This is a genomic window from Herpetosiphon giganteus, from assembly GCF_016907925.1.
GTDB classification, from domain to species: Bacteria; Chloroflexota; Chloroflexia; order Chloroflexales; family Herpetosiphonaceae; genus Herpetosiphon; species Herpetosiphon giganteus.
Genome location: NZ_JAFBCZ010000006.1, coordinates 173,014 through 230,684, shown reverse-complemented (window position 1 = coordinate 230,684; position 57,671 = coordinate 173,014). Strand labels below are relative to the sequence as shown.

General features: G+C 52.0%; 48 protein-coding genes and 1 riboswitch (2 of these 49 only partly in view). Of the genes, 21 read left to right on the top strand and 27 right to left on the bottom strand.

The features are described from left to right. The 4 genes from JOD20_RS07850 to JOD20_RS07835 all read left to right on the top strand — a co-directional run. Positions 1-510, top strand: partial view of a DUF6886 family protein gene (locus JOD20_RS07850; RefSeq protein WP_204754735.1) — the 3' portion only. The gene continues 36 nt to the left of window position 1, outside the view; the window shows 510 of its 546 coding nt (coding positions 37-546); the start codon falls outside the window, past its left edge; it ends in the stop codon at positions 508-510. A gap of 86 nt (positions 511-596) precedes the next feature. Beyond that, positions 597-1,667 (top strand): class I fructose-bisphosphate aldolase, encoded by a 1,071-nt coding sequence (locus JOD20_RS07845; RefSeq protein WP_204754734.1) that lies wholly within the window; start codon positions 597-599, stop codon positions 1,665-1,667. Between the two features lie 73 nt (positions 1,668-1,740). Further along, positions 1,741-2,298 carry a phosphoribosyltransferase gene (locus tag JOD20_RS07840; RefSeq protein ID WP_204754733.1) on the top strand — a complete coding sequence of 186 codons (558 nt, stop codon included), beginning with the start codon at positions 1,741-1,743 and terminating at the stop codon, positions 2,296-2,298. 95 nt (positions 2,299-2,393) lie between these two features. Continuing rightward, a complete protein-coding gene (locus tag JOD20_RS07835) occupies positions 2,394-2,684 on the top strand; it encodes a hypothetical protein (protein ID WP_204754732.1) in 291 nt (96 codons plus the stop codon). Positions 2,685-2,765: 81 nt separating this feature from the next. Here the strand turns inward: JOD20_RS07835 and JOD20_RS07830 are convergent, their stop codons facing one another. The 7 genes from JOD20_RS07830 to JOD20_RS07800 form a co-directional block, all read right to left on the bottom strand. Continuing rightward, entirely contained in the window at positions 2,766-3,257 is a 492-nt protein-coding gene (locus tag JOD20_RS07830) for an NUDIX domain-containing protein (protein ID WP_204754731.1), read from the bottom strand. A gap of 116 nt (positions 3,258-3,373) precedes the next feature. Further along, a complete protein-coding gene (locus tag JOD20_RS07825; protein ID WP_054533563.1) occupies positions 3,374-3,619 on the bottom strand; it encodes a hypothetical protein in 246 nt (81 codons plus the stop codon). A 209-nt stretch (positions 3,620-3,828) separates the two neighbouring features. Next, positions 3,829-4,365: a GNAT family N-acetyltransferase gene (locus JOD20_RS07820; RefSeq protein ID WP_204754730.1), complete on the bottom strand. Its 537-nt coding sequence runs from the start codon at positions 4,363-4,365 to the stop codon at positions 3,829-3,831. A 143-nt stretch (positions 4,366-4,508) separates the two neighbouring features. Then, positions 4,509-4,976, bottom strand: a complete 468-nt coding sequence (locus JOD20_RS07815; RefSeq protein WP_204754729.1) for a GNAT family N-acetyltransferase — start codon at positions 4,974-4,976, stop codon at positions 4,509-4,511. A 3-nt stretch (positions 4,977-4,979) separates the two neighbouring features. After that, positions 4,980-6,188 (bottom strand): winged helix-turn-helix domain-containing protein, encoded by a 1,209-nt coding sequence (locus tag JOD20_RS07810; protein WP_204754728.1) that lies wholly within the window; start codon positions 6,186-6,188, stop codon positions 4,980-4,982. Positions 6,189-6,256: 68 nt separating this feature from the next. Further along, positions 6,257-7,306 carry an NAD(P)-dependent alcohol dehydrogenase gene (locus JOD20_RS07805; RefSeq protein ID WP_204754727.1) on the bottom strand — a complete coding sequence of 350 codons (1,050 nt, stop codon included), beginning with the start codon at positions 7,304-7,306 and terminating at the stop codon, positions 6,257-6,259. A gap of 471 nt (positions 7,307-7,777) precedes the next feature. Further along, positions 7,778-9,709: a SpoIIE family protein phosphatase gene (locus tag JOD20_RS07800; RefSeq protein WP_204754726.1), complete on the bottom strand. Its 1,932-nt coding sequence runs from the start codon at positions 9,707-9,709 to the stop codon at positions 7,778-7,780. 305 nt (positions 9,710-10,014) lie between these two features. On the opposite strand from JOD20_RS07800, the gene hemW reads away from it, so the two are divergent. The 11 genes from hemW to JOD20_RS07745 all read left to right on the top strand — a co-directional run bounded on the left by hemW (position 10,015) and on the right by JOD20_RS07745 (position 25,791). Further along, complete coding sequence (gene hemW / locus JOD20_RS07795) at positions 10,015-11,289, top strand: radical SAM family heme chaperone HemW (RefSeq protein WP_204754725.1); 1,275 nt, start codon at positions 10,015-10,017, stop codon at positions 11,287-11,289. Positions 11,290-11,770: 481 nt separating this feature from the next. Then, positions 11,771-11,913: riboswitch (cobalamin riboswitch) on the top strand. A 136-nt stretch (positions 11,914-12,049) separates the two neighbouring features. Continuing rightward, the gene (gene cobO / locus JOD20_RS07790; protein WP_239583769.1) at positions 12,050-13,081 is read left to right on the top strand and encodes a cob(I)yrinic acid a,c-diamide adenosyltransferase; all 1,032 of its coding nucleotides are present in this window, start codon (positions 12,050-12,052) and stop codon (positions 13,079-13,081) included. Then, entirely contained in the window at positions 13,081-17,388 is a 4,308-nt protein-coding gene (locus JOD20_RS07785) for a cobaltochelatase subunit CobN (protein ID WP_204754724.1), read from the top strand. Before cobO ends, JOD20_RS07785 begins: the two co-directional genes overlap by 1 nt. Further along, on the top strand, positions 17,385-18,149 hold the full coding sequence (locus JOD20_RS07780; RefSeq protein WP_204754723.1) for a class I SAM-dependent methyltransferase: 765 nt from the start codon (positions 17,385-17,387) through the stop codon (positions 18,147-18,149). Before JOD20_RS07785 ends, JOD20_RS07780 begins: the two co-directional genes overlap by 4 nt. Further along, on the top strand, positions 18,109-19,038 hold the full coding sequence (cbiB, locus tag JOD20_RS07775) for an adenosylcobinamide-phosphate synthase CbiB (protein WP_239583768.1): 930 nt from the start codon (positions 18,109-18,111) through the stop codon (positions 19,036-19,038). The genes JOD20_RS07780 and cbiB overlap by 41 nt, the downstream gene beginning before the upstream one ends. A gap of 150 nt (positions 19,039-19,188) precedes the next feature. Continuing rightward, on the top strand, positions 19,189-20,268 hold the full coding sequence (locus JOD20_RS07770) for an ABC transporter substrate-binding protein (RefSeq protein ID WP_204754722.1): 1,080 nt from the start codon (positions 19,189-19,191) through the stop codon (positions 20,266-20,268). A gap of 20 nt (positions 20,269-20,288) precedes the next feature. Continuing rightward, positions 20,289-21,386, top strand: a complete 1,098-nt coding sequence (locus JOD20_RS07765) for a FecCD family ABC transporter permease (RefSeq protein ID WP_338034178.1) — start codon at positions 20,289-20,291, stop codon at positions 21,384-21,386. A 403-nt stretch (positions 21,387-21,789) separates the two neighbouring features. Continuing rightward, complete coding sequence (locus tag JOD20_RS07760) at positions 21,790-22,638, top strand: ABC transporter ATP-binding protein (RefSeq protein ID WP_204754721.1); 849 nt, start codon at positions 21,790-21,792, stop codon at positions 22,636-22,638. Then, positions 22,626-23,171: a bifunctional adenosylcobinamide kinase/adenosylcobinamide-phosphate guanylyltransferase gene (gene cobU / locus JOD20_RS07755; RefSeq protein ID WP_204754720.1), complete on the top strand. Its 546-nt coding sequence runs from the start codon at positions 22,626-22,628 to the stop codon at positions 23,169-23,171. Before JOD20_RS07760 ends, cobU begins: the two co-directional genes overlap by 13 nt. Then, on the top strand, positions 23,168-24,337 hold the full coding sequence (locus JOD20_RS07750) for a pyridoxal phosphate-dependent aminotransferase (protein ID WP_204754719.1): 1,170 nt from the start codon (positions 23,168-23,170) through the stop codon (positions 24,335-24,337). Before cobU ends, JOD20_RS07750 begins: the two co-directional genes overlap by 4 nt. Beyond that, complete coding sequence (locus JOD20_RS07745; RefSeq protein WP_204754718.1) at positions 24,319-25,791, top strand: cobyric acid synthase; 1,473 nt, start codon at positions 24,319-24,321, stop codon at positions 25,789-25,791. Before JOD20_RS07750 ends, JOD20_RS07745 begins: the two co-directional genes overlap by 19 nt. A 406-nt stretch (positions 25,792-26,197) precedes the next feature. On the opposite strand, the gene JOD20_RS07740 is transcribed toward JOD20_RS07745, so the two are convergent. Genes JOD20_RS07740 through JOD20_RS07730 form a run of 3 tightly spaced genes read right to left on the bottom strand, consistent with a single transcriptional unit; the run spans position 26,198 to position 29,871 of the window. After that, the gene (locus tag JOD20_RS07740; protein WP_204754717.1) at positions 26,198-27,286 is read right to left on the bottom strand and encodes a phosphotransferase family protein; all 1,089 of its coding nucleotides are present in this window, start codon (positions 27,284-27,286) and stop codon (positions 26,198-26,200) included. A 23-nt stretch (positions 27,287-27,309) separates the two neighbouring features. Continuing rightward, on the bottom strand, positions 27,310-28,959 hold the full coding sequence (locus tag JOD20_RS07735) for a PAS domain S-box protein (RefSeq protein ID WP_204754716.1): 1,650 nt from the start codon (positions 28,957-28,959) through the stop codon (positions 27,310-27,312). A gap of 45 nt (positions 28,960-29,004) precedes the next feature. Then, positions 29,005-29,871, bottom strand: a complete 867-nt coding sequence (locus JOD20_RS07730; protein ID WP_204754715.1) for an alpha/beta fold hydrolase — start codon at positions 29,869-29,871, stop codon at positions 29,005-29,007. A 94-nt stretch (positions 29,872-29,965) separates the two neighbouring features. On the opposite strand from JOD20_RS07730, the gene JOD20_RS07725 reads away from it, so the two are divergent. After that, positions 29,966-30,580 carry a TetR/AcrR family transcriptional regulator gene (locus JOD20_RS07725; RefSeq protein ID WP_204754714.1) on the top strand — a complete coding sequence of 205 codons (615 nt, stop codon included), beginning with the start codon at positions 29,966-29,968 and terminating at the stop codon, positions 30,578-30,580. On the opposite strand, the gene JOD20_RS07720 is transcribed toward JOD20_RS07725, so the two are convergent. The 11 genes from JOD20_RS07720 to JOD20_RS07670 form a co-directional block, all read right to left on the bottom strand. Beyond that, the gene (locus JOD20_RS07720) at positions 30,577-31,410 is read right to left on the bottom strand and encodes an alpha/beta hydrolase (RefSeq protein WP_204754713.1); all 834 of its coding nucleotides are present in this window, start codon (positions 31,408-31,410) and stop codon (positions 30,577-30,579) included. The genes JOD20_RS07725 and JOD20_RS07720 overlap by 4 nt on opposite strands. 306 nt (positions 31,411-31,716) lie before the next feature. Next, positions 31,717-32,970: a glycosyltransferase family 4 protein gene (locus JOD20_RS07715; RefSeq protein ID WP_204754712.1), complete on the bottom strand. Its 1,254-nt coding sequence runs from the start codon at positions 32,968-32,970 to the stop codon at positions 31,717-31,719. Positions 32,971-32,979: 9 nt separating this feature from the next. Beyond that, positions 32,980-34,185 (bottom strand): phospholipase D-like domain-containing protein, encoded by a 1,206-nt coding sequence (locus tag JOD20_RS07710; protein ID WP_204754711.1) that lies wholly within the window; start codon positions 34,183-34,185, stop codon positions 32,980-32,982. A gap of 200 nt (positions 34,186-34,385) precedes the next feature. Then, entirely contained in the window at positions 34,386-34,880 is a 495-nt protein-coding gene (locus JOD20_RS07705) for a hypothetical protein (RefSeq protein WP_204754710.1), read from the bottom strand. Positions 34,881-34,933: 53 nt separating this feature from the next. Then, positions 34,934-36,745, bottom strand: a complete 1,812-nt coding sequence (gene pknB, locus JOD20_RS07700; protein ID WP_204754709.1) for a Stk1 family PASTA domain-containing Ser/Thr kinase — start codon at positions 36,743-36,745, stop codon at positions 34,934-34,936. A gap of 7 nt (positions 36,746-36,752) precedes the next feature. Then, entirely contained in the window at positions 36,753-37,301 is a 549-nt protein-coding gene (locus tag JOD20_RS07695) for a ribonuclease H-like domain-containing protein (RefSeq protein ID WP_204754708.1), read from the bottom strand. Positions 37,302-37,413: 112 nt separating this feature from the next. After that, positions 37,414-38,931, bottom strand: coding sequence for an anthranilate synthase component I (gene trpE / locus JOD20_RS07690; protein WP_204754707.1), 1,518 nt, complete (start codon positions 38,929-38,931; stop codon positions 37,414-37,416). Positions 38,932-39,059: 128 nt separating this feature from the next. Continuing rightward, positions 39,060-39,488 (bottom strand): RrF2 family transcriptional regulator, encoded by a 429-nt coding sequence (locus JOD20_RS07685; protein WP_110518562.1) that lies wholly within the window; start codon positions 39,486-39,488, stop codon positions 39,060-39,062. A gap of 82 nt (positions 39,489-39,570) precedes the next feature. Beyond that, complete coding sequence (locus tag JOD20_RS07680; protein WP_204754706.1) at positions 39,571-40,086, bottom strand: tetratricopeptide repeat protein; 516 nt, start codon at positions 40,084-40,086, stop codon at positions 39,571-39,573. A gap of 25 nt (positions 40,087-40,111) precedes the next feature. Beyond that, complete coding sequence (selA, locus tag JOD20_RS07675; RefSeq protein WP_204754705.1) at positions 40,112-41,452, bottom strand: L-seryl-tRNA(Sec) selenium transferase; 1,341 nt, start codon at positions 41,450-41,452, stop codon at positions 40,112-40,114. Positions 41,453-41,461: 9 nt separating this feature from the next. Continuing rightward, the gene (locus tag JOD20_RS07670) at positions 41,462-43,183 is read right to left on the bottom strand and encodes a serine/threonine-protein kinase (RefSeq protein WP_204754704.1); all 1,722 of its coding nucleotides are present in this window, start codon (positions 43,181-43,183) and stop codon (positions 41,462-41,464) included. A 151-nt stretch (positions 43,184-43,334) separates the two neighbouring features. Here JOD20_RS07670 and JOD20_RS07665 point away from each other — a divergent pair, with 151 nt between their 5' ends. The 3 genes from JOD20_RS07665 to JOD20_RS07655 all read left to right on the top strand — a co-directional run bounded on the left by JOD20_RS07665 (position 43,335) and on the right by JOD20_RS07655 (position 46,683). Beyond that, entirely contained in the window at positions 43,335-43,991 is a 657-nt protein-coding gene (locus JOD20_RS07665) for a winged helix-turn-helix domain-containing protein (RefSeq protein WP_054533533.1), read from the top strand. 270 nt (positions 43,992-44,261) lie between these two features. Beyond that, on the top strand, positions 44,262-46,013 hold the full coding sequence (locus JOD20_RS07660) for a dynamin family protein (RefSeq protein WP_204754703.1): 1,752 nt from the start codon (positions 44,262-44,264) through the stop codon (positions 46,011-46,013). A gap of 136 nt (positions 46,014-46,149) precedes the next feature. After that, positions 46,150-46,683: a hypothetical protein gene (locus tag JOD20_RS07655; protein ID WP_204754702.1), complete on the top strand. Its 534-nt coding sequence runs from the start codon at positions 46,150-46,152 to the stop codon at positions 46,681-46,683. An 85-nt stretch (positions 46,684-46,768) separates the two neighbouring features. Here the strand turns inward: JOD20_RS07655 and JOD20_RS07650 are convergent, their stop codons facing one another. The 4 genes from JOD20_RS07650 to JOD20_RS07635 form a co-directional block, all read right to left on the bottom strand. Beyond that, entirely contained in the window at positions 46,769-48,352 is a 1,584-nt protein-coding gene (locus JOD20_RS07650; RefSeq protein ID WP_204754701.1) for an alpha-amylase family glycosyl hydrolase, read from the bottom strand. 329 nt (positions 48,353-48,681) lie between these two features. Further along, positions 48,682-49,017: a DUF952 domain-containing protein gene (locus JOD20_RS07645; protein ID WP_204754700.1), complete on the bottom strand. Its 336-nt coding sequence runs from the start codon at positions 49,015-49,017 to the stop codon at positions 48,682-48,684. A gap of 69 nt (positions 49,018-49,086) precedes the next feature. Next, positions 49,087-52,272 (bottom strand): isoleucine--tRNA ligase, encoded by a 3,186-nt coding sequence (gene ileS / locus JOD20_RS07640; protein WP_204754699.1) that lies wholly within the window; start codon positions 52,270-52,272, stop codon positions 49,087-49,089. Between the two features lie 744 nt (positions 52,273-53,016). Next, positions 53,017-53,532 (bottom strand): hypothetical protein, encoded by a 516-nt coding sequence (locus JOD20_RS07635; protein ID WP_204754698.1) that lies wholly within the window; start codon positions 53,530-53,532, stop codon positions 53,017-53,019. 84 nt (positions 53,533-53,616) lie between these two features. Here JOD20_RS07635 and aroQ point away from each other — a divergent pair, with 84 nt between their 5' ends. Beyond that, on the top strand, positions 53,617-54,051 hold the full coding sequence (gene aroQ, locus JOD20_RS07630) for a type II 3-dehydroquinate dehydratase (RefSeq protein WP_204754697.1): 435 nt from the start codon (positions 53,617-53,619) through the stop codon (positions 54,049-54,051). On the opposite strand, the gene JOD20_RS07625 is transcribed toward aroQ, so the two are convergent. Continuing rightward, positions 54,048-54,446 carry a hypothetical protein gene (locus JOD20_RS07625; protein WP_204754696.1) on the bottom strand — a complete coding sequence of 133 codons (399 nt, stop codon included), beginning with the start codon at positions 54,444-54,446 and terminating at the stop codon, positions 54,048-54,050. The genes aroQ and JOD20_RS07625 overlap by 4 nt on opposite strands. An 89-nt stretch (positions 54,447-54,535) precedes the next feature. Next, positions 54,536-55,186, bottom strand: coding sequence for a DedA family protein (locus JOD20_RS07620; RefSeq protein ID WP_204754695.1), 651 nt, complete (start codon positions 55,184-55,186; stop codon positions 54,536-54,538). Positions 55,187-55,559: 373 nt separating this feature from the next. Between JOD20_RS07620 and JOD20_RS26395 the strand changes: the two genes are divergently transcribed. After that, positions 55,560-57,671 carry the 5' portion of a CPBP family glutamic-type intramembrane protease gene (locus JOD20_RS26395; protein WP_204754694.1) on the top strand. It continues 1,173 nt past the right edge of the window, so 2,112 of the gene's 3,285 nt are visible here — the first part of the coding sequence; the start codon lies at positions 55,560-55,562; the stop codon falls past the right edge of the window.

Sequence of the window (57,671 nt, the reverse complement as noted above, 5' to 3'; positions counted from 1 at the left end):
TATCATCTCAGCGAAGATGCCACGATTAGTCAATTTACGCCACGTCCGCATCCGCGCCAAGCTGAACATCCAGATTTAGTTTGGGCAATCCAAGGCAGTCATGTGGTCAACTATTTGTTGCCACGTGATTGCCCACGAATCTGTATTCGCTGCGATCAGCACACCAGCGCAGCCGATCAAGCCCGCTTCTTCGGGCTGAGCACTGCCGCCACAATTATTGCAGTTGAGCAGGCTTGGCTCGAACGGATTCGGGCAACCACACTGTATGCCTATCAATTTTCACAGGCTTATTTTGAGCAATCCGATGCGGCGGCTGGCTATTGGATTAGTTTAAGCACGGTTACACCTCAAGCGTTGCATTCGATTGACGATTTATTGGGGCAACTGGTGGGCTTGGGGGTTGAATTGCGCATTATGCCAAATTTATGGCGCTTGCAGCAGGCGGTAGCGCAATCGACATTGCAATTTTCAATGATTCGTATGCGCAATGCCCAGCCTAGTAGCGAATAGGTCACTATGGGTAGTGTTTCCTCACCCCAGTGGGTGCGCGCGGCATGCTATAATGGGCGCGTTGTCAGCCATAAGGAGCATTCTCAATGATTGACCGTATTGCAGCATTATTAGGCGATGAAGCATCGTCACTCTTAGAACATCAATCGAAAACGATTAGCAAAGATTTGATCCATCAACCAGGGCCAGATTTTGTTGATCGGGTCTGGACGGCCTCAGATCGCAGTATTCCAGTATTGCGCAGCTTGCAAAGCCTCTATGGCACAGGCCGCTTGGCCAACACTGGCTATCTTTCAATTTTGCCAGTCGACCAAGGCATCGAACACTCAGCTGGTGCTTCATTTGCTCCCAACCCTGCCTATTTCGACCCAGAAAATATTGTAAAACTTGGCATCGAAGGTGGCTGTAACGCCGTTGCCTCAACCTTTGGTGTATTGGGCGCAGTTGCCCGTAAATATGCTCACAAGATTCCGTTTGTGGTCAAAATCAACCACAACGAATTTTTGTCATATCCCAACAAGTTCGACCAAATCTTGTTTGGCACGATCAAAGAAGCTCACGAAATGGGCGCGGTAGCAGTTGGCGCAACGATCTACTTTGGCTCAGCAGAATCGGGCCGCCAAATTGTTGAAGTTGCTCAAGCCTTCAAAATGGCCCATGAATTGGGCATGGCCACAATTTTGTGGTGCTACTTGCGCAACAACGCCTTCAAAAACGACACCACCGACTTCCACGTTTCAGCAGACTTGACCGGCCAAGCCAACCACTTGGGTGTAACGCTCGAAGCCGACATTATCAAGCAAAAATTGCCTGAAAACAACGGCGGCTACAATGCAGTTACCTCAAAAGACAACCCATATGGCAAAACCGACAAGCGCATCTATAGCGAATTGACTAGCGATCACCCAATCGATTTGGTGCGCTATCAAGTTGCCAACTGCTATATGGGCCGCGCTAGCTTGATCAACTCAGGTGGTGCATCGAGCGGCGAAAGCGATACCGCTGAAGCAGTGCGCACCGCCGTCATCAACAAGCGTGGTGGTGGCGCAGGCTTGATCTCAGGCCGCAAAGCCTTCCAACGCCCAATCGCCGAAGGTGCAGCCTTGTTGCAAGCCATCCAAGATGTGTACTTGTGCGAAGACGTTACCATCGCCTAAGCCACGTCGAATCAGCCAAATCGAGCGAGTGCATAGCCACGCTATGCGCTCGTTTTTCAATGGAGCACACTTTATGGCATCGTATGATTATCGCATCCGGCGCGGCGTTGACCCGATTAGTTGGCAGCGGTTCGAGGAAATAACTCGCCAACTAGCCATGCAAATTGCCCCATGGGGACCAGAATTGATCTTGGGGATTGCGCGCGGCGGCTTATTTCCAGCGACCTTGCTTTCCTACGCCTTGCGCCGCGAACTCTACCCAATTCGCTTAACCAGGCGCTTTGAAGATCAAGTTGTGCGCCGCGATCCATCGTGGTTGGTCAAGCCACCAGCAAAAGTGCGCAATCGGCGGGTGCTGATTGTCGATGAGATGGCTGATTCGGGCCAAACGCTGTTGGTTGCAGGCTTGGTTGTGCGCGATATGGGTGCTGCTGATGTCAAAACTGCTGCCTTGTATGCGCATACGTGGGCTAGCCCACGGCCCGATTATGTTGGCCTACTCTCCGATCAACTAATTATGAACCCATGGGATAGCGAAATTTTGCAGGATGGGCACTTTGTGCAACACCCTGAATATACAGCGGCAATTCGCGCCCAAGATGATGATGAGCAAGCGCCTGATTCGCAGTGAAACTATAGCAAAGTAGGACTGTTGCACTATAGGCAAATGCAACAAAATCTACTACATTGCAGCATAATCGTTAACTTTTTTAAGGACACGCATCTATGCGGGCATTGGTTGTTAGTAGTTTAAGCATTTGCTTTACGATGCTGCTGGTGGTTGCGCTGTTAACTGCGCAATCGTTGGCTGGGGTAGAGCAAGCCCAAGCACAGACGATTGAGGCACACCAAGCCGCTCAGACATTCACGCTTCGCCTTCACTATACAGCGGCCAACGTCGCGTTTTATCAAATCATTGATCATGGAGCTAGCGGCATTCAGGCAGCCGCCACAAGCCAACCACTTGAAATTCCCAGCTATCTTTTGGGGCCATACCAACTGACGATGCAACGCTAAGCGTTGGCAATTCAACCCTCAATTGATTATGAAAACTGGCTGCTTCTGGCATTATTGGAAGCAGCCACTATATTGCCAAGTTCAAGCTTGCAAGCGCTCAAAATAGGCCTGCATTGCCTCGTTGTGCAACGGAAACGCCAATACTTGCGGGCGATCGATCACAACTAATTCTTCGGTTTCGCTGCGATCAAAATTAGTTGGAACCGCGGCACGACTAATCGGCTCGGCCAAACCAAAAATCAAAATCATGCCATCGGGTGTGCTGCGCGTCCACCAATCGCGAATGCTTTGCACCGCAAGCTGAATATTGGTTTCCTCGAATACCTCACGCACACCTGCTGCCTGCCAACTCTCATCGAAATTGACAAAGCCACCAGGCAAGGCTAATTGGCCTTTGCGCGGCTCGATTGCACGCCGCACCGTCAACAAGCCGCCATCAACGGGCACTAAAATAACGCTGACCGGAATTGGGTTGCGATAGGTTGAATTGCCACAAACGCTACATTTGCGCGGAAAGCCTTGCGGCTCATCGAACGCTGCCCCACACCAATGACAATGCTGAAATGCTGGCATGCAAAATCCCTCATCAGATAGTTATGCTTGGGCTAGCTTAAACGAGCCACCCTAAAAAAACAACAGCGTATCGCCATTGATACGCTGTCCAATCGCCCATCGTGTTCTATGCTTCATTACAATAAGGCTGCTCCATGGTCAACCAAAATCGACTGAATGCGCCCACGGGCGGTAGCGGGATCGTGAAGTTGGGCAACAGGCACTTCTAACCGAAAATGACAGCCATCACGAACATGTTCATCTGGATGCCAATAGATCCTAGTAATATTGAGGCTGGTGCGAATGCTCCGCATTGCTCGCCATAAAACCGGGACGGTCGCTTCCACTGGTACTACAATAAAGGCACTCGAATCAACGGCCATGCCGAACCTCCTTTGGGTAGAATCACCCATGTGGTATAGGACAGATGTTTTGGCGATTGTAACGACGCAGTGTAGCAAGCTTTGCCCAAGATTTCAAGCCCTTTGATCCTAGATTAGGGTGATCTATAGGTAGTACTTTCTCACCTCTTGGTAGTATAGCTATATATCCAGCTTCATCAAGCCTAATTTTTACTCAATTTCGCTTATGCTCATTCATTACTCGAACACATGATCAACTGATCGGCAAAATCATCTGGTTGCTGGGATTGATCGAGGCCTAAGCGCCAAATTTCTTGCACACATTGCCAGCCTTGCGCTTGATAGAAGCGTTTGGCGCGATGATTGCTCGCAGTTACATACAACTGGATGCGCTGATACCCTTGCTTGCTTGCCCATGCTTGGGCTAGCTTAAGCAAGCTTTGCGCCACGCCTTGGCTACGATACTCTTGCTCAACATACAATGCCAGTAACTCGGCCCAACGTCGGCGTTTAAATAAGGCTGAATCTTGTTGACCAGTGACGATCAATAGGCCAATTGGCACGCTGCCATGCCATGCCAGCATCGTTATGCCACTTGTATCCAGCACTTGGTTGACTAAAAAATCATGTAAGAGTTCATGCCAGTCTTCGGCTAAGCCAAAGTAGGGATCAAGCAATGTGTTATAGTGGTGTAAGGCTTCAAACAAGTGGGCAACTGCCCATTCTTCATCTGCCTGTGCCGGGCGAATTTCAAAATCAATCTTCATAGTGGGTACGATATCCTTTATGCCTGCAAATAATCGTCATTGATTCTACTGAGTTCATCCAGCATGTGGATGGTGCAGCATTCAGCACAAAATAGGCCATTCCAGATTGGAATGACCTATCAGTATACCAGCAACGACGCTTTTTAGCGGCTCCCAAAACTCCAAATCGTTCCATCCCAGCCATAAGTCGTACCATCTAAGGCTGGGCAGGTATGGCCAAGATACTGATCGAGCGTGGTTTGCCAAAAAGCAAGGCCCGCCGAATTACTGGCCATGCAGCGAATTTCCCACGTCGCCGGAAAACGATCAAACAAGAGCCATGCGGTTTGGCGTGCAGCACCTTGACGACGAGCAGTTGGCTCAACGTAAAATTCAGCAATCGCCAAGCTGGTTTGGGGCAACAAGGCATAGCGATTCAACAGCACAAAGCCAATTCGCTGCTCAGCTTGCACAATCCACAATGGCACGCGCTCAGGATCTTCCCAGTAGCTCGCCAAATAGGGATACGCTGGGCCTGAGGTCGGATCAAGTTCAGCCAGATATTCGGCGAGCAACGCTGCTAAGTCGGCTTGGTGCTCGACCAAAATTGGCCGCAGTTGAATGGGTTGCATAGCTTAAGCCACGCACGCTTGAACTTCAGCGGCAACCTGCGGCGGGTCGCTCATGGTGATGCTGATCGTTGGCGTGCGATGCCAGTTGGCACAATCGCGCAGCATCACAGCCAAATCGTCGTACAAAGCTGCGCTGGGCGTGATGTTTGGCTCCAAATGCAAGGCATGGACGCGAAAAATTCCTGCGCTGCGTTCAGCCTTGGCATCAATCCGCCCAATCACCTGATCCTTCCAGAGAATTGGCAAGGTGAAGTAGCCATAACGCCGCTTGGGTGCTGGCGTATAGCATTCAATTTTATAATCAAATTGCCAAAAATCCATGGTGCGCTGGCGATCCCAAATCAGGTTATCAAACGGCGAAAGCATGGTGGTGAGGCTGGGCGTGGGCGTTTGCTCCAGCAAATGACGTTGTTCATGGTGGATATAGGCTGGCGCGCTCCAGCCTTCGACCTTGACCTCGATTGCTTTGCCTGTTGCGGCCCATGTTTGCAGACGTTCTTTGATGCCTGGGCGCTTTTGGCGAAAGTAATCGGGCAGATGGCGCTCGGTGGCAATGCCCATTGCGCGCAAGCCGCGCTCGCTGAGCTGCTCGGCTGCATCCTCGAAGCTTGGTGTGTCGCGATCATCCCAGTTTGGCATAACCCGCTCGGTCAATTCATAGACGCGCTGGAATTTTTCGCGACGGATAATCATCAACTCGCCCATACTCCACAACAAGTCGAGCGCCGATTTGGCAGGCTTCCAATTCCACCAGCCGCCGCCGGCGTGATCAACAGGCGCTTCAAAATGCGCCGAGCGCAACGGGCCACGCTCACGAATCGTCGCAAGTACGAGATCAACAACCGCTTTATGTTCTTCGAGCCACTGCCGCGCCTTGGGCCAGCCATGGGTGGTATAGCGCAACATCGCCGGACGCAGCAACGGAAATAATTCGATTGGCAAAAATGAGGCCGCATGCGCCCAATATTCAAATAATTGGCCCGCCGGAAACTGCAATTGATCAAACCAATCTGGATCATAATTGCCCAAACGGCTCCAGAGCACAAAGTAGGGCGCACGCGCCACAACATTGATGGTATCGATTTGGACAATTTGCATGCGCTTGATGGTTTCGTGCAAGGTTGCGTGATCAACAACATTTGGACGGCGATCTAAGCCTTGGGCAGCAATCGCAATTGCGCGGGCTTGATCAAGCGAGATGGTGGGTGTCATGAATGATCCTTAATCCAAGCGCCAACAGCCGCAGTTTTTAGGTGCAACTGTTGGCAACAAGCAACTGATTATTCGGCTTTCAAGCTAGCAAGGTCGATCACAAAGCGATATTTAACATCACTTTTGAGCATACGGTCGTAGGCTTGGTCGATCTGTTGCACGCCAATCAGCTCAATATCGGCCAAAATATTATGTTCGGCGCAAAAATCAAGCATCGCTTGGGTTTCGGCGATGCCACCAATCAACGAGCCAGATAACTGACGGCGGCGAAAAATCAGGTTAGGATAATTTGGAGTTGGGTGAGGATTCTCGGGCACGCCCACGAGGCAGAGCGTCCCATCGCGTTTCAAGAGGCTCAAATAATCATCGAGATTATGTGAAGCTGAAACGGTGTTGAGGATAAAATCAAAGCTATTACGTTGGCTGCGCATTGCAGCTGGATCTTTGGAGATAACTACCGATGCGCCCAAGCGCTCGGCATCGGCTGCTTTATGGGCCGAAGTGGTGAAGAGCACAACTTCAGCGCCCATAGCTTTGGCAATTTTGACCCCGATATGACCAAGGCCGCCTAAGCCAACTACGCCAACTTTCTGGCCTGGCTGCACATTCCAATGGCGCAATGGCGAGTAGGTGGTGATGCCAGCGCAGAGCAATGGCGCAACCCGCGCCAAATCCAAATGCTCGGCGATGCGCAGCACAAAATTCTCAGTAACCACAATTTGGCTTGAATAGCCGCCATAGGTCACGCCGCCGGTGTGCGCATCGGGGCTATTGTAGGTATAAGTGGTTTTGGGGCAAAATTGCTCTTGCTGATCGTGGCAATCGGCACATTGGCCACATGAATCGACCATACAGCCTACGCCAACCGAATCGCCAACCTGAAATTTGCGTACCTCAGAGCCAACAGCCACCACGCGGCCAACAATTTCGTGGCCAGGCACAATTGGGTAGACAGTGCCATCCCATTCGCTACGCGCTTGATGCAAATCGGAATGGCAAATGCCACAATATAAAATCTCAATTTGAACATCAGTGGGCGTTAGATCGCGGCGCTCGAATTCGAAGGGGGCAAACGGGGCATCGTGGTTAAATGCAGCATAGGCTTGAGTCGTTAGCATGGGCTTCCTCCTACAACAAAACATATGTGCAGTTTACCCAAAAAACGCCGATTGTGCATCTGGCCTAAGGATGAAGGATGAGGGATGAAAGGTTAAGTCAGAAATCAAAAGTCAAAAGTCAAAATGAGAACAAAGAATGTGGGGAACAGGGGTCGGGGATTGGGGATCAGGCTATAGGCTCTTGGCTATGGGCTTTTGGGACTATAAATCTAAGCCAATCTGTGGAATCTGTGGCGAAAAAACATTCTTTGTTTGCTTCGTGGATCAGTCTCTTAACGCAGAGGCGCAGAGAGTGATGGGCTATTGGCTGAAGGCTTTGGGCTATCGGAACACCTATTGGCATTTGCAATGAATTCCAATAGCCAAACGCTCATAGCCTAGAGCCACATTACCTTCGTGTCCTTCGTGCTCTTCGTGGATCGATCTTCGCGTGCTTCGTGGTTTCGACCCCCAACAACCAATCCCCAATTCTCACTTTTGCAGCCACAAAATCGTAATATCATCGACGGGCGGGCGCTCAGCCATAAAATTGCTAATTTGCTTGAATAAATGTTCGTGGTATGGTTCGATTGCTGGCCAATGTCTATAGCCAGCCAACATCGTTGTGAGCAACTCAAAGCCGAGCATTTGGTTAGCGGGATTACGCGCTTCGACCACGCCATCGCTGACAAAAACCACGTGATCATCAGGCTTGAGCTGAATGCTTGCTTCTTGATAGCGAACATCGTGGCGCGAGCCGATTGGCAAGCCAACAACCTCAATTTCAGTCAGATTGCCAGCACGGAGCAAATAGGGCATAACCATGCCAGCATTGGCAATCTGCAAGCTTGCAGAAGCTTGATCATAGACCGCATACATTACCGCCGCATTCATACGATTAGCTTTGAGCCGTTCGATCAACAACGTATTGAGGGTTTGCAGCAAAACAGCTGGTGAACTTCCTTCGCGGGCACGTTCTTCCAAGGTGCTTGAAACTAGCGCCATCATCAGGGCTGCGCCAACGCCCTTGCCCGAAATGTCGCCAATCGCCATGCCAACCCGACCATTACCAAGATCGACAAAGCTATAGAAATCGCCGCCAACTTCTGCTGAAGGCAACGAATAGGCATTGGCACGCAACAGATCTGGGTTCCACGGCGGAAGCTGCGAGAGCAAGCCAATTTGAATATCGTGGGCCAATTTAAGCCCTTGCTGCAAATAATCGTTCTTCTCTTGAAGTTGATCAGTCAGTTGCACCAATTGTTGATAGGCTAGGCGCAATTCGTTGGTGCGCAACGCAACTTGGTCTTCAAGTTGCTCGCGGTTGGCGCGCAGCTGCTTGGTCATCCGGGTAAAACTACGAATCAACAAGCCCAATTCATCATCACGTGCGGGCAAATCTGCTTGTTGCAAATTGCCCTCAGCAACTTGAACCGCAGCCTCGGTTAATTGAGCCACAGGCACAACGACTTGCCGCATCAAGGCAAAAACTGCCAACAGCGCCAAGCCCTCTAAAACCAGGCCAATTGTAAAAATCACAATACTCAGCTCGCGGGCAGGAGCAAAGGCCTCAGCTTGGCTAACTTCGCTCAACAAAATCAAATCGCGGCCTTCGAGCCAATGGTAGACACCAACCACCGCCTCGCCAGCGTAATTTTGATATTTGGCAACCCCGTTTTGGCGCGCCAGCGCTTGCTGAATGCCATATGAATCGACGACGATTGGCATGCCAGGCCGGCCAAAGCGTTTGCTTGAAACAAAGCGTTGCTTACTATCGACCAAATAGGTTTCGCTGCTGCGGCCTAAACCAACTCGTTGAACCAAAATATCATCAAGCCGCGATAAATTAACGTTCGCAGCCAAAATTGCATACACATTGTTATCACGGTCAAAGAGCGGGCTAGCAATCGTCATCGTGGGAATATCTGCATCGTTGGGGTAGATATTTTCAATATATAAGCCAAATTGGGCGACATTAGTATATTGAAGATCAGTAATAATCGTGCCTTCGTGAAGTGGATCGGTTGAGAAAATAACTCGCCCAACTTGATTGAGCACAAAAATTTCGTCGAATTTGGTCTGATTTTTCACGACCGAGCGCAGGTAGGTCGAAAGCGTATCGTAGGCGCTGTTGGCTTCGGGGCTGACCAGTTTGGCGTTAGCAAGCATACTCGCGTTGCTGCGCACCAAAGGCAAGCCCGCCAACAATTGCACCTCTTTGCGCTGATCATCGACCCAGCGCTCGATTTCTTGCTCTTTGAGCGAGGTTGCAATGCTCAGCCGTTCAATCACCGATTGCTCGATCACCCGGCGGCCAAGCCAATAGGCCGTCAAGCCTAAAAGGCTTACAGCGAGGGTGGCTACCAAACAAAACATTGCCACTAAGCGGGCAACTAAGCTACGTTTAATTAAGCGCCGCACCATAAACCTCGCGCACCAGAGCTAGCTTGCGCATCGGCCCCATTGTAGCAGTAAATAGAGTTTAGGGGTCAAGGGTTAGGGATTGGGCCAAGAAGAACAGAGAACATAGCGAAAGGATGAAGGATGAATTATGAGGGAGGAAAGAACGTTGGTAGTCAATAATTGTTCCGATAGCCCAAGGCCTATAGCCCTGAGCCTCGTTCCTCTTCGCGCTCTTCGCGGTTTCACGCTTCGTGCTTTTCGCCCCGATAGCCAAAAGCCTATAGCCTATAATGGCGCAAAGGCTCAAATCGCACTACAATACTGCCATGACAACACACGATTTAAAACATCTCTACATTCATATACCATTTTGCCAAACCCGCTGTGCCTATTGCGATTTCAACACCTTTGCCAATCGCGAAGATTTTATGCAGCGCTATGTTGATGCCCTCTGCTTGCACCTCGAACGCATGGCCAGCGGCGAAACCAGCGTTGACCCAACGTGGCCGAAAACAGCAACCCAAGCAATTCCTTGGGCCAAATATGAGCTACATGATCTCACGGGGCCGTTACAACAGGCCGATTTGCCAGCCACCGTATTTTTGGGCGGCGGCACGCCAACCGCATTGCCCTTGCCCTTGCTTGAACAACTGATGCAAACCGTTGGCCGAATTATTCCGCTTGAGCAAGCAGAAGTTACTAGCGAGGCCAACCCAGGCACGGTGCTTGATCATGAGTATTTGCGGGCGATGCGTTCGATGGGCATCAATCGCTTAAGCATGGGTGTCCAAACCTTGCACGACCCAACCTTGCGCATATTGGGCCGAATTCATACCGCCAGCGAGGCCTTTGCTTCGTATCAGGCAGCGCGTAACGTTGGCTTTGAGAATATCAATCTTGATTTTATGTTTGGCTTGCCGGGCCAAGATATTGGCCAATGGCGATCGATGCTCAAAGAAATTGTGAGCTGGGATACCGAACATTTTGCGCTGTATTCGCTAATTGTCGAGCCAAGCACGCCACTAGCAGCTCAAGTGACCGCTGGCCGCGTGAGCATCCCCAACGATGATGCAACTGGCGAAATGTATGAGGCGGCGATGGAGATTTTGGGTGCAGCAGGCTATGGCCATTATGAGATTTCTAATTGGGCCAAAACCAAAAGCCCACAGTTCAATCCAAGCGAACGCTTGCCAGCCTATGCCTCGCGCCATAACGTCGCCTATTGGCTCAACGCCGATTACTTGGGCGTTGGTGCTGGTGCCCATAGCCATTGGCGCGGCTGGCGCTGGGTTGATCAACGGGTGTTGGAGCCATTCGCCCAACAGGTTGAACGCGGCCAAGCACCGTTGGTTGATGCCCAAGCATGCGAGCCAACCGACCGCGATTTTGAAACGATTATGATGGGCTTGCGGCTGAATTGTGGCTTAGGCTTTGCCCATTTTCAGCAACGCACTGGCCACGATTTGCTTGAGCAGTATCAACCAGTGATTGATAAACTAGTGGAGCAAGGCATGCTCGAACAAACCACACATGCGATTCGCTTTACGCCACGCGGGCGCATGGTCGGCAATCAAGTCATCGAACGCTTTTTGGTCGATTAAGAACATAGAGCAAAGAACATAGAACATAGGGATGAGGGAATTAATTGATCCACGAAGGACACGAAGCGCACGAAGGACACGCAGTAAGGCTATAGGCTATGGGCTAGTGGCTAGCGGAGATTGGTTTGAAATACCAACAACTGTTCCGATAGCCACTAGCCCATCGTCCAATCTTTCATCCCCTCATAATTTATCCTTCTTACGTTCTTCGCTCTGCGCCGCTGCGTTAAGCAATTGGTCCACGAAGGACACAAAGAGTACGAATGTTGGGTTCTGAGTTCGATAGGATTTGAACGCAATTCAGACATTCAGCAAATACAACTTCGCGTCCGTCGCACTCTTCGCGGTTAACATTTTCATCCTTTCTTCTGACTTCTGACTTCTGACTTCTGACTTCTGACTTTTGACTTTTGACTTTTGCTTTCATCCTTCATACTTTCTTTTGACTTTAACTCAGGGTTGCCCGTATAATCGCGGCTGCAATTTACAACTTGTTTGTGGTGCGTTGCTGTCCCGGATGACACAAACGCGCAATGGGGGAAGCCAGTCCAAGTCTGGCGCTGTCCCGCAACGGTAGGAAGCCTTGCTTCAAGCCCGATAACCCGCCACAAACTCATCGACACTCCAACATTTCCCTCGCGGATCAGGGAAGGAGTTGCTAGGCCCTGCTGGGTTTAGTGCCTCTTTTCCTCTTTGGCATGAGCCGAAGAGGTTTTTTCTTGGCTGTTTGCATGCTGGTGTGTCGCCTAACGGAGCCAGCATGAGCGATGCCCCACTGACGATGCGTGCCTATGGCCGCCATTTATTTATTTGCACTGGTGATCAATGCAACGGCGATGCTGATGGCGCGGCGTTGGCCCAACACGCCCTCGAACAGCTTGGCGATCGGCGCAAATTGCGCAATCCCGAACGAGTTAAATGCTCGACCGTTAGTTGTTTGGGGGTCTGCCAACGCGGCCCAATTGCGGTGGTCTATCCCGAAGGCATTTGGTATCAACAGCTTGATGCGGAATTGGTTGAACAGATCGTTCAAGAGCATCTTATCAATGGCGAGCCAGTTGAAGCAGCAATTTTTCATCGGCTTTATCCAGCAGGCCAAGAGCCAGAATACGCTCCGGCAGTGCGCGGCGATCAGGCGTTTAATCCAATTGAATTGCATGCTGATGATGCAGTTGAGCAATTGGAGCCAATCGTCGTTGCTGGTACCCAATTGCATTCAACCGAGGAAAAACGCCGCTATCGCGAGCAAGTACGCAAATTGCGCAAGGGCAAAAAAGGTTTAGTCATCGTCAATACTGGCAATGGCAAGGGCAAAACCTCGGCAGCGTTGGGCGTGATGACTCGCGCGTGGGGTCGCGATCTCAAGGTGCGCGTGATTCAATTTCTCAAACACGAAAATGCCAAATTTGGCGAATCGCGGGCTGCTGCCAAGATGGAAATTGAGTTTGGTGGCACTGGCGATGGCTTCACTTGGACATCGAAAGACCTTGATACGACCAAAGCCAAAGCCTTGCATGGCTGGGAACTGGCCAAAACTGCAATTAGCTCGAATCAATATCAAATTGTGATTCTCGATGAATTTACCTATGTGTTGGCGTTTGGCTGGCTTGATGTCAACGAAGTTGTGGCTTGGTTGGCGGCCAACAAGCCCGAATTGCTGCATGTGATTATTACGGGCCGCGATGCACCAGCCGCCCTGATTGAGCACGCCGACCTCGTGACCGAGATGCGCGAGATCAAACATCCATTTACAACCCAAGGTATTCGCGCCCAAATAGGAATTGATTTCTAATGACTGAACGTCTGCAACGCAATATGGTCGAGCGCATCGATGGGCGCATGGTCAACGCTGGTTATAAACGCGGTATGTTGTTTATCTGCGCTCATGGCTGCTGCTGCGGCATTACCGAGCGTGGCTTTGCGCCGGTTTGGCCCGAAATCCATCAGCACGAATGGGAAAGCCGCAAGCTGCGCAATCTTGTGCATCTGAATATGGGCGGCTGTTTGGGGCCATGCCCGTTGGCCAACGTGGCCATGTTGATGTTCGATGGCCAGCCAATTTGGTTTCATTCGCTTAACCAGCCAGAGTTGGTGGTAGCGCTCTACGACTACATCGAAGCCATGATTCAGGCCGATCAGGTGCTGCCTGCGCCAGCCAAGCTCAAGCCGCATGTCTTCAATGGCTTTAAATGGGATGGTCAAGCGCCAGCCGCCATCAGCCAAGCGCCAGCCTTGCCAGCCAGCCAGCCCAGCCTTGGCAATGGCATCGTATTTTTGACCCAAGCTGATACCGATATTCTGCTGATTGAGCAGGCTCGTCGCCAATTGCCAAGCGATTTTACTAGCCTCCAAACCGCCAACGTGGGCGAGGCCGAAGATCAAACGGCGCTCGATACGTTGCTTGATCGGTTGTTGCCGCAGGCCGAAATTGTGGTTGTACGCTTAATTTCTGGGAGCCGTGGCTTTGAACATGGCATTGAGCGCTTGCAACAATGGACCCAGCAAACCAATGGCTTTGTGCTGTATTTGCCTGGCTTCGAAGCGCTTGACCCTGAATTGATGGCGCTTTCGAATGTTGGCGTACCGCTGGCGCACCTGATCAGCACCTACTTTATGCAGGGCGGCTTGGATAACGTAGTCAATGCCTTGGCCTGTTTGAGCGACCACCTGTTGCTCACCGGTTGGGGCTACGATGCGCCGCGAGAATTACCACGCCATGGCATCTACACGCCAGCACTCAATCGCTGCGAAGGCTGCACTAGCGCGCAATGCCAAGCCAGCGCACAACCAGCCAAGCCAACCGTGGGCGTGCTGTTTTATCGAGCACATATGCTCAGCGGCAACACCGAGTTTGTCGATGCAATTTGTCAGGCAATCGAAGCCCAAGGCATGCAACCACGAGCGGTTTATACTCACTCGCTCAAAGAAGGCGGCACGAATAATCTGCCCGCAGCCTTAGAGTGTTTGCAAGCAGAGGGGCCGATCGATGCCTTGATTTGCAGTTTGTCGTTTGCCTTGGGCAACGTCAATACCGAAGGCCCAACCCTCGCAGGTTGGGAAATCGATATGCTGCAACAAATGAATGTACCGATTATCCAAGCGATTGCTAGTGGACGCTCGCGTGAGCAATGGCAACGGGCAGGCCGTGGATTAAGCTCACTGGATACCGCAATTAATGTGGCGATTCCTGAATTTGATGGCCGAATTATCACCGTGCCAATCTCATTCAAGGAGCAAGACCCCAATTCTGGCATTGTGCGCTACGTGCCAGACCGTGAGCGGGTGGAGCGGGTGGTCGGCATTACACGGCGCTTAGTCAATTTGCGCCACAAACCAAACGCCGAAAAACGCATAGCTTTTGTGTTTACCAACAGCAGCGCCAAAGCCTCGCGAGTTGGCAACGCGGTTGGCTTAGATGCCCCAGCCTCATTATTGACCTTGCTCCACGCCATGCAAGCAGAGGGCTATCAGGTTGGTAAATTGCCAGCGAGCAGCGACCAACTGTTGCTCGATTTGATCGATCGTTGTTCGTATGATGAGACTTGGCTGACCGAGCAGCAATTAGCTCAAGCGGTGCATGTGCCAGTCGATCAATATCAACAATGGTTTGCAGAATTGCCCGCCAATTTGCAAGCCAGCATAATCAAACAATGGGGCGAAGCACCAGGCACAGCCTATTTGAGCGAGCAAGGTTTAGCGTTAGCTGGCTTGGAATTTGGCAATGTGTTTGTAGCTTTGCAGCCGCCGCGTGGCTATGGCATGGACCCCAACGCAATCTACCACATGCCCGATTTACCGCCGCCGCACAGCTATTATGCGCTCTACCGCTGGCTACGCGATGGTTGGCAGGCCGATGCCTTGGTGCATATGGGCAAACATGGCACGCTCGAATGGCTGCCAGGCAAGAGCGTTGGCCTCAGCCGCGAGTGCTTCCCCGATGCCTTAATTGCTGATTTGCCAGTAATTTATCCATTTATCATCAACGATCCAGGCGAGGGCAATCAGGCCAAGCGCCGCAGCCATGCCGTGATCATCGACCACATGACTCCGCCGATGACCAGCGCCGGAGCCTACGGCCAGTTGGCCGAATTGGCGCAATTGGTCAACGAATATTATCAAGTTGAGCAACTCGACCCGAATAAATTGCCCTTGTTGCAGCGCCAAATTTGGAACTTGCTGCAAACCAGCAATCTCAGCGACGATTTGCAATTTATTCTCAAGGCCAACCACGGCGACCACACCCACGATTGGGATGGCTCGTTCCTTGAAGATGGCACACCAACCGCTTTTGCCGAGATGGAAGGCCGCCAAGTGGCGCACCTGCTCGAAGATATTGAAGGCTATTTGTGCGAATTGACCGGAGCGCAAATTCGCGATGGCTTGCACATTTTGGGAACTTTGGCCGAAGGCGATCAGCTGCCAGAATTGCTCTTTCACCTGACCAAACTGCCCAACCTTGAGGTGCCAAGTTTGCCCGTGGCGGTTGGCAAGCTCTATGGCCTAGATTGGAATAACTTGCAAGCCAATTTGGGCGAACGCTTGAGCCAGCCCCTGCAATTAGGCGAACAAACCTTGTATAGCAACGGCGATGCGGCGGCATGGCTCGAACAGCATTGCAAAACCATCTTGCAAAATTTAGAACACCAAAACTGGCAAATTGATGCCATTCCAGCAGTGTTGCAAACCAGCTTGTTGCCCAGTGCAGCAGCGTGGGATCAAACGCTGGTCACGCCGTTGGAATTTATCTGCGCTCAGCTCATTCCCAATTTGCATGAAAGTGCGCGAGCCGAAATTGCCAGCCTGCTGCATAGCTTGAATGGAGGCTACATTCCGGCGGGGCCAAGCGGCGCACCAACTCGGGGCATGGCGCATGTCTTGCCGACAGGCCGCAATTTCTATGCGGTCGATCCGCGTTCGTTGCCCAGCGCGGCGGCGTGGCAAGTTGGCCAGCATTTGGCCGATGATTTGATTCGGCGCTATCAACGCGAAGAGGGCAGCTACCCCCGCAGCGTTGGCATCAGCATTTGGGGCACGAGCGCGATGCGCACCTACGGCGATGATATTGCCCAAGTGCTGGCTTTGTTAGGCGTGCGGCCAGTGTGGCAGGCAGAAAATCGTCGCATCACGGGCGTTGAAGTGATTCCCTTGGCCGAGCTTGGCCGCCCACGGATTAATGTGGTTTGTCGAATTAGCGGCTTCTTCCGCGATGCTTTCCCACATTTGGTCAGTTTGCTTGACCAAGCGGCCCAAACCGTGATGGCGCTTGACGAACCACTCGATCAGAATTTTGCTCGGCAACAAGCCTTTGCCGCCACCGAGCAGCTGATCAAAACTGGGCTAGCGCCTGAAATTGCCCAGCAACAAGCGCGTTATCGGGTTTGGGGCTGCAAGCCAGGCAGTTATGGCGCAGGCATTTTGCCTTTGATCGATAGCCAAAATTGGCAAGATGACGCAGATTTTGCCCGAGCCTACATTGCGTGGGGCGGCTATGCCTACACCAGCGACGAATATGGGATTGAAGCTGCCGATGCCTTTGGCACAGCCTTGAGCGAAGTGCAAATTGCCACAAAAAACCAAGACAACCGCGAACACGATATTTTTGATAGCGACGACTATATGCAATATCACGGCGGCATGATCGCCACGATTCGGGCTTTGACTGGCCGCAATCCACGCCGCTACTTTGGCGATTCGAGCAACCCACAACGCCCGCAAACCCGCGACTTGCGCGAGGAAGCGCGACGGGTATTTCGCAGTCGGGTGGTCAATCCCAAGTGGCTCGAAAGTATGCGCCGTCACGGCTACAAAGGTGCTTTGGAGCTAGCTGCCACCGTCGATTATCTCTTTGGCTACGATGCCACCGCCCAAGTTGTTGATGATTGGATGTATCACTCGATTGCAGAGCACTATTTGCGCGACGAGGAAATGCAGCAATTCTTTGCCGACAGCAACCCATGGGCGTGGCAAGCGATTGCCGAACGCTTGCTTGAGGCGATTGATCGCGATTTATGGCACGACCCAGAGCAACACGACATCGATCTGCTCAAAGCCGCCCAATCGTTGGGCTTGAGCAATTTGCAACAGCGAGGCCAGCTATGAACAACAACGATTGGTATCGCTATTTTGCGCCGCGCCAAGTTGCCACATTGAGCGCCGAACGCCAACAAGCCGATTATGCTGCCGCCCAGCAGGATCTTGATTTTGTGCTCGGCCAGCTTGGGCTTGAGTCAAACGCCAGCATTTTGGAAATTGGTTGCGGTTGGGGTCGGCATAGTGTGGCGCTGGCTGAACGGGGCTTTGCTCATGTTTTGAGTATCGATATTGCGCCCGAATTGCTACAAGCGGCACAAGCCTTTGCCCAGCAACACGGCCAAAACTGCCAATTTCACCAACAAGATTTTATTGAAATTAACGATCAGCCGTTTGATGCGATTTTCTCGTTGTACGACCGCAGTTGTTGTGGCTATCCCAGCGAGGCCGCCGATGCCCAAAGCTTGCAGCATTTAGCCAATTTGCTGCAACCAAACGGCTGGCTGATTTTTGGAATCAACGATTGGCCGTTTGCCCTGCCCGAAGCGAGCCAACGCTGGGCTGAAACTGAACAAGGCTTGGAATTGTACGAAGTCATTCCCGATCGCAGCGCCATGACCTGCACCGATCGTTTGACGGTGCTAAATGCTGGCCAACGCACGAGCTATGAACTGACCCGCCGCCATTACTATTTGCCCGAATTGCAGCGCTTGCTTAACAATGCTGGCTTGCGTTTGGCGAGCGCGTGGCATCGCCTAGACCAAAATCGAGCCTATGGCGATGGCAGCAATGGCTTGTTTATTATTGCCCAGCGAGCAAGCAATGGCTAAACGAGCGTTGAGTGCGTTATTGGCCTTGGCCTGCGATACACTGCTGCCAGAATTGCCCAACCACGTCCATCCTGTGGTTTGGATGGGCAAATGGATCAAGCAGGGCGAGCGTTTCGCGCCAAACAACGAAGCAGCGCGCTTGGCTTGGGGTGCAATCTGGCTCAGCGCAGGTATGGGCTTGAGCGCAGGTTTGGCAACCAGCATTCCGAAACATCCCTTGGCTCAAGCCTTGGTAGCTCAAAGTTTGTTGGCCTATCGGGCGCTTGATCGGGCGGTTGGCGAGGTGCAAACCGCATTGGCAGCCGATGATTTAGCCGAAGCACGGCGTTTGTTGAGCTGGCATTTGGTCAGTCGCGATACGGCGGAGCTAAGCCCAAGCGAGGTTGCCGCCGCTGCAATTGAATCATTGGCCGAAAATCTCTCAGATAGCGTGATTGCGCCCTTGTTTTGGTATTTGGCAGCAGGCTTGCCGGGCTTGGCGGCCTATCGTATGAGCAATACTTTTGATGCGATGTGGGGCTATCGCAATCAACGCTTTGAATATCTCGGCAAAGTTGCCGCCCGTTGCGATGATGTACTGAATCTGGTTCCTGCGCGCTTGACGGCAGGCCTGCTTTGGTTGGTTGCCCATGGCCAACGCCAACGAACATGGCAGGTGGCTTGGCGCGATCATAGCAAAACAGCCTCGCCCAATGCTGGTTGGCCCATGGCGGCCATGGCTGGGGCGTTGGATACCCAGTTAATCAAAATCGAGCATTATGCGCTTGGCGACGGCCCAACCCAGCCCGACCCAGCCCTAATGCAAACCGCTCGCCAGCTATCCCGCCGCGTGATCGTGGTGGTTGTGGCAGGTTTAGTTCTTGGGAGTATTAAAGAACATAGAACATAGAACATAGAACATAGGAACGAGAAGCTGAAACTAAGAATTAGTGAGTAAATGTTAACCGCTAAGATCGCGAAGGACACGAAGGAGTTGATTTAACAATTTCATCCTTCATCCCTCATACTTCATCCTTTATAAAAATGGGGTTCAATTCAAATGACCAAGGTTCGATTTAGCCGATTTTTGAGCGTTTTCTTGTTGTTGAGCAGCCTTGTGGCCTGTGGGACTGCCGAAAGTAGCATTACCCAAATTCCAGCGACAACCGTGCCAGCAACTGCAACAACCGCTAGTGCTGCCGTAGCACCAACCGCCACCACGGCAGTAAGCGCAACCGCTACATTGACTCCAACTACAACGATTAGCCCAACCGCTATCGTCAGCAGACCAACCAGCGTCAGCTATCCCTTGACGATTAAGGATAGCCTTGGCCGCGAAGTGACCTTGCAAGCAGCACCCAGCCGCATCGTTTCGTTAGCGCCATCGAACACCGAAATACTGTTTGCGGTTGGCGCGGGTGATGCGTTGGTTGGCGTGACGAAATATTGCAATTATCCCGAAGCAGCCAAAAGCATCGATCAAATTGGCGGCTTTTCGGCCAAATCGATCAGCCTCGAAACGATTGTGGCGCTCAAGCCCGATGTCGTGTTTTCAGGCGATGAAAGCCAACAAACCGTCATCGATGCCTTGGCCCAAGCCAATATTCCCGTAATTGCAATCAAATCTGAAACCTTTGAAGCCGTCTACGAAAACATTAATCTGATTGGCCAAGCTACCAATCATCAAACCGAAGCAGCCCAAGTTGTGTCCACGATGCAAACACGAATTAAGGCCGTAACTGCTAAAACCAGCACGCTTGCTGCTGCCGATAAATTGAGCGTGTTCTACGAAGTGTATGATGAGCCATTGATGACTGCTGGCCCGCAAACCTTCATCGGCCAGATGATTGAGCTTGCCGGCGGGGTCAATATTTTCGCCGAATTGAGCGAAGAGTATCCCGAAATTAGCGCCGAAGAAGTGCTCAATCGCCAACCAGCGGTGTTGATCGGGCCTGACTCACGCGGCGACAAGTTCACCGCCGAACTGCTTGCCCAACGCCCAGGCTGGAGCGAAATCAAAGCTGTCAAGGATGGCAAGGTGTTTGTGCTGGATGGTGATATTCTTTCGCGCCCAGGCCCACGTTTGGCCGATGCCTTGGAAGCAATCAGCCAAGTCTTGTATCCCGAATTGTTCAAATAAGCCTCAAACGAGCTTAATTGGTGTTTGCAAGCAGAGTCAGTGCTGGCTCTGCTTGCTCAAGTTTTGAAGGGTTGGTTTTGGCACGCTTATTCTCCAAGCCCTATTGGCGCGATCTGCTGGCATTTGGCGGCATGCTTAGCCTTTTGCTATTAACGATGGTTGTGAGCCTTGGCATTGGCGCAGTAAAATTCAGCCCTAGCACAGTGCTGCAAGCCATTGTTCAGCCTAATCATCCCAGTGCCAACAGCACCGCCGTGACAATCGTGTGGGATTTTCGGCTGGCGCGCATGCTGCTGGCCGCGCTGATTGGCGCTGGGTTGGCCAGTGCTGGGGCTGCCTTCCAAGGGCTGTTTCAAAATCCGCTCGCCGATCCGTTTTCGATTGGCGCATCTGGAGGCGCGGCCTTGGGCGCAACCTTAGCGATTGTCTTGCAAGTGCAATGGCAATGGTTGGGTTTTAATGCGATTGCGCTGTGTGCCTTTATCGGCGCGTTGCTGGCAGTCGCAGTTGTGTATAGCATTGCCGAAGTTGGCGGCCACGCGCCGCGCACGGCCTTGCTGTTGGCAGGCGCAGCGCTCAGCACGATGCTTTCAGCAACCGTCTCATTATTATTATTGATGAACGAGCAGCCGTTGTATGAAGTATTTGCCTGGTTGCTTGGCGGTTTATCAGGCCGCAGCTGGGATAATTTGCGCAGCAGCTTGCCGTTTATTGTGCTTGGCATCGCTTGGCTATGGCTGCTTGCGCGCCGCATCGATGCATTGAGTTGTGGCGATGAGGTTGCTCAAAGTTTAGGCTTATCACTGTGGCGCAGCCGGAGCGCGGTGATTGCCGCCGCCAGCATCACCACTGCCGCAACCGTCGCCAATGGCGGCATCATCGGTTTTATTGGCTTGATTGCGCCGCATATTGCCCGCTTGCTGTTTGGAGCCAACCATGCGCGCTTGATTCCGGCCAGCGGCTTGATTGGGGCAATGCTGCTGGTGCTAGCCGACACAACCGCCCGCACGATCGCCGCGCCCTTGGAACTCCCAGTTGGCATTTTGACGGCGATGCTCGGCGGGCCATTCTTTTTGTATGTGCTCAAGCGCTCACGTGGGGGAAGGATGGAAGGATGAGTATTACAGAACATAGAACATAGAGCATAGAACATAATTCCAAAAATGTATGGCTACTGGCTATTGGGATTTAACGCAGCGGCGCAGAGAAGATATGGCTATTGGCTATGGGCTTTTGGCTAGAGGAAGACAATCAAAACAATCTGTACAATCTGTGGCCAAAAACAGCCTTCGCGCTCTTCGTGTTCTTCGCGGTTCCATGCCCTTCGTGCACTTCGTGCGCTTCGTGGATCAATGCTTAACGCAGCGGCGCAGAGAAGATATGGCTATTGGCTATGGGCTATAGGAATCATAATTTGGGTCAATCTGTGCAATCTGTGGCCAAAAAACTTAACCTTCGTGTCTTTTCGCGTTCTTCGCGGTTACTGACCCTTCGTGGATCAATTTTGGAGTCGACCTAACCATGAATAACGGTAGCCAAATCCAGCCCCCGATCCCCGATCCCCAAGCCCCAATCCTAAAGGTTGAACAACTGAGTTGTCGCTATGGGGCGCGTGAGGTTTTTGCCCAGCTTGATTTAGATGCTGCCAAAGGCGAAGTGTTGGCCTTGCTTGGGCCAAATGGCGCTGGCAAAAGTACGTTATTGCGTTGTTTGGCACGGCTGCAACGGCCACAACAGGGCCAAATTTGGCTGAATAATCAGCCATTATGGCAGATGAAGCAGCGCTTAGCGGCCCAACAAATTGCCTTTGCCCCGCAAAACCATGGCCTCAATAGCGACCTGATGGTTGAGCAAATGCTGCTGCTTGGGCGCACGCCGCATCGCGGTTGGCTGCTGCCAATGAGCAAAGCCGATCGCGCAATCGTTGAACAATTACTTGAACGCTTCAATTTAACTCAATATCGTCGCCAGAGCTTGGCCGAGCTTTCGGGCGGCGAACAACGGCGGGTAATTATCGCCCGCGCCTTGGCCCAGCAACCAAGCATCTTGTTGCTCGATGAGCCAACCGCCCATCTTGATTTAAAATATCAACTTGAAATTATGCAATTGGTCAGCGAGTTGGCGCATAGCGATGGGGTTTGTGTCATTTTGACCTTGCACGATCTGAATCAAGCCAGCCTTTGCGCCGACCGGATTGCGCTCTTGGCCCATGGTCGCTTGCAAGCAGTTGGCCCACCAAGCAGCGTGCTACGTAGCGAATTAATCGAGGCGGCCTACGATGTGCCAGTTCAATTAATCGAACACCCCAGCCATGGCCTGCCGTTGGTAATGCTTCAACCACAACCCAAGGAACGATCATGGCTCATTTAGTCTTATTTACTGGCGGCGCACGCAGCGGCAAAAGCTGGCGCGCCGAGCAATATGCCAGCCAGCAAGCAGAAAATGTCTATTACATTGCCACGGCCCAAGCTGGCGATAGCGAAATGCAGCAGCGAATTGGCCTGCACCAAGCACAACGGCCTAGCCATTGGCAAACCATCGAAGCGCCACTGGCAGCCAGCCAAGCATTAAATCAACTCCCACGAGGCAGCGTGGTCTTGCTCGATTGTCTGACTTTATTGGTGAGCAACCTGTTGCTGGCCAACGAAGCCCAGCCCGAATCTGTGATCCAAGCTGAAATTGCAGCGATTTTGGCGGTTCAGCAAGCCCGCGATTTACACCTGATCGTCGTGACCAATGAAGTTGGCATGGGCATCGTGCCCGCCTATGCCTTGGGTCGCGTCTATCGCGACCTGATTGGCCGTGCCAACCAGCAGATCGCGGCGGCGGCCAACGAGGTTTATCTGGTGATTGCTGGACTGCCAATCGAAATTCGCCAATTGCAGCCAGCGTGGGCCAAATGATGCAACAGCCAACCCATGGCGCAATCGATTATGCTGAATTAAAACAACACGGGCTTGACCCAAGCCAAATCTGCGATTTCAGCAGCAATGTCAACCCACTTGGCACGCCAGATTTTATTCGGGCAGCGCTCGCAACCGTCGATTTGGCCCATTATCCTGATCGCCAATGTTTGGCGTTGCGGGCAGCGCTGGCCAACCATCACACTTGCGCGCCAGAACAGTTATTAATTGGCAATGGCAGCAATGAGCTAATTCACTTAATTGCCCGTGCATTGCTGCAAGCCAACGATTATGTTGTGCTAATCGAGCCAACCTTTGGCGAATACGCCTATGCCAGCAGTTTGGCTGGCGCACAGCTCATTCGCTATCAAGCAAGCGCCAAAACTGGCTTTCAGGTTGATGTTGCTGCCTGCTGCCAACTGATTGCCGAGTATCGCCCACGCTTGGTTTGGCTGTGCAACCCCAATAATCCAACTGGCAGCTATTTGCCAGCCCAAGCAATTGAGCAACTTCAAGCAGCCTGTGCCACAGTGCAGGGCTATTTGGTGCTCGATTTGGCCTATGCCGATCTAGGGGTCGGGGGTCAGGGGTCGGGGGTTGGGGGTTGGGAATTGAATGATTCTATTGAATTGAACTCCCCTCGCCCGCTACGTGGGAGAAGGGTTGGGGGTGAGGGAACGCAACCCAATCTCCAGTCCCCAGCCCCCAACCCCCACACAATCTACCTTTACTCATTGACCAAAAGCTATGCCTTGGCGGGCTTACGCTTGGGCTATGTTGTAGCCAAGCCAAACATCATCACGGCCTTGCGGCGCTGGCAGCCACAATGGAGCGTCAATAGTTTGGCACAGGCGGCAGGCTTGGCAATTATGGCAAATTCAACGTGGTTAGCGCAACAGCTTGGCCAATGGTGGGCTTGGAGCGATCAGCTACGGGCTGAATTAGGCCAACTCGGGTTGCGGGTTTTGCCAAGTTGCTTGCCATTTTTCTTGGTTGAAGTGCAGAATGCTGCCCAAACCCGCAGCGCCTTATTGCAGCACGCCTGTTTGGTGCGTGATTGTAGCTCGTTTGGCTTGCCCAGCTTGATTCGAATTGCCCCACGCCAGCCACACCAAAATCAGCGCTTGCTTGCAGCTTGGAGAACCCTATGCTCGCCCCTGTTTTGATGGTTGTTGGAACTGCTTCGTCGGTTGGTAAAAGTACCTTGGTCAGTGCGCTGTGTCGCATCGCCGCTCGCCGTGGCATTCGGGTTGCGCCGTTCAAAGCCCAAAATATGAGCAACAATGCCGCCGTGACGGCCAACGGCGAAGAAATTGCCCGCAGTATTGCGGTGCAAGCAGCCGCCGCCAAGCTCGCACCCAGCATGCAGATGAATCCGATTTTGATCAAGCCCGAAGGCCAGCGCCGCAGCCAAATTATTGTGCAAGGCCGACCATGGCGCACCCTTGATGCAATCGATTATTGGCAGCGCAAGCAAATGCTGTGGGATATTGTCAGCAGCAGCCTCGATAATTTGCGCCAAGACTATGATTTGGTGATTGCCGAGGGCGCTGGCAGCCCAGTTGAACTCAATCTCAAAGCCCACGACATCACCAATATGCGGGTCGCAACCTATGCTCAAGCCCAAACCTTGTTGGTTGGCGATATTGACGTTGGCGGAATTTTCGCGGCCATGCTGGGCACGCTCATGTTGCTAGAGCCTGAGGAACGCCAATTAATCGCTGGCCTGATTGTCAATCGTTTTCGCGGCGATCCAGCCTTATTTACTGATGGAATTGCGATGCTCGAACAGCGCAGCAATAAGCCAGTTTTGGGCGTTGTGCCGTGGTTGCCGCAGCTTGGCCTGCCCGAAGAAGATGCGGTGGCCTTAGAACGGCCTGCGCAAGTGGCAACTACGGCGGGATTAACAATTGGGGTCATTCAACTACCTGCCATTGCCAACTTCGACGATTTTGATCCGTTGGCGCAAGAACAGGGCGTAGTAGTGCGCTATATCAAGCAGCCGCATGAATTAGCCCATTGCCACGCGTTAATTGTGCCAGGCACAAAGCACACGCTGGCCGCCCGCCAATGGCTTAGCGAGCAGGGCTTCGATCAGCCAATTCAACAATTTCAAGGCCCAATCGTCGGCATTTGCGGTGGCTATCAGCTGCTCGGCCAACAGATTGATGATCCACAATCGCTCGAAGGTAACGGCGGCAGTCTGGCAGGCTTAGGCCTTTTGCCCATCACAACCGTATTTAGCGCCGAAAAACAAACCCGCCAAGTGCAGGCTACCAGCCATTTGCCATGGGCCAAGGATTGCCCGCTGACAGGCTATGAAATTCACTTAGGTCGCAGCGAACTGCTCGCCGATCAAGCAGCGTTGACGATTGAACTAGCAGGCTCCAGCCACGCCGATGGCTGTATGCGGGCTGATGGCAAGGTTTGGGGTTGTTATCTGCATGGCATTTTCGCCAACCAAGCTTTTCGCCATGCATGGCTCGGTAGCCTCGGCTGGCAAGCACAAACCACACAGCCAGCAAGCGATCCCTTCGAGCGCCTTGCCGACCACGTTGAAAAAGCCTTGGAGCCAAATTTACTAGCAAAACTATTGAATGGAAAGCAAAAAAGAACATAGATATTAGGCTATTGGCTATTGGCTTTTGGCTTTTGGAACATAATCCCAATAATCTGTGTAATCTGTGGCCAAAAAGAACATAGAACAAAGAGCATAGAACATAACGTCAGTGATCAGAGATCAGGCTATTGGCTATTTGTACTGGTACATTGCGTTAACGACGGTTTCCCCCTCACCCCCTAGCCCCCTCTCCCGTCGAACAGGCGAGGGGGAACCGCTGAATCAGAGCTCCCCTCGCCCGCGTTCAGTGGGCGAGGGGCTGGGGTGAGTGCATGCCGCTGGTTATCAATCTAATGAACCAGTACAGCTATTGGCTCTCAGCTATTGATTTTTGCCTTTTGCCTTCTGCCTTTTGCCTTCTGACTTTTGCCTTTACCCCTATGTTCTATGCTCTTTGCTCTTTGCTCTACTCCTGCCACAACTGCTCACACTGCCATTCATCGTTGGTTGCGGCGAGGCATTGCAGTTTCGGCCACCAATAAGCCTGATCAGCGCCAGCAACTGCATTCCAAATCGGGTCAAACAGCATATAGGCCAACATCAAGCGATAATCGTTGCAAAGTTGTTGCCACGAATAATTAATCCCCGCGCCGATCAAGCCAGCTAAATAGCGCCGCAACAATTGCTCTTCAGCCAACGCCCGTTGGGTCGGATTCCAAAACGTGGCCAGCAGATAGACCAAATCGTAGGTTGGCAAGTTGGCCGAAGCGTCACCAAAATCCAACAGATAAGCATCTTCGGCATGCGGGTCTTTGGGGCAGAAAAATTGGTTGAAATAGCAATCGCCCTGCGAAAGGGTTAATTGCTTGCCGCTGCTAACCCGTGGCTCAAGCCAGCGTTGCCAAAGGGTTGGCAAGGCGTTTAAGGTTGTGGTCAGGCGATCATGCAATGCGCCGTTGAGAATTGAGCCATGGCGGGAGAGAAATTGCTGCCATTCGTGCTGCCGACGTTGAACATGCTGAGCATGCGCCGTTGCATCGTTATACCACCAGCGCAGCGCAAACGCTGAAGCGGCTTGGCCTAGTGGCGCTGCTTCCCACCACGAGGAATGCAATTGGGCCAAGGCATCAATACACATAAAGCGGCGTTGCTCTTTTGGCACGCTCTCGCCAGCAATTAACGCTTTCCGATCAATCGCTGGCTCATGAGTTTCGCTAACATCGGCCAGCAAACAATTGGCATCACCAGAGGCCGCATCGTAGCCAGCAGCATAGCAGGCAACCATTGGCAGGTGCAACAGATCATTGTTTTGCGCATACTCATAAATTGCGACTTCATGCGCACCATGGTGATCATGGGTAATTTTGAGCACAAGTTGGCGTGGTGCTTTGAGCGGCGTGCGAAACAATTGCAATTGAATATGGCCAATTTGCGAATTGGCGGCATGTTCTTCGATCAGCTGAAAATGGCGAATCGTGCCAGCGCCCAACCACGGCTGTAGGTGCTCAATCAGCCACGCCAACGAGAGGTCGCTCAACGAATGGAGTACGCGCATGATCGCTCCTTAACAGCTGACGATCAATTGCCGCGATGCCTCACATTAAATTGCTGCCCACGGGTCACATTGATCGCATAGGTGATTCCTTGTTGCAGGCTACTATGCGTCATGATCGAACGGAAATCAATCCCCAAAGTAACCAAGGTTTGGGCCAATTCAGGCCGAATGCCCGTGATAATTACGCGTGCGCCTAGTAGCTGAACGCTGTTGGCCGCCCGAATCAGCAAGCCCGCAACTTGGGTATCCATCACCGGAACGCCGGTCACATCAACGATCGCAATTTGGGCTTTGTTGATATGCACGCCTTCGAGCAGGGTTTCCATAAATTGCTGGGCACGCGCTGTATCCACGCTGCCAACCAACGGCAACAGCACCACCGTGTCGGCAATTGGAATCAGCGGAGTCGAGAGTTCAATCAGGGCTTGTTGTTGGGTGCGAATAATTTCTTCGTGCAAGCGTTGGCGCTCGGCCTCGGCCTGTTTTTGGTCGCTAATGTCGTGGGCAATCACCGAAAAGAAGCTTGGCTGTTGATCAACATCATAGTGGCAAAGCATTTGATACATCACTGGCAAGCGTTGACCATGAGCTGGTTTAAGTTCATGCTCGCCCATCCACGAGCCATGAACTTGAGCATGGTGCAAGGTTTTGGCCAGCCATTGCTGCTCGCTTTTGTCGGGGTGCAGATCATCCCAGCTTAATTGATTCGCCGCATCAGTTGGCTCAATTGCTAATAAACGCCGCGCCGCTGGATTGAGATATTGCATCTTGCCCGAGAGATCAGCGATTGCCACAATATCGTTTGTCGAACTCAAAATCGTATCAAAGCGCCCCAACAATGCTTCGGCCTGCTTCTGCTCAGTAATATTCAGCAACAGGCCATCCCACAGAATTGCCCCGTTGATCAGGCGGGTCGGACGCGACGCACCTTGTAGCCAATTTTCTTGGCCATCGATGTAGACCCGACCTTCCCAGCGCCATGGTTCGAGCGTGCGCGCCGATTCCATAATGGCTTCTTGGAAGCGAACTCGATCGCTTGGATTGACCGCCTCGGTCACAATGCTAGCATCGCGCATAATTGCCTCTGGCTCAAGGCCATAAATATCGCGGCTACCAGTGCTAACAAAGGGAAAGTGCATTGTATGGTCTGGTTCGAGCAAAAATTGATAAACCATGCCGGGCACGTTTTCAATAATTCGTTGCAAACGAGCTTCGTTTTCAGTCAATGCTGCTGAAGTTGCAACATCGCTGCTGAGATCGTGTGAAATGCCAACCGTGCCAATAATTTCGCCTGTTTGGTTACGAATTGGATGCTTGGTCGTCGAAAAAAGATGCACCTCGCCATTATGCCGCGTGACTGGCTCGGAACTAATCAGCAACGGCACACCAGTTTCAAAAACCTGGGCATCATCGCGCACATATTGCTCGGTATAGCTTGGTTGGTTGAATTCAGCATCAATTACATCTTGCAGCTGCTGCTCGTTCATCCCATAATATTCGCGAAAAGCTCGATTGGCGTAGCGAATGTGCGAGCCAGGACCTTTGTAGAGAATCAAATCTGGAATCGTATCCAAAATTTGTTCATAAATGGAGATCTGGGCACGCAAGGCGATGATTTTTTGCTGTAGGTCACTGGTCGTTTCATCCTGATCCACATACACATCTGTGCCCATTCCGTGCCTCCTCGGTTTAGTATTTGCTGATCGCTTTAGTGTCCGCTATCTAGGGTGATCTGCGCCTCCCACAAAGGTCACGATCTTATCTAGTACTTCTGTCGAATGCAGGATGCCGCTATGTCCTAGTTTGCTGGTAGCCAAAAGTTCTGAGTTAGGCCAATGTTGCTGTAATTCTTGGCCATAACGGAAATCAACCCGTAGATCATTGCGGTCGTGCACAATTAAGGCTGGCGGTAAATGCTCGGTTGGCATCGATTTCATGGCATAATAGCTTGCTGGCTGGCCAAATTCGTGCTGTAAAGCTTGGTTGAATAAGCGTTTTAGGCGTTGCGATAGGCCAAAGCCATCGGCAAACGCGCCAGTCATATATTCGCCACTGGTCGGCGCGCCCATCAGCACAACCCGTTGCGGCTGTGGAACGCCCAGCATGCCAAGCATCCATGCGCTACAAGCTGCCCCAAACGAGTGCGCAACAATCAGATCGAAGAGGCCAAGTTGCTGCACGGTGGCGGCTAACGCTGCACTAAAATCGGGAATGCTGGTAGTCGTGCCTTCGGAAGCGCCGTGGGCTGGACCATCGATTGCGGTAACTTCGTAACCAAGCGCAACCAAACGCGGAGCCAAGGCATGCCAGCGCCGGGCATCATGCTCCCAACCATGCACCAGCAATGCTTTGCGTGTACCAGTGCCCCAGCGATAGGATTGCAAACGTAGCGCGTTGTGCTCTACCTGCAAACGCTGCGCCGATTGGAGAAATTTTGAGCTTTTGTTGCCTGCCGCCCGTCGTGGCTGTAGAAAAAGCTTGAGCACCATGCGCCCTGCAAGCTGCGGCGCAACATAGCTCAGGCCGCCAATCCCATTGCGCAGCAAACGCGCTTGCCACGGAAGTTTTATTGTTTGAGTTGCCATATGTTCCCCTAAAAGCTGCCAATTTGTCGCTGGTTAAATGCATATCAACTATTGTAATAAGCAATGTTACCACTGTCAACATAGAGGTATTTGAATGATTGAAGAACGCTATCATCATGGCGATTTGCGCCAAGCGCTGTTGGTCATTGCCAAACAACAGCTGACGAGCCAAGGCTTTGAAGCGCTCAGTTTACGGGCGATTAGTCGTGAGGCGGGGGTGAGCCATGCGGCGGCCTATCGCCATTTTCCCAATAAAGAGGCGTTGGTAGCGGCTTTGGCCTGTGCAGGGTTTGAGCAATTAGCGGCATTTGTTGAAGCTGAGGTGATGCAGCACAGTGCAGATCCACGCGAGCAATTTTTTCAATGTGGCATTGCCTATGTGCAATTTGCCCTGAACAATGCGCCCTTATTTCGGGTAATGTTTGGGGTTTCGGGGGTTGATCGCTTGCAATATCCCGCAACTCATACTGCTGCTCAAGCCAGTTTTGGGGTGTTAGTGGGCACAATTCAACGCGGCCAAGCAGCAGGTCTGATTGGCGCAGGCGAGCCGCGGCAATTGGCCTTCACGGCGTGGGCGGCGGTGCATGGTTTGGCAACCCTCGCGCTCCAAGATCAAATTACCTCGCAACAAGGTGCAATTGATTCGGAGCGCTTAGTTCGCAATAGCGCAAAACTACTTTGGAATGGCTTGAAATATGGCCAAACTTAGGCCATATGCGCATCAAGCCATTCGATAATCAAGGGAATTAATGTGGTTTGTTCTGGCTCGTTCAGCACTTCGTGATACAAGCCTGGGTAGGTGTGCAAGGTTTTATCCTGCGATTTAAACAGGCCAAAGGCGTGAATTGCCGCCTCAGGGCTAACTAAACGATCATCCAAGCCTTGCAACATCAGCACTGGCAAGCTAATTTCGCTAGCCCGTTGATCGATCACCCGTGTTGCATTAATCATCGCCGTGCCCATTTGCGATTTGATGCCGCCTTTATAATTCAGCTCATCAGCCTTGAAGGCCTCGACAACCTTGGGATCGCGGCTGTTCCATTGGGGATCAAACGGCGCAACTGGCAGCTGCGGCAGAAATTTGCTAATAAACGCACCAACTTTAACCACCGCTTTTGGGGTTTTGGCATCGACTTTGAAGGCTGGACCAGTCAGAACCAAGCCATGCAGATTATGGCCATATTCCAAGGTGTAGAGCGTGCTGATCAAGCCACCCATGCTATGGCCAAGCATAAAGAGCGGCCCATTTGGCTCTTTATCGCGCACCAACCGCACAAAACTGGCTAAATCGTTGACAAACTCTTCGAAATGCTTGACGGTGGCGCGATTGCCTTGCGATTGGCCATGACCGCGATGATCAAGCGCCCAAACGCTGTAGTTGGCAGCAACCAAGGCCTCGGCCACATGCCGATAGCGCCCGCTGTGCTCTGCATAGCCATGCACCACTACCACGGTTGCCTTGGGCGTAGCTGGCCGCCATGTTTGATAAAAAATTGTGGTGTTGTGAACGCCAGTAAAGGTTGCCGTTGTATGTTCCATTGATAGGCCTTTCTGTTTTTAGGGATCGGTTGTCGGGAATCGGGGATCGGTTTTGCTCCACAAAAGCCACGAAGGATGCAACCGCGAAGAGCGCGAAGAAGTGATGGCGATAGGCTATGGGCGATAGGCTACCGGAATATGTACAATACCAAAACATATCGCGATAGCCAAAAGCCCATAGCCTTCTTCTGACTTCTGACTTTTGCGTTCATCCTTCATCCTTCATAATTATTTGCTCTGCGCCGCTGTGTTAAACCCCGATCCCCAGCCCCCGATCCCCAACTTCTATGTTCTATGTTCTATGCTCTAAATTAATTCTTCGTAGACCGCCCGAATTTGGGCATATTTATGCTCCCACGTTAGCTCGGCTAGGGTTTGCGCATAGCCGCGTTGGCCAAGCTGCTCGGCAAGGGCTGGCTCGGTCAGGAGTTTGGCCAAGCTGCTGGTTAATTGAGCAACATTGCCATAATCGACCAATAAGCCTGTTTCGCCATCGCGAATCACCGCTGGCACGCCACCAGCCCGTGCGCCAATCACGGGCAAACGATACAACCACGCCTCAAGGTAGACAATGCCAAACGAATCGGTGCGTGATGGCATGGCAAACAGGCTTGCTGCTGCCAAAGCATCACGTTTGCGTTCTTGCGGCGCACGCGCAAAGACATGAATCCGTTGCTTGCTGGAAGGGTCAAGCGTCTCCCAAAGCTGCTCGAAATGGGCCATCGGTGTGCCAACCATTACCAAATGCTCATCGCGGCCACTTGCCCAAAGCTGCTCCATCGCGCGAATCAGGTCAAATGCGCCTTTTTCTTTGGCCAACGTGCCGATATACAACACAAATGGCTGCTGAATGCCAGTTTCTTGGCGAAAACGCTCAGCATCGCCACCAGCTAATTCGCTTGGCTCAACCCCCACGCCAATGCAACGCATCGTTGCCCGTGGAATCCCGCAATCGGCCAAATAATCGGCTTCGAGCGGCGTTTGCACAATCACCCGATCTGCTTGTTGCATCAATTTAATATGATGAGGCATTGTATAATAGCGCACTAACGAGCGATCGCCTGGCACGCCCAAATGCACATAGGGCGAAATTACAAACGGAATTTTAGCCTGCTTGGCGTATTTCAAGGCCGGAATCAGCATAAAATCCAAGGTAATGTTGGCAGCATGCACCAAATCGAATTGATCGATCTGCTGGCGCAGCGCACGGTTGAAGGCTGGCAAGCGCGGCGTGATTTGGCTGAGCGCCATCAACAATCCACTGGTGGCTGGCAAGCGCCCCATTTCCAACATTGCGCGGCGCAAAATTGGGTAGACCATTTTTGGGCAAGGCGCGCGAACCACCGGAAAACGCCGAATCGCTACGCCATTATGCTGTTCGTTTGGCTGATCGATGGTGCGTCGACCTTTGGCCCAAAAATGGTCAAGATCCCAAGCGTTGCTTGTCCAAACATCGACCGTATGACCTTCGGCAGCCAAGCGTTCAGCAATCACTTGGCAAACTTGCTCCGAACCACCAATATATGGATAATAGCGCTGAATAACTTGTAAAATCCGCATGAATACTCGCTAACGGCCACAACCAGCAGGATTTTTGGCTTGGGCATACAACCGATCGAATTCGGCCATGTAATGCCGCGCCAAATCAGGATCAGTGATAATCAATAAATTTTCGTCGTTATTATTTTCAGCAGCAGCGGTAAAATTATATGATCCGGTAATCACAATTTTTTCATCAATCACCATTGTTTTATTATGTAAAATATAACAATTCGCATCGCGAAAAATTGGAATGCCTGCTTTTTCCAAAATGCCAAATTCCGAGCCAGTACCATCAGCATTCCGTGCTTCCATCACGACTTCAACTTCTACGCCTGCTTTATGGCGATTGATCAACGCTTGGGCAGTATCATCGTCGGTAAACGAAAATGCTAGCACATTAACCGATTGTTTTGCATTTTTTATGTAGTTGACAATTTTGGCGCGTGGTTTATCAACTGGCGAGAAATAGGTTTCAATTTGCACGCCACCAGCTAATTTAATCACTGGATGCGGTGTATTTTTGGGAGCTTTGCCACCCATGTTGCCTGCAAACAAATCAAGAAAACGCTGGCGATAATTGGCAACCAACTCGGGAACGCGCGAACGAAGCATATTATTGTTATTGCGATAAACATCGTTTACCACTAAATTCATCGAGCCAGTCCAAACAATCGCATCATCGATCACAACGATTTTATTGTGCATAAAGGCTGAGCGTTCATCCCAGGTAATTGGAATTTTGGCAGCTTCCAAACGGCCTGTGGTTTCAGCAACTTCTGGAGCCGCCAAGTTTTCGTCATCAACCACCAATTGCACTTTGACTTTGCGTTTTTTGGCCCGAATCAACGCATCGGTCATCAAATCCAAATCAAAATCGAATGAAGCAATATAAATTGTACTTTTGGCAGCATCAATATCGGCAATGATGCCTGCATCAACTCCACCTTTGCGCCCAGCAGCTTTTTCGGGGTAGCTTGGGCGGGTGAAGAAAACTTGATACCACGCGCCTTGAGCCACAGAAGCTTTATTCGGGTCAATCGCCGCCGCCACAGCATTGGCATCAGGCTGATTGGCTGGCAAGGTTGGCTGGGCCACGCTCGTTGGCTGATCGCTGGTGCGCCCAAGCCAGCGATCAAAATAGCCCTCTTGATAGCAATACACCAATCCCGCAATCAGCAGAATCAGGATAATTTGCCAAGGCTTGAGCTTCGTCGTTGATTTGCTACGCGCCATAGATCAGCCTTTCAGTAGAATAGTAGGGGTCAGGGTCTAGGGATCAGGGGCCAGTTTATAGCTACCTGGGCAGATTATTAATTGTTAGACGCAGTTATAGACAACCAGAACAGGAAACATAAAGGTTTGAGATCAACTGCACCCTAACCCCGAGCCCCTGACCCCTGATTCCTATGTTCTATGCTCTTTGCTCTATGTTCTCAGCCGCGCCAGCCACGCCGACGCTTGATGCGATGTGAACGGGGGCGGGCATTCGCTCCCAAGGTTGCGCCAATGCGATTAAGTTTGCTGGTAATGGTGCTTTGGTTGCTGGCAGCTTGGCCAGCGCTCGCCAGCACGTTTTGGCCAAGCTTGGCCATTTGGCTGGCAATCGTTGCCGCTGATTGATTTAAGGCATTGGCGGCAGCCCGACCAGCTTGGGCAGCAGGATCAGGCGCGGGAGTTGTATGAGCAACCACTGCCGTATGCGCTTTATTTAACGCAGCATTTGCCGCCGCCAAGACCCCACTTACATCAACAAGATCATCGCGATTGGCTTGGTGTGCTGCTTGCAACACTGCATCTTCGGCAACCCCAGCCTGAAGTTGTTGCTCAGCCCAACGTAACAGCGCTTTGGCAGTTGTATCAGTCAAGTTGTCGGTCAAACGCTCGTTGTTGGCAAGGCGTTCGAAAGCTGCTAATCGTTCAAGACTCATCGGAATCCTCCTTTGGCTTAGCGTAGATGCTACCGCAACTGCTGATATTGCTGCTATGGACGGCGCACGCCAATCACAATCACGCTATTGCGTGGAATAAAATTGCCATTTTCGACTGGCTGACCATTGGCGGTTGCACTGACCACCGTATTTGGCTCCACACTATCGAAATTCGGAATCAAATCTGGGCCTTGCTCGTCGACAATATCCAAGCGTAAATCGCTGCGCGCAGCCAAAATCGCCTCAGCATCGGCTCGTTTAATCCCAATGATATTGGGAAACGTCACCATATCGCCAATGCTAACGACCAATTCGATCTCGCTGCCTTGGGCCAATTTCAGCCCCGCTGGGGGATTTTGGCTCAAGACAAAGCCCGCAGGAATTGTCTGATTCGGCGCATCTTTGCGGATCACCTTAAAGCCAGCGCGGGTCAGCGTATCCGAAGCAACCTCAAATTGTTGGCGCGTCACATCGTCAATTTCGACTTGGGCCGGGCCTAAACTCAAAGTAAACGGAATAACTGTGCCTTTGGCAACTTTGGTTCCAGGCGCAATATCTTGCTCAATCACGGTTGCAGCAGGTGCAAGGTCGTTGCGTGGCGCTTTGCGTTGCTCGCCAAGCTCAAGCGATTTGAGTAGTTCAAGCACTTCGCTCTCGCTTTTGCCAACCAATGGTGGCACTTCGACCATTTCTGGGGCGGGTGTTGGCTCGCCGGTTGGCACAACTTGGGTCGCTTGCTTGCCACCAAAGGCTTGGGTTATCGAGTCCATCACATTGGTAAACATCAAGACATAGGCCAAAGCGCCAATTCCGACCAACAATAAAATTGCCACAACCCACAAGCCACAGCCAGACGATTGGCGTTTTTCAGTGCTTGGATTCATCGGCACTGGCTGTTGGGCAGCCAATGGCGGGGCATAGTTTTGGCGGGGCCGCGCTTGTGGCGCTGGTTGTTGGCGTGGTGGGCGCACGTCGGCAGGCTCTTGGGCAGCAGGCACACGCCCTACATTCGCCGACGGCACGGCCATGGTTGCTTGGTTGCCGCGCTCGCGATAGAGCCGCAACAATTCGGCAAACGCACGCGCCGATTGAGGCCGCTGGGCAGGATCTTTGGCCATTGCTTGGAGCACAATCGCCTCAAGCTGCGGCGGAATCGAAGGGTTGTAGTTGCGCAAGGCTGGCGGTGTTGCTTGAATATGCTGCAAAGCCACTGCCAACGGCGAATCGCCGCTGAACGGCAAGCGTCCAGTTAACATCTCATAGGTCAACACGCCCAAGGCATAAACATCGGAAAGCGGGGTTGCACCCAAGCCTTGGGCCTGTTCGGGAGCCAAATAATCGGCAGTACCAAAGGTCGTGCCTGGGTCGGTTAATGCAGATGATTGCTTGCTTTTGGCGATACCAAAATCGCTCAAGCGCGCATAATCGTTGGAATCGATCAGCACGTTTTGCGGCTTAACATCGCGGTGCACCAAGCCGCTATCGTGAGCAGCCTGCAAGGCTTCGGCAATTTGGCGCACAATCGCCAGCGTGCGTGGCACAGGCAACGGCGCTTGCAACTCAATAATCTCTTTGAGATCAGTGCCTTGGACGTATTCCATCACAATATAATGAAAATCGCCCTCGGCTCCAATATCGTAAACCCGCACAATATTGGGATGACCCAACTGAGCGGCTGCATCGGCTTCGTGCTTAAAGCGGCGCAAAAATTGTTCGTCACTGGCATATTGGCCGTGTAACACTTTAATCGCAACTGGTCGATTGAGCCGCAAATCGCGCCCAAGATACACCGTTGCCATGCCGCCTTGGCCTAATTTTCGCTCTAATTGATAGCGATTATTGAGAATTCGTGGTTGTTCGCTCATCGCCCCACTACTGCTCCTCGTCGCTCAATGGCGACAGCAACGATTGCTCAGACGCATGCCAAATCGTAACATGCGGGTGCAAATCAGGCTCTTGAACTTTATGTAAATAACAACGCAAGCGTGGCAAGTTAATAATATCGTCGCGATTGTAGCGTAAGAGTAAATCTAACGCTGTTTGATCGTTATAGTTTTCATAGGCTTGCCACAACCGCAAGGCATCGCGGCCATCAAGCCCATGAGTAGAACGCGCAATGCCGATCTTTTGTTCAACAATTTTCAGGCCACCGCGCAAATTCTGGCGACGACATTCGCGCAACAGGTCGCAATGCACGAACTCGCGTTTCAAATCTGCGCCTAAGGCCTTGTAAATAATTGGCAAATCAAAGCTTGCCCCATTAAAGGTAAAGATCGTCTCAACCCCTGCCAACGCCGCATACAAATTAACATCACTAACCCCAGCGCCGACCAATTGAATTGTGCCTCGCTGCGGCAGGTAAATACCAATCACGCTAATCGTGCGTTGCCATGTTGTTTCAATATCAAGGTATGCGTCCATAATCTGCGAGGGGTCAGGGGTCAGGCTCTAGGGTTCAGGATGCAACGTTATCAGAATTCAGGCCAATAATGCACGCTTTCTGATCCCTGGCCCCTAGCCCTTAATCCCTCGTTTACAACTCCAACATTTCGGCAACGTGCAAGGCGCGGATGAGTGAACCGGCTTTATTGCGCGTTTCGAGATCTTCTAATTTAACATCACTATCGGCGACAATGCCAGCGCCAGCCTGCATATAGGCCACGCCATCTTTAATCACCATTGTGCGAATAGTAATCGCTGTGTCAAGCGATAAACCGCCAAACGAAACATAGCCAACACAGCCGCCATACGGCCCGCGTTGGCTTGGCTCTAGCTCGGCGATAATTTCCATGGCCCGTACTTTGGGCGCTCCAGTCAACGTGCCAGCAGGGAAGCAAGCCCGTAAGGCGTGCAACGGCGAGTAGCGGGCTGTATCGAGCGTGCCTTTAACCACCGAAACCAAGTGCATCACATGCGAATATTTTTCAATTTGCATAAATTTGGGCACGTGCACGCTGCCAGGTAACGAAACCCGCCCCACATCGTTGCGGCCAAGATCGACCAACATCAAGTGCTCGGCGCGCTCTTTTTCGTCGGCCAACAATTCGGCCTGCATGCGCGCTTCGTCATCTGCATCGCGGCCACGGCGGCGCGTGCCAGCAATCGGGTGAGTTTCGATAATGCCATCTTCCACCCGCACCAACATTTCGGGCGATGCGCCAATAATCGCCGCATCGGGCACGTTCAAAAAGAACATATAAGGCGATGGATTGACCGTGCGCAAAGCGCGATAAACGGCGAATGGCTCAGCATCGGTTTCGCGCTGAAAGCGCTGCGATAACACCACTTGGAAAATATCACCAGCCCGAATATATTCACGCGCCTTTTCAATTGCTGCGCTAAATTCGCCAAACGATTGATTCGATTGCAGTTCTTCGTTGAGTTCGGGCAAGCTCGGCGAGGCGGCGCTTGAGCTATACACTTCGGGAGCCAATGGCCGCACCAATTTTTTGGTCATGGCTTCGATGGCTTTGTTGGCTTCAGCAAATTGGGTTGCCAAATCGTGGGCTGGATCAAAAACCAACGTACTCATAATTTTGATCGTATGGCGCACATGGTCAAAAGCTAAAACCGTTTTGACCACCATCCACACACCATCGGGAATTTGCAAAGGACGCAGAGTTGGCGCGGGCAAACGTTCAAAGGTACGCACGGTTTCATAGCCCAAAAAGCCAACCGCCCCGCCAGTAAAGCGCGGCAAATCTGGCTGAGGCGCGGGATTTGCCTTTTGCGAGCCAACCACCAAGCGCTCTAATTGATCAAGCGTCGTCAGATCGTCGTAGCTGGTGCGCTCGCCGTTGGCAGTTTCGATGATACTTTGCTGGCCAAGGCCACGAATAATTAAATGTGGCTCGCAGCCAATAAACGAATAGCGGCCAATTTGCTCGCCACCCTCAACACTTTCAAGCAAGAAACTATAATGGCCCTGAGCAACCTTCAAATAGGCCGAAACTGGGGTTTCCAAATCGGCGACTAACTCACGGTAGACTGCACATTGGGTGTAGCCAGCCGCAGCCCATGCTTGCACTTGTTCAAATGTTGGCGAAGCCATGAACGCTCCCTAAAACTATAGCAAGAGAGGTCAGGGTTCAGCTGCTAGGGATCAGGGAGAAGAATATAAAAAAAGAGCACTTAACAACGCAGCGTCCATCCTGACCCCTAAACCCTAGCCCCTGATCCCTAAATATAATACATCGGTGAATCGAGTTGCTGGTGTTTGCGTTGGCAGAGATCAGCAATCGTCATTTCGCTAAGATGCGTTTCGATTACGGCGCGTAATTCGCCCCAAACTTCGCCCAACAAACCTGCATCGAAGGTATCGAGGCTGGCACCTTCGGGAGTTGGCAACAATGGCCCTTCCAACACCAAAATGGCATCAAGCAAGCTAATCGCTTGGGGTGGGCGCGCCAATTGATGACCACCTTGCGGGCCACGCACACTGGTAATCAGGCCAGCCTTGCGCAATGCGATTAACAATTGATTGAGATAATTTTCGGAGATTGCTTGGCGTTCAGCAATATCGTGGCTTTGCACCAAGCCCTCGCCATAGTGTTGAGCCAAATCGAATAATGCTCGCACGCCATATTCACCTTTGGTTGATAATCGCATTCTGCCTCATTGCTGCTATAAACAAACATTTCAGATAGCAGCCATGCTAGCATTATGAACCAGAGAAGTCAAAAGCCATGCTTTAAATTGGCCGCCACCATGGGCAGCAATTTGGGCTTTGCTCCGATTGAATTGCTTGCTCCACTTTGCACTCGGTGTAGGGCCGAAAAATACAGTTGGCACAGCAGCGCACTGCCACATGGCAACGCCAACAAAAGGTAGCGCTGGCATACAATTGGGCATCGCAGGCATAACACGATACTGGCAACTCGGCCAGTTGGCTCAAACTCAACGGCTCCGGCGGAACCCACGGCGCTAGCTCTGGCTCGGCAACCACTGGCGCAACAACGCTACCACGCAACTGAGCCAAACCGCGAATTGCTGCATGATTATAGGGATTAATCGCCAAAACCCGCTCTAAGCAGGCAATTTGTTGGGCCGGCAGCTCCACCGCGCCACTCAACCAGAGCAAGGCCTGCTCGTGATAGGGTTCGAGCGCTAAAACTTGGGTCAGATAAATGCGCGCACTGCGCCGGTCGCCAGCATATAACGCCGCCACCGCTGTCTCTAACAACGCTGCCGCTTGATCAGAAGTCATCGATTGCGTCCCTCTCTATGACGAGTTAGGCTGAATTGAGGGCTGCTAACGCCGCCACGATCACTGCATCCTGCTCTGGTAGCACAGTCCGCAGATCAAGGATTAGCCGCTGCGCATGGATTCGGCCAACAATGGGTGGGTCGTTGGCACGAAGTTGGGCGCTCAAAGTTTCAGCCGCACCGTCAAGGGCAAGCCCTCGGCTTGGCAGGCTTGAGCCAGGCAGCGAACCTCCGCCAATGGTAGCATGAGTTGCCACAAGTTGGGCAGCAGGATAGGCGGCCAGCAGCGGGATTGCGCGCTGCTCAAGCTCAGCAAGCGAACAGCCAAGCATACGCCAAATTGGAATCTCGCTGGCAGCACGTTGGGTTTCATAAGCCATCAGGGTTGCGCTCAAAGCCGCTATTGTCAATTTATCAACTCGTAGCGCTCGCAGCAAGGGATGTTTGCGCAATTGATCGATCAGGCTACGTTTGCCCACAATTAGGCCTGCTTGCGGGCCGCCAAGCAATTTATCGCCACTAAACACCACCAAATCTGCTTGATCGCTAATCAGTTGTTGCACGGTTGGCTCAGCAGCCAAGCCAAAGCTTGTCGTATCTAATAATGCACCACTGCCAAGATCGCAAATCAAGAGTTTCTGGTGCTCATGGGCGGCTTGGGCCAATTCGGCGACGCTTGGCTCGTGGGTAAAGCCCAGCACTTGAAAATTCGAAGCATGGACATGTAGCAGCACCGCCGTTTGCGCGCCAATCGCCGCCGTATAATCGGCCAAATAGCTACGATTGGTCGTGCCAACATCAACTAAAGTGCAGCCACTTTGGCGCAAAATATCGGGAATCCGAAAGCCGCCACCAATTTCGACCGCATGCCCGCGACTGACGATCACCTCGCGGCCTTGGGCAAAGCAACTCAAACATAGCAACATTGCCGCTGCCGCATTATTGACCACCAAGGCAGCTTCTGCCCCAGTCAAGCGTTGCAGTTGTGGCTCCAACAAGCTATTGCGCGAGCCACGTTCGCCTTGCTCAACATCATATTCGAGATTGCTATAGCCAGCGCTGGCGCTGATGATTGCTTGTTGCGCGGCAGCACTCAGTGGCGCACGCCCAAGATTGGTGTGGATTAGTACGCCAGTCGCGTTGACAACATGGCGCAATGGGAGTTGTTGGCGTTGGCGAATTAAGTGCTCAGCATGAGCCACAATCTGCGTGATTGATTGCTGGGCATTGCCAGCCCGCAACGAGTGCCGAGCCTGCTCAAGGCTGGCTCGCACTGCCTCAAGTAACCATTGGGCAGGCACATTGGGAAAGCCTTCTGCAAGCAGACCAATCAGCCGATGCACCGCTGGCAAATCGCGCAAACTCACCGCCAAGCCTCAGGAAATTGGCGACGGCTCAGGCCGTGGCAAAGGATAAACGACCGTCGGCTCAACTCCGGTATTGGTCACGGTTGGTAGATCTTGGGTTGGCTGCTCAGTTGGGCCATTAGTTGGGGTTGGGGGTGGCACATCCGTTGGCGTAGCAGGCACATCAGTTGGCACCACTGGCGTAGCCGATGGCACAACCGTCGTTGGTGCTGTAGTTCGGGTTGGTGGCACTGTTCGCGTTGGAATCCGCGTTCTGGTTGGGATTGGGCTAGGCACGGTTGCGCTTGGCTCAGGCGTGGCACTAGGCTGCTCGGTTGGCGCATCGGTTGGGGTTGGCTCAGGCGTGTTAGTTGGAATCGCCGTCGGAATCCGCGTCGATTCGGGCACAAACGGCCCTGATAAGCTGCTCGTTTGGGTTGCGGTTGGCAGTGAAACAAAGCCGCGCGTGCCTTGACCCATGCGCTGCCAAAAAACAATACCCAAAACAGCAAGGGTTATAATGATAGCAACCGGATAAATCACTTTTAAAGGATCGCTGGTTGTGGCCGTGCGCAAGACTGGCCGCGTGCGCATGCGAGGCCGCGCAGCATTGCTATTGCTTGCTGCGTGGGGCCTTGGTCGCGATTGAGATTGAGCCGCTTGCGGTTGCGCTTGGGGCCGTGGCTGAGCGCTTGGCGCAACTCGGGCAGTTGGGTTGGGATTACTTGGGCGTGGCACTGGTTGCGGCACGGGCGTAGCCGGACGCGCTTGCGGCTGAATCGCCCCAACATCAGTTTGAGCGCTCGGGTCGCTTTGACGTTGCAACGCAGGCAGCGCATTAATCGCCACCGTTGCTTTGCCAGCCGACGAGCCAGCTGGAACCGCCAAGCCCTTTAATTCGTCCTTGCTTGGAATCGTAATTCCAACCCTGCTGGAGAGCGTGCGCAAGGCATCGATAAAGGCGACTGCCGATGGTGGACGCTCGCTTGGTTGTTTGGCCAAGGCTCGTTCAAAGACCTTATCGAAGGCTGCTGGCAAGCCAGGTACAAGGCTGGTTATCGCTGGTGGCGGCGTGTAGGTGTGAGCAACCAGCAACTCTGGAACCGTTCCAGTAAAGGGAACTTGGCCAGTGATTACCTCAAAGGCCACAATTCCCAAGGAGTATAAATCGGAGCGGCCATCAACCAACTGCGCCGAGGCTTGTTCGGGCGCGATATATTCTGGCGTGCCCATAAACATGCCGGCGCGGGTTAGACGCTTTTCATTGACAACGGGAGCCTGAGCAATGCCAAAGTCGGTCAACAAAACCCGACCATCGGCATTCAGCAAAATATTGTGGGGTTTGACATCGCGATGAACTGCCTGCTGCGAATGGGCATAATCCAGCGCTTCGGCCACTGGCATCAACAATGCTACGGCATAGCCAAGGCCCAGCGCACCTTGTTCATCGATCACCGCTTGCAGCGAACGACCAGCAATATATTCCATGGCGATGTAGGGTAAGCCTTCAGCCTCGCCAACATCGAAAATGGTGACGATACTAGGATGATGCAGATTGCCCGCCGTAATCGCCTCGCGCTCAAAACGCTGGCTCGATTCGGGATCACTCGCAAGCTGAGGCGCAAGAATTTTTAACGCAACCGTGCGTTGCAAGGTGGTATCGGTTGCCCGAAAAACGCGGGCCATGCCACCTCGCCCAACTTCGTTGTGTAAAATATACTTGCCAAATTGGCGACCATTCCAAGAAGTCAAACGCCCGCTCCTTGCGCCTCTAGCGCATTCAGAAGCCCTATGTTAGAATCGCGTCACATTCTATCATAGCCCTTTTGCTTTGTCTCTGACTAAGACTCTAGCATACCATACCACGCCTCTCCATGCATCGTGTGTTTGAGGAGGAATTTTTATGAACGATCAGCCAGTGCCATCGCTGACAATTAAAAACCAAGATGTCCCACCTCGGCTCATGCCGTGGGAACAAACAATTCTCACCATTGGGCGCGATGTAGCCAACGATATTGTCATCGATCATCGTTTAGCCTCGCGCCGTCACGCCCGCTTAGAACGCGATGAAGCCGGCTGTTATATTCGCGATCTCGATAGCACCAACGGAACCTATTTAAATGGCGTAAAGGTTAATGGCCTCGCGCCGTTACGCAATAACGACGAAGTGTGGGTCGCCGATACGGTGATCATTTTCCGCGATCCCGAAGCAACGATGAAGGGCACACCACCCCCAGTCGTCATGCATCGGATCGCGAGCCAAGATCAGGCTGAATTGCACGTTGATAGCGCTGCCAAGGAGGTCTATGTTCGCGGCAAACGGCTTGATCCTCAGCTCACCGCCAAGGAATTTCAATTGCTGGAATTGCTGTACAACCGCCGCGGCGAAGTTGTCAGCAAAGAGCAAATTGCCAGTGGCGTGTGGGATTATGAGGTCTACGATTACAACGCTATCGATGCCTTGATCTATCGCTTGCGCCAACGAATCGAGATCGATCCCTCTGCGCCACGCTTTGTGCTCACTGTGCGCGGTTTTGGCTATAAATTGAGTTTAGATTAACGCCAAAGCCCTCACCCCCAGCCCCCTCTCCCACTGAACGCGGGCGAGGGGGAGCCGATCGTTTTTTACCAAGGAATTGGGAGAGAATCACGCTGGTAAAGCCCCTCGCCCGCGCCACGGGAGCGGGGTTGGGCAGAGGGGGTTGGGGACGCGGAACATTTTATGGCACGAGTTATGATTAACCCTTGATACTGCTCGTTTGTGCAACTTCGAGCACGCAATCAGAGTCAGATTGAGTAGCACGCTGCTCATAGAGATAAGGACACAGCCATGGCCCATGTTGGCGCTCAATCAATTCTTGGCGAACGTGAAGCAGAGCTTCGGGCGACCGAACAAAGCTTATTTGATCGTTTGCATAACGCTTTGGAGCAATTTGGGGCCGATGTGACCGCCGCTGATGCTGCGCGCCTGCGTGAAGCCACCGAGCAATTGGCTGAACTCTTTTTAATTGTGGTCGCTGGCGAGTTCAACGCTGGCAAGTCGAGCTTTATCAATGCCTTGCTTGGCGATCGGGTTTTGCCCGAAGGCGTAACCCCAACCACCGACCGCATCAATATTTTGCGCTTTGGCGAGCAACCAGATGCCCAATTGCTCGAAGATTTTCTGTTGTTGCGCACCCATCCTGCGCCCTTGCTTGGCGATTTGAATATCGTTGATACGCCAGGCACAAATGCGATTATTCGTCGCCACGAGGAATTAACCAAACGCTTTGTGCCGCGCTCGGATTTGGTGTTGTTTATCACCTCGGCAGATCGGCCATTTACTGAGAGCGAACGCACGTTCCTTGAGCATATTCGCGAATGGGGCAAGAAAATCATCTTGGTTGTCAATAAAATTGATATTCTCGATGAAAAAGGCCGCAGCGAGGTGCTCGAATTTGTGCGTAGCAATGCCACCACCTTGCTTGGCAGCACGCCGATGATTTTTGCAGTTTCGGCCCGCTCGGCTTTGCGCGCCCGCGAAAACGACGACCCCAAATTGTGGGCCGAAAGTGGCTTCAACGCCATGGAAGAATATTTGCTGCGCACGCTTGATGAAGGTGAACGAGTGCGACTCAAATTGCTCAATCCCCTGGGCGTTGGCCAAAAACTTGCCACCACCTATCGCACTGCTTCCGATGAGCGCTTGCAAACCCTGAGCGACGATATTAAGGCAATCACCAATATCGAGGGCCAAATTCAGGTCTATAAAGCTGATATGCAACGTGATTTCACGCCACGGATTGCCCAGCTCGAAAATCTCATCCATGAGTTTGAGCAACGCGGCCACACCTTTTTCGATGAGCAAATTCGGATTGGCCGCGCCCGCGATTTGATTAAAAAAGATCTGCTTGAGCAACGTTTTCGCGACCAAGTGGTCGGCGACCTCGATGCAGACACCGATCGCATCACCCAACAAATTATCGATTGGCTGATTGAACGCAATTTGAAGCTTTGGCAAGATGTCAATGCCTATATCGACCGTCGCCAACTTTCGCGCCATAATAGCGAGATGGTTGGCAATGTTGGCCAAAATTTCAACTACAATCGTCAATCGCTGATTGATTCAGTTGGCCGTAGCACCAACCAAATTGTGCAAAGCTACAATCGCGATGCAGAAGCCAAACAATTAGCTATGGATTTGCAAGGCACGATTGCCACCACTGCCTTAACTGGAGTCGGTGCAGTTGGTTTTGGGGCCTTGTTTGTCATTTTGGCGCATGGCGCGTTGCTCGATTTTACGGGCATCAGCCTCAGCGTGTTGGCCGTCGCAGGCGGTGCCTATTTGATTCCGGCCAAGCGTGCCCAAGCCAAGCGTGAGTTTCACAAAAAAGTCAGCGAGCTGCGCGATAAAATTGTACGCTCGTTGAGCAAACAAGTGTATGCCGAAATCGATCAATCAATCGAGCGCGTGACCGAAACGGTTGCACCATACACACGCTTCGTTAAATATCAAAATGAGCAGCTGCAACAAGCACGCAACGAATTAGCCAGTGTTGAGCAAGCACTTGCCCGTTTACGTGGCGAAATTGAATCGTTATAAACCAAAAATAATTATGTTAAGTATTTTTTATGCTCTATCAGCAAATTCTCATCATTTGGGGCTTGAAAAATCTAGCAATCTCGATTAAAGTACCTACCTGTCTAGAGAATTTAGTAGTGTGTAGGAAGGCTTTTTGATGCGTAAAATATTCACGTCGTTGCTGCTGGCAGCCACGATCATAGCACCAAGTTTAATTGCTCCAGCAGCCAGCAAAGCTGCAACCAACGATATTCCGTATATGAATATTGATTGTAATTCACCTTCAGTTAACTTTAGCCCTGAGTATATGATTGACAACACCGATCCGTCAGTCAAATATACTGGGGTTTGGCGCTCTGAATCGGGCCATCCGTTGACCAATGCTTATAACGGCACGCAGCACGTCTCCATGGGCGGCGGCTATACCGTTTCGTATACGCTTGCTTCATATCCCTATCGCTTTGCAATGGGCTATGTGATGCGCCCTGATGCAGGCAAAGTGAGCGTATTCTATGAAGGCCAATTATTGGGCATTATCGATGCCTATTCGCCAACCATCCAAAAAAATTGTGCTGTTGAATTCTACTGGAATCCAGCCCCAGGCAAATATGAATTTCGCACGATGGCTGCCCATAATCCATTATCGACCGGCTCACGCTTCTTCTTCGATTTTGTCAATCTTGAGCCATAGAAATTAGTAGCGAAAACTTCGATACTATTCTCTAGATCAAAAAGAGCCAAGCGAGCTTGGCTCTTTTTTGCATTAATGGTTCAATTTAGCGGGTATAGATCATAACTTGTTTGGGCTGCAAGGCACAATTCATTGCACCACCCTTGACGCTCAGCTCACCGCCGCCAAGCGCATCGGTCAAGACCTCGCCATCGGTAATCTCAGTTAGGCCCGTTACCGCCACTTCCAACGGTTTCCAGGTGTTGTTAATGCACACCACCACGGTATCGTTGCCAGCAGTGCGTTGGAAGGCCCAGCCATCATCAGCCTTAGAACGGCTTTCAAGGCTGCCGCGTTGCAAGGCTGGGTGGGCTTGGCGCAGCTGGTTGAGCTGGCTAATCCATTGATAGACTGGCGCAGCGGTTGAATCCAATTCAAAGGCATCTTCGCGGTTGAAGGGATCTTTGCAGCCGCTCAGCTCTTGCTCGGTGCCATAATAGACGATTGGAATGCCACGCAAACTGTAGAGTACCGCCAACGCTTGTTGTAATTGGGTGGTTTTTTGGTCGTCGGGGCCGCCAGTTGCCACGCATAAGAAGCGTTCGTTATCGTGATTATCCAAAAATGTGCCGTTGACATGCACATTGCGATAGCTCGCGTCGGCATTTTCGAGCACGCGCTGAATCACCAGCAGGGTACGCCCGCCAACCAAGCTTTCTTTGAAGGCGCTGTGCAATGGATAATCCAAAATTGCATCGTTATATTCGCTATATGGAGCAACATAGCCTGCATCGCTGCTAAATACTTCGGCCAGCGAGAAGGTATTCGCCGCTTGATCAAACTCGCGCAGAAAATCTTTGGGCAGATGCTTGGCGGTATCAACCCGCATACCATCAAGCCCAGTTTCAGTTTTGAGCCAAGCAATCCATTTGAGCAATTCAGCGCGCGTTGCGGGATTATCTTGATCTAAATCATCAAGCCCCAGCAAATCGCCATCTTCAACTTCTTGTTGATTGCCATAATTTTGAATGTTGCCCTTGTTGTGATACCACGTCGGGTCGTCGAAGGGCGGGGCAGCTTTCGAGCCAGGCAAGAAATCGCCCATATGGTTTGGCACAACGTCGAGCATGACCAACATATCGCGTTTGTGGGCTTCGCTCACCAGCTCACGCAATTCTTCAAGCGTACCAAAATGGGGGTCAATTTGATACGGGTCGTACTGCCAGTAGCCATGATAGGCATTAGTTGAATTTTGCTTGCTGACTGGCGTGATCCAAATGCCGCCAAAGCCCATGCCTTTGATGTAATCGAGGCGTTGGATAATGCCGCGAAAATCGCCGCCATGCCAACGCCGTGGATCGTTACGATCAGCAGCAAAACCATCAGCGTTATCGTTGCTTGGGTCGCCATTGGCAAAACGATCGGTCATAATAAAATAGATTGAACGGCCAGCCCAACGCTCATCATCGGCAGTAAAGATTGGCGCAGTTGGTTTGCTTGGCAATGGAGTTGGTGTGGTTTGGTTGGCAACAACGCTAGGCGTAATTTCGGTCGTTGCGGTTGGATTCAGGGCTTGCGTTGTGGGCGAGGCTTGGCTGGTTGCCGTCGCTGGAACGCTGGTCGGCGTTGCTTGGCCACCACAGCCAACAATGATTCCCGCTAAAAGCATGCCACTCAAAAGCTTCTTCATAGGTATTCCTTCACTAGCAGAGTGCTTCAGCTATTGTAGCGGGATTTGATCCACGAAGGACACGAAGAGCGCGAAGTTTTGAAACCACGAAGGGCGCGAAGAACGCGAAGGGCATTTTAGCCACAGATTGCACAGATTATTTGGATCATTGTTCCAATAGCCCAAAGTCTATAGCCTATAGCCTCATCCCTTCTAGCCACGAATTCCACGAATTCCACGAAGCATGTTCCGATAGCCCAAGGCCAATAGCCAAGAGCCATCAGCCATGGCTTCTCTGCGCCTCTGCGTTAAGTTCCCGATCCCTAGCCTCTGACAACTAGCCCCTCGATTCAATCCAACTGCGGCTGATCAAACGTACCATCGGGCTTGACTGGAAACTCGACGATGTTAACCACAGCATCGAGGTTGAGCGGGCCGTAAATATGCGGAAATTGCATGCCCGTTTCGTAGCAATCTTCGTAGACCAATTTGGCTTGGAGCAAAGCAGGATCGATACACAACAATTGTAATCCAGCTTGGCCGCGATAAAACGAATTGGCTGGAGTTAACACTTGCTCAAGCGTTGAACAATGAATAAAGCCTTCGTCGGCCAACGAGGCTGGGCGATATTCGCCAGCAGCCACAGCCTGTTGCCATTCTGCGGGGGAAATAATATGTAAAAGCATGATTTTCCTTGAATGATTAATGTTCAATGCGGCGCATGCTGTGAGTGCACACGCCGCATTGAGCTTCAATTAGGCGACTTTGCTGATGCCAAGGCTCAGTTTGCCTTGTTCCAACTCCATTGTGCTGGTGTGTTGGTTGGCGCTGGCATCGCCAACGCTCAGGTTTTCGCACAAGGTTTCGCCCTTGATGTAATCGCCATATTCAGCCACAACTGCGGCCAAATCGACTTCGCTGCCTAAAGTGGCGTTGATCTTATCGGTGATCGCCAAATCGGCTGCTTTACGGGCATCGTTGAGATTGCGCACGATTTCGCGGGCGATGCCTTCGCGCAGCAATTCGTCGGTCAAGGTTGTGACCAAAGCCACCAACAAGCCTTCGCCTTCGGCCACAGCGTAGCCTTCTGGCGATGAAGCTTCCATCAGCACATCGTCGGCAGCCAAGGTAAGGGTTTGGCCTTCGACCTCGACCTCGAAGCTCGCGCCAGTTTCAACTTTATGCGCTGCATCGGCTACTTGTTCGCTGCTGAGGCCAGCCAAAACCTCGCGTAAGGCCGGCACAAGCTTGCCAAACTTCTTGCCAACTGAGCGCAAGTTGGGCTTGAAGCGATAACTGACCAAGCCATCGCCAACGCCAAGCCAGCGCACCGACTTGATATTCAGTTCGTCGCTGAGTTCGGCGCTCAATTCGGCCAGTTGCTCGCCGCGTGGCAAGCGCACCAGCACTTCGCTCAGTGGTTGGCGCACGCGCAGGCCAGCGTTTTTGCGCGCGGCGCGGCCCAAACTGACGGCTTTGAGCAACAAGTCGGTTTTGCGGATCAATTCATCATCGATCAAGCTCAAATCTGCTTCTGGGAACAAGGCCATGTGCACGCTCTCAACGGCGTTTTGGTCGTAGCTGCGCACCAAATTTTGATACAGCGATTCGGCCACGAATGGCGTGAATGGAGCCATCAGCTTACTGATCGTCACCAAACATGTGTACAAAGTTGAATAGGCAGCTTGCTTATCGCCATTCATCTCGCTGCCCCAGAAGCGCCGCCGATTGCGCCGCACATACCAGTTCGAAAGCTCGTCAACGAATTGTTCGAGCCGCTTGGCGGGCGTGTTCATGTCGTAATTGGTCAGATCGTTACGCACATCGCGCACCAAACCGTTGAGCCGCGCCAAGGCCCAGCGATCGATCGCTGCCAAATCGCCTTGAGCAACTTCTGGTGTCCAGCCATCGACATTGGCATAGGTTGTGAAAAAGCTATAGGTATTCCACAAGGTCAACAAGAACTGACGCAACGATTCGCTAACCAGATCAGCTGAGAAACGGCGTGGGTTGTAGGGCTGGCCTGCGGCAAACATATACCAGCGCACCGCATCAGCGCCATACTTCTCGACCATTTCCCATGGCGAAACGATGTTGCCCTTGGATTTGGACATCTTCTCGCCTTTGCCATCCAACAAGTGACCCAAACAGATCACATTTTTGTAGGCTGGGCGATCGAAGAGCAAGGTCGAAACCGCGTGCAAGGTATAGAACCAACCACGGGTTTGATCGATGGCTTCCGAGATGAAATCGGCTTGGCCTGCAACCTCAAACAGTTCTTGATTTTCAAATGGATAATGCCACTGTGCGACGGGCATTGCGCCTGAATCAAACCAACAATCAGCAACATCGGGGATGCGCTGCATCGTGCCAGTTTCACAGGAATGACATGACCACGTTGGCGCATCAACGAACGGGCGGTGCATATCCAGATTGGCGGTATCTTGGCCCCAACGTTCGCCAAGCTCCGCCAACGAGCCAACCACATCAACATGTTGGCAAGTATCGCAGGCCCAAACTGGCAGCGGTGTGCCCCAATAGCGCTCGCGGCTGATCGCCCAGTCGATGTTATTTTCGAGCCAATTGCCAAAACGCCCAGCTTGGATATGCTCAGGCACCCAATTGATCTTTTTGTTATTATCGATCAATTGTTGCTTCAAGGCCGTCGTGCGGATGTACCACGATTGCTTGGCATAGAACAGCAACGGCGTTTTACAGCGCCAACAGAATGGATAGGTGTGCAGCACGCGGCCCGATTTGAACAAGCTGCCTTGTTCTTTCAAATAACGGGTGATTTTGGGATCAGCTTCTTTGAAGAACAAGCCTGCAAAGCCAAGGCTTTCAAAGCTGCTCAAGACTTTGCCCGCCAAATCGACCGAGAACAAGGTTGGCAAGCCATACTTGCGGCCAATTTCCAAGTCGCCATAGGCTGGCGCGATGTGCACAATGCCTGTGCCGTCTTCCAACGAAACGAATTCATCGGCAACGACGCGATAGGCACTGCTCAAATCGATCGTTGCGCCATTATCGCCAACGCCAGCAAAGAGCGGCGTATAGCGCAAGCCCTGCAAATCGGCACCAGTAAAGCTGGCAACGGTGGTTGCACCCTCGCCCAACACCGCGCCAACCAAAGCTTCGGCCAAGATATAGCGTTGGCCTTCGTGCTCAGCCAGCACATAGGTTGCCTCAGGATTAACCGCCAAACCAGCGTTGGCTGGCAACGTCCATGGCGTGGTCGTCCAAGCCAAGAAGGCTGCATCGGCCACTTGGGCATCCAAGGCATGGTTGCTTGGCGTGTGCTTGAAGCGAATCCAAACCGATGGATCATCAGTGTTATCTTGGTAGCCTTGGGCCACTTCGTGATCGGAGAGCGACGTACCACAGCGTGGGCAGTGCATCGTCACTTTATAATCACGATACAGCAATTCGCGCTCGTGCAATTGTTTAAAGATCCACCACAGCGACTCGATATACTTGTTGTCGTAGGTGATGTAAGGATCTTCAAGATCGATCCAGAAGGCGATGCGCTGAGTCAGCTTTTCCCATTCTTGGATGTAATCCCAGACTGATTGGCGGCAGGCAGCGTTGAATTCAGTGATGCCATATTTTTCGATGTCTGGTTTGCCCGCGAAGCCTAGTTTCTTTTCAACTTCGAGTTCAACCGGCAGGCCGTGGGTATCCCAGCCACCGCGTGCGCCGATGACCTTTTTGCCAAGCATGCGGTTGAAGCGCACCATAATATCTTTCGATGAACGAGCCTCAACGTGGTGAATCCCAGGCCGACCGTTAGCAGTTGGCGGCCCTTCAAAAAAGACAAACGGACGTGAAGCATCGCCATGGGCTAGCGTCTTTTTGACGATGCCATGAGCCTCCCACCAAGCGGCGATCTCATCCTCGAGCGTCGGAAACGACACCTTGGGATCAACTGCTGCAAACGCCATTGTTGACTCCTCGTTGACTAAAAAACACAAAGCCCCGCCCCACACTGCTGGGACGAGGTTATCGAAAAGACCTCGCGGTACCACCCTGCTTGATAGCCGTTTGCACGAGCTACCCACTTTAAGCCGTTGCCATCACAACGTCATCCCGATAACGGGGGATATCCGGTTCGCTTACTGCCAATGGGTTCAGCGTTCGGCTCAGGAGAGATTTTGGTTGGGCTTGCTGATACGTGCCTCACACCAGTTGCACGCTCGCTGGTTCAGGATTTGGCCCAACTACTCGGCTCCGTCAACGCCTGTGGCCCGATTGTACCATAATTAAAAGTCAGAAGTCAAAGGACTAAAGTCTGAAGGATGAGGGATGAGGGATGAAGACCAAATCAAAAGGCAGAAGGCAAAAGGCAGAAGGCAGAAGGCAGAAGGTAGAAGGCAGAAGGCAAAAAGAAGAACAGAGAGCAGAGAGCAGAGCTGTACTGGTTCATTGCGTTAACCATGGCCTGATCCCCTCACCCCCTAGCCCCCTCTCCCGCCCGCGAGGCGAGGGGGAACCACGAAACCCATGCTCCCCTCGCCCGCGTTCAGTGGGAGAGGGGCTGGGGGTGAGGGCATGTTCTTGATTGCCAATCCAATGAACCAGTACAGCTATGGGCTATCGGAAGATGGTGTGGTATCTCAGAAATCCCGATAGCCAAATGCCAATAGCCACTTCCGCGCTCTTCGTGGCTCTTCGTGGTTTCGGTTGTCTTATGTTCTATGTTCTATGCTCTCTGCTCTTATAACAAGAACATGACGGCAATGAAAGCCACTTGGCACGAGCAAACGTTGTTCGAGCACGGCTGCAAGTTCGACGCTTGTTTGGTTGTTTAGCGGGCAGGTGGCTGGCTCTTGATGCTCTGCGTCAATCAGCAGCAATGTGGCATAGCGCTGGCCTTGATCAAACCAAAGCTTGGCGTTGGCAAGATTATACAGCCGCAGCCAGAGCCACCAACTCAAACGATAGGCCGCATGATCAATTGGCACTCGGCGCTCGCGGGCCAACAAGCCATGGCCATAACTCGCGGTCTGATGCCAATACAGTGGATTGATCAGGCTAGCGGTGAGGCTCGCTTGGTCGCCGTTATTCAGGACTTGCTCAACCAAGCGCGGCAAGGCTTGCAAGCCAGCATACGAAAGCCGCTCTTCTGGCAGCTCTTGCTCGCTCAGTTGTTGCCACATCGCTAGCATTGCGTCGCGCTGATTTTCGTCTAATCCAAATTCCATTGGTCTATCCTCGCTTGCTGCGATTGACAAGGCTTGGGCTTCGGCGCACAATAGCCGCGCATTTGGCAATCAGGAGCACTATTCATGCATCTTTTAGTCCTACAAGGCCCAAATCTTAACATGCTTGGCCAACGCGAGCCAACAATTTATGGCTCAACCACGCTGGCTGATATTCATAGCGCCATGAGCGAACGTGCCAGCGCTGCAGGTATCGCATTGAGTTTCGTGCAATCGAACCACGAAGGCGTGTTGGTCGATACACTCCACGCCCATTATGGCAACATTCAGGGCATCATTATCAATCCAGGTGCACTGACCCACTATGGGTTGAGCTTGCGCGATGGCTTGGCCTTGATGGATGTGCCAATTATCGAAGTCCATTTATCGAATGTCTACGCGCGCGAAACGTTTCGCCATCATTCGGTTGTGGCCGCGATTGCTCAAGGCCAAATTAGCGGGCTAGGCTGGCATGGCTACTTATATGCAATTGATTGGTTTGCTCAACGCAAGCAGGGTTAATCGGCCCATTGGGCAATAATTGGCGGGTGTTGGCCAGCCTGAAGCAATTGGCTCAATTGCTGATGTTCAGCAGCAATCAAGCGCTTAACCAACTCACCCAAATAGATTGGCCCTGCCGCCGTTTGGATGCGCTGGCCATAGCTGGCCCATGGAATTGCGGCGATGGTTGCAGCTAAATGTTGGCGTTGCCCTTGCCATTGATCATAGCTGTTTGCTTCGGCCACAAGCTGGGCTGGTTGCTTAGCATGGGCAGCACAATCCTTGGTTGCTTGTTGCTCAAGCACAATCAACTGCGCTAAATCGATTGCTGGCAAATGTTGGAGCGCGGCCAAACTAGCGGCCCGCGAGCTTTGCAATAATTCTAAAATGGCTTCTTGTTCGACAAAAACGGCCATGAAAACTCCTTGTTAACGGCAAATCACGGTACGCAGCTAATCATACGTACCGTGATCGATTTGCAATCGGTCGGGGGAATGGCTTTGGCTTAGACTTGCTTTGATTGAGCGCGATTGCGGCGAGCTTTGACGACGCGACTTGCAATAAACCAAATCCCGAACACGCCAATAATTGCAAAAGCAACTTTTTCGTAGCGATCGACGAGGCCCAACACATTTTCCCATTGTGCGCCAAGCACGATGCCTGCATAGGTCAAAATGCCATTCCAAATCAACGAGCCAAAGGTCGTCCAGAGCAAAAAGCGGCCCATTGGCATGCGATTCATGCCAGCAGGAATCGAGATCAAACTGCGCACCAAGGGAATCAAGCGCCCGGTAAAGACCACAATTTCGCCGCGTTTTTCAAAGAAGGCAAGGGTTTTATCGATGTCAGCTTCGCTAATGAAAAAGAATTTACCAAAGCGCCGAATAAAGCGCCGAATAATTGTTTCATCCGCCCACATACCAATATAATACAGGGCTAGCGCACCTAAAACCGCGCCAATTGTGCCCGCAATCATCACGGCAAAAAGGTTCATTTCGCCTTTGCCAACATTAAAACCAGCAAAGGGCATCACCAATTCTGAAGGGATTGGCGGAAAGAGGTTTTCGGCAAACATCACCAATGCAATGCCCGGGTAGCTTAATAAGTTAATAATCGCAGTAATAATTTCTTGAACTTTGTCCATTATTGCTGACATGAGTGTTTCTGCTCCTTTAAGTGGGGGTTGGTGGGCGGCATCTGAAGGCCACGCCTGCAAACAATACCCTAATCTCTGTTTTTCGACAAGTTGGCAACGAGGGTTTAGGGGCAAGGGTTCAGGGATCAGTTTAATCGATGAAACGAACGAAGGAAAAGGAACCGCGAAGAACGCGAAGGACGCGAAGGCTAATTTTTTAGCCACGAATTCCACGAATGATTGTTTGATTGCTGTTCCCATAGCCAAAAGCCTATAGCCTCATCCCTGAATCCTGCCCTCATCTCTTGCCCTATGTTCTATGCTCTATGTTCTATGTTCTTTTTGACTTTGCTTTATACTAGGCATAACAACCTAACAGCGATGGAGGGCTGGCGTGCACAAGCCTGATACCAAACGACTGATTCCCCCAGGATTTGTTCTTTTAGCTGTATTTGGAATTTTTTTAGCCATTGTATTTGCTGCTGAATCAACGCCAATGGCCGAGATTCGCTTCAACGTCGATCGTGATGCAGCTTTGCAGGGTTCGGTGTATGCAGTGTTGGGCGTGGGCGGCGATCCGAGCAACTTTACCCAAACCATCACCTTTGGCTCCGATAATGACGCTCAATCGTATTTAATTCGTGAGCGAGGCCGCGAAACGCTCAATCAACGGGTTGACAAAGATCTTAATCTGGCAAGTTGGAATGTGAGGTTTTGGCGCGAGCTTGATCCTGAGCAATGGGTGGTTAGCATTTCGCCAACCACAGGCCGCATCTTGGCGATTAATCATATCCGCCCTGACGAGGCTACTGGGCCTAAGTTGAGCCAAGCTGAGGCCTTGCTATTAGCTCAAAAGAAGTTGCAAATTCCGCTTGATCAATTAACGTTACTCGATCAATTCACCACCCAACAGCCTAATCGTACTGACCATACCTTTATCTGGCAACGCCGCGATCTGGCCGATGCTGAAGCTCAATATCGTTACAGCGTGACGATAGCAGGGAATGATTTGGGCCAAATCAGTGAGTATTATTGGCTGCCGCAAAGTTGGTATCTGGAGAAAGATTGGCAACTGCGGCGTGGCGGTCTGCTCAATCACACTGGCTGGACATTGACCTATGCCCTGACCGCGCTCATCGGCGTAGCCTGGTTTATTCAGGCCCGACGAGGCCGTTTGCGCTGGCGCTGGGCCTTGCACTTGTTTGCGGCGGTGGCGGTGGTCGGCGTGTTGGTCATGCTCAACAGCATTCCGCTCGATTTGGCCCATTACGACGTAAACCAAAGCTTGCCAGTCTATTGGGGCAATGTGCTTGGCGGCTATATTGGTCAACTCGTAACCATTGCTACCACGATTATTTTGGCGGGCATGGCTGGCGAAGCGCTGGTGTGGGAAAAGAGCGAGGGCGCGGTTTCGTTGAGCGAAACCCTGACCAAGCGCGGCTTAGTTAGCCGTCCGGTGGTGCAGGCGCTCTGGGTTGGCGGCTTGGTTGGCATTTTTCAATTGGGCTTTGTTTCGGCCTTTTATGCCTTGGGCAACCGCTATTTTGGCGTTTGGTCGCCAGTTACGCCACTCTACGACGATACGATTGCCACGCCGTTTCCAGCGCTGTATGGCATGGCGCTAGGCTTGTTGCCTGCAATTGGCGAAGAATTAATCTTTCGCTTAGGCGGCATTATGGTTTTGACCCGCTATTTTGGCCGCCCCAAGCTGGCAATTATCGTCACGGCGGTGGTTTGGGCCGCCTTGCACGCCACCTATCCACAACATCCATTTTATATTCGGGTCGTCGAATTAAGCATTATTGGCATTTTGTTTGGCTTTTTGAGCTTGCGCTATGGCGTGCTGGCCTCAATTGCCGCCCACTATACCTACAATGCCTCGCTATATGTGCCGCTATTTTGGAAAACTAATACCTTCTATTTGCTCAGCGGGATTGCAGCAGCAGCCTTGGTGTTATGGTTGCTTGTGCCTTCAATCATTCGTCAATTGCGCGGTATTCCGCTCGAAAACGACAATACGATTCGCGCCGCCTTGCCGCCCCTAGTGCCCGATGCAGTTGTGCCCCAATTAACCTGGAAATGGCGGCGCGATTGGTTCTTGGTCGCTGGTTTATCGGGCGTAGTGGTCATTATTCTGCTCGTGATTGGGCTGAATCGTGCGCCAGCCTTGGCGCGCAACGGCGTGCGCGAGGATCTTGTGGCACGCACCGAAGCGATCGCCCAAGCAAGCAAGATCGATTTAAGCGGCTTGAATCCCAGCGTTACTGCGGTTGCCGATTGGGTTGACCTCGATTTGGCCTACATCTACGATCAACTCGACGATCAGGAGATTGAGGCCGCCATTAATCAAGGCACACCTCGCGCTTGGAGCGTGCGCTGGTCGAATTGGGATCGGCCTGAATATAGTTGGTTGGTCTATCTCGACCCAGCTGGCCAGTTGCTCTCGTATCGCTTGAGCTTGCCCGAAAATGCCAGCGCGATTTCGACCACGCTTGCGCAAGCCCAA

Bases quoted from the DNA above. Each gene is read 5' to 3' on its own strand.
- JOD20_RS07845 (WP_204754734.1), top strand. From the start codon at position 597: ATGATTGACCGTATTGCAGCATTATTAGGCGATGAAGCATCGTCACTC.
- JOD20_RS07840 (WP_204754733.1), top strand. From the start codon at position 1,741: ATGGCATCGTATGATTATCGCATCCGGCGCGGCGTTGACCCGATTAGT.
- JOD20_RS07835 (WP_204754732.1), top strand. From the start codon at position 2,394: ATGCGGGCATTGGTTGTTAGTAGTTTAAGCATTTGCTTTACGATGCTG.
- JOD20_RS07830 (WP_204754731.1), bottom strand. From the start codon at position 3,257: ATGCCAGCATTTCAGCATTGTCATTGGTGTGGGGCAGCGTTCGATGAG.
- JOD20_RS07825 (WP_054533563.1), bottom strand. From the start codon at position 3,619: ATGGCCGTTGATTCGAGTGCCTTTATTGTAGTACCAGTGGAAGCGACC.
- JOD20_RS07820 (WP_204754730.1), bottom strand. From the start codon at position 4,365: ATGAAGATTGATTTTGAAATTCGCCCGGCACAGGCAGATGAAGAATGG.
- JOD20_RS07815 (WP_204754729.1), bottom strand. From the start codon at position 4,976: ATGCAACCCATTCAACTGCGGCCAATTTTGGTCGAGCACCAAGCCGAC.
- JOD20_RS07810 (WP_204754728.1), bottom strand. From the start codon at position 6,188: ATGACACCCACCATCTCGCTTGATCAAGCCCGCGCAATTGCGATTGCT.
- JOD20_RS07805 (WP_204754727.1), bottom strand. From the start codon at position 7,306: ATGCTAACGACTCAAGCCTATGCTGCATTTAACCACGATGCCCCGTTT.
- JOD20_RS07800 (WP_204754726.1), bottom strand. From the start codon at position 9,709: ATGGTGCGGCGCTTAATTAAACGTAGCTTAGTTGCCCGCTTAGTGGCA.
- hemW (WP_204754725.1), top strand. From the start codon at position 10,015: ATGACAACACACGATTTAAAACATCTCTACATTCATATACCATTTTGC.
- cobO (WP_239583769.1), top strand. From the start codon at position 12,050: ATGAGCGATGCCCCACTGACGATGCGTGCCTATGGCCGCCATTTATTT.
- JOD20_RS07785 (WP_204754724.1), top strand. From the start codon at position 13,081: ATGACTGAACGTCTGCAACGCAATATGGTCGAGCGCATCGATGGGCGC.
- JOD20_RS07780 (WP_204754723.1), top strand. From the start codon at position 17,385: ATGAACAACAACGATTGGTATCGCTATTTTGCGCCGCGCCAAGTTGCC.
- cbiB (WP_239583768.1), top strand. From the start codon at position 18,109: ATGGCTTGTTTATTATTGCCCAGCGAGCAAGCAATGGCTAAACGAGCG.
- JOD20_RS07770 (WP_204754722.1), top strand. From the start codon at position 19,189: ATGACCAAGGTTCGATTTAGCCGATTTTTGAGCGTTTTCTTGTTGTTG.
- JOD20_RS07760 (WP_204754721.1), top strand. From the start codon at position 21,790: ATGAATAACGGTAGCCAAATCCAGCCCCCGATCCCCGATCCCCAAGCC.
- cobU (WP_204754720.1), top strand. From the start codon at position 22,626: ATGGCTCATTTAGTCTTATTTACTGGCGGCGCACGCAGCGGCAAAAGC.
- JOD20_RS07750 (WP_204754719.1), top strand. From the start codon at position 23,168: ATGATGCAACAGCCAACCCATGGCGCAATCGATTATGCTGAATTAAAA.
- JOD20_RS07745 (WP_204754718.1), top strand. From the start codon at position 24,319: ATGCTCGCCCCTGTTTTGATGGTTGTTGGAACTGCTTCGTCGGTTGGT.
- JOD20_RS07740 (WP_204754717.1), bottom strand. From the start codon at position 27,286: ATGCGCGTACTCCATTCGTTGAGCGACCTCTCGTTGGCGTGGCTGATT.
- JOD20_RS07735 (WP_204754716.1), bottom strand. From the start codon at position 28,959: ATGGGCACAGATGTGTATGTGGATCAGGATGAAACGACCAGTGACCTA.
- JOD20_RS07730 (WP_204754715.1), bottom strand. From the start codon at position 29,871: ATGGCAACTCAAACAATAAAACTTCCGTGGCAAGCGCGTTTGCTGCGC.
- JOD20_RS07725 (WP_204754714.1), top strand. From the start codon at position 29,966: ATGATTGAAGAACGCTATCATCATGGCGATTTGCGCCAAGCGCTGTTG.
- JOD20_RS07720 (WP_204754713.1), bottom strand. From the start codon at position 31,410: ATGGAACATACAACGGCAACCTTTACTGGCGTTCACAACACCACAATT.
- JOD20_RS07715 (WP_204754712.1), bottom strand. From the start codon at position 32,970: ATGCGGATTTTACAAGTTATTCAGCGCTATTATCCATATATTGGTGGT.
- JOD20_RS07710 (WP_204754711.1), bottom strand. From the start codon at position 34,185: ATGGCGCGTAGCAAATCAACGACGAAGCTCAAGCCTTGGCAAATTATC.
- JOD20_RS07705 (WP_204754710.1), bottom strand. From the start codon at position 34,880: ATGAGTCTTGAACGATTAGCAGCTTTCGAACGCCTTGCCAACAACGAG.
- pknB (WP_204754709.1), bottom strand. From the start codon at position 36,745: ATGAGCGAACAACCACGAATTCTCAATAATCGCTATCAATTAGAGCGA.
- JOD20_RS07695 (WP_204754708.1), bottom strand. From the start codon at position 37,301: ATGGACGCATACCTTGATATTGAAACAACATGGCAACGCACGATTAGC.
- trpE (WP_204754707.1), bottom strand. From the start codon at position 38,931: ATGGCTTCGCCAACATTTGAACAAGTGCAAGCATGGGCTGCGGCTGGC.
- JOD20_RS07685 (WP_110518562.1), bottom strand. From the start codon at position 39,488: ATGCGATTATCAACCAAAGGTGAATATGGCGTGCGAGCATTATTCGAT.
- JOD20_RS07680 (WP_204754706.1), bottom strand. From the start codon at position 40,086: ATGACTTCTGATCAAGCGGCAGCGTTGTTAGAGACAGCGGTGGCGGCG.
- JOD20_RS07665 (WP_054533533.1), top strand. From the start codon at position 43,335: ATGAACGATCAGCCAGTGCCATCGCTGACAATTAAAAACCAAGATGTC.
- JOD20_RS07660 (WP_204754703.1), top strand. From the start codon at position 44,262: ATGGCCCATGTTGGCGCTCAATCAATTCTTGGCGAACGTGAAGCAGAG.
- JOD20_RS07655 (WP_204754702.1), top strand. From the start codon at position 46,150: ATGCGTAAAATATTCACGTCGTTGCTGCTGGCAGCCACGATCATAGCA.
- JOD20_RS07650 (WP_204754701.1), bottom strand. From the start codon at position 48,352: ATGAAGAAGCTTTTGAGTGGCATGCTTTTAGCGGGAATCATTGTTGGC.
- JOD20_RS07645 (WP_204754700.1), bottom strand. From the start codon at position 49,017: ATGCTTTTACATATTATTTCCCCCGCAGAATGGCAACAGGCTGTGGCT.
- ileS (WP_204754699.1), bottom strand. From the start codon at position 52,272: ATGGCGTTTGCAGCAGTTGATCCCAAGGTGTCGTTTCCGACGCTCGAG.
- JOD20_RS07635 (WP_204754698.1), bottom strand. From the start codon at position 53,532: ATGGAATTTGGATTAGACGAAAATCAGCGCGACGCAATGCTAGCGATG.
- aroQ (WP_204754697.1), top strand. From the start codon at position 53,617: ATGCATCTTTTAGTCCTACAAGGCCCAAATCTTAACATGCTTGGCCAA.
- JOD20_RS07625 (WP_204754696.1), bottom strand. From the start codon at position 54,446: ATGGCCGTTTTTGTCGAACAAGAAGCCATTTTAGAATTATTGCAAAGC.
- JOD20_RS07620 (WP_204754695.1), bottom strand. From the start codon at position 55,186: ATGTCAGCAATAATGGACAAAGTTCAAGAAATTATTACTGCGATTATT.